47 protein-coding genes and 1 pseudogene are annotated in these 46094 nt (G+C 67.3%); 26 read left to right on the top strand and 22 right to left on the bottom strand.

The window, feature by feature from the left end:
- Positions 1-275 precede the first annotated feature (275 nt).
- The 4 genes from QH276_RS26995 to QH276_RS26980 form a co-directional block, all read right to left on the bottom strand.
- Positions 276-1424, bottom strand: a complete 1149-nt coding sequence (locus tag QH276_RS26995) for an acetyl-CoA C-acetyltransferase (protein WP_280399336.1) — start codon at positions 1422-1424, stop codon at positions 276-278.
- A 43-nt stretch (positions 1425-1467) separates the two neighbouring features.
- Entirely contained in the window at positions 1468-2079 is a 612-nt protein-coding gene (locus tag QH276_RS26990; RefSeq protein ID WP_280399324.1) for a TetR/AcrR family transcriptional regulator, read from the bottom strand.
- Between the two features lie 488 nt (positions 2080-2567).
- Positions 2568-3365 (bottom strand): SDR family oxidoreductase, encoded by a 798-nt coding sequence (locus QH276_RS26985; protein WP_280399323.1) that lies wholly within the window; start codon positions 3363-3365, stop codon positions 2568-2570.
- Positions 3362-4642: an acyl-CoA dehydrogenase family protein gene (locus tag QH276_RS26980; protein ID WP_432278642.1), complete on the bottom strand. Its 1281-nt coding sequence runs from the start codon at positions 4640-4642 to the stop codon at positions 3362-3364. The genes QH276_RS26985 and QH276_RS26980 overlap by 4 nt, the downstream gene beginning before the upstream one ends.
- 88 nt (positions 4643-4730) lie before the next feature.
- Between QH276_RS26980 and QH276_RS26975 the strand changes: the two genes are divergently transcribed.
- From QH276_RS26975 to QH276_RS26955, 5 genes are all read left to right on the top strand, one after another.
- The gene (locus tag QH276_RS26975) at positions 4731-6299 is read left to right on the top strand and encodes a FadD3 family acyl-CoA ligase (protein ID WP_280399322.1); all 1569 of its coding nucleotides are present in this window, start codon (positions 4731-4733) and stop codon (positions 6297-6299) included.
- Positions 6299-7210 carry an enoyl-CoA hydratase gene (locus QH276_RS26970; RefSeq protein ID WP_280399321.1) on the top strand — a complete coding sequence of 304 codons (912 nt, stop codon included), beginning with the start codon at positions 6299-6301 and terminating at the stop codon, positions 7208-7210. The genes QH276_RS26975 and QH276_RS26970 overlap by 1 nt, the downstream gene beginning before the upstream one ends.
- Positions 7211-8350, top strand: coding sequence for an acyl-CoA dehydrogenase family protein (locus QH276_RS26965; protein WP_280399320.1), 1140 nt, complete (start codon positions 7211-7213; stop codon positions 8348-8350).
- Positions 8347-9381: an acyl-CoA dehydrogenase family protein gene (locus QH276_RS26960; RefSeq protein ID WP_280399319.1), complete on the top strand. Its 1035-nt coding sequence runs from the start codon at positions 8347-8349 to the stop codon at positions 9379-9381. Before QH276_RS26965 ends, QH276_RS26960 begins: the two co-directional genes overlap by 4 nt.
- A gap of 145 nt (positions 9382-9526) precedes the next feature.
- Complete coding sequence (locus tag QH276_RS26955) at positions 9527-10600, top strand: acyl-CoA dehydrogenase family protein (protein ID WP_280399318.1); 1074 nt, start codon at positions 9527-9529, stop codon at positions 10598-10600.
- Between the two features lie 25 nt (positions 10601-10625).
- Here the strand turns inward: QH276_RS26955 and QH276_RS26950 are convergent, their stop codons facing one another.
- A complete protein-coding gene (locus QH276_RS26950) occupies positions 10626-11000 on the bottom strand; it encodes a type II toxin-antitoxin system VapC family toxin (protein WP_280399317.1) in 375 nt (124 codons plus the stop codon).
- Entirely contained in the window at positions 10997-11272 is a 276-nt protein-coding gene (locus QH276_RS26945; RefSeq protein WP_280399316.1) for a type II toxin-antitoxin system Phd/YefM family antitoxin, read from the bottom strand. The genes QH276_RS26950 and QH276_RS26945 overlap by 4 nt, the downstream gene beginning before the upstream one ends.
- Positions 11273-11524: 252 nt before the next feature.
- Between QH276_RS26945 and rsgA the strand changes: the two genes are divergently transcribed.
- Positions 11525-12568: a ribosome small subunit-dependent GTPase A gene (gene rsgA, locus QH276_RS26940; protein ID WP_280399315.1), complete on the top strand. Its 1044-nt coding sequence runs from the start codon at positions 11525-11527 to the stop codon at positions 12566-12568.
- 111 nt (positions 12569-12679) lie between these two features.
- On the opposite strand, the gene QH276_RS26935 is transcribed toward rsgA, so the two are convergent.
- From QH276_RS26935 to QH276_RS26925, 3 genes are read right to left on the bottom strand one after another with little or no spacing between them, the layout of a single operon-like run.
- A complete protein-coding gene (locus QH276_RS26935; protein ID WP_280399314.1) occupies positions 12680-14098 on the bottom strand; it encodes a hypothetical protein in 1419 nt (472 codons plus the stop codon).
- Positions 14099-14150: 52 nt separating this feature from the next.
- On the bottom strand, positions 14151-14480 hold the full coding sequence (locus QH276_RS26930; protein ID WP_280399313.1) for a hypothetical protein: 330 nt from the start codon (positions 14478-14480) through the stop codon (positions 14151-14153).
- A gap of 1 nt (position 14481) precedes the next feature.
- Positions 14482-15702, bottom strand: a complete 1221-nt coding sequence (locus QH276_RS26925; protein ID WP_280399312.1) for a Rieske 2Fe-2S domain-containing protein — start codon at positions 15700-15702, stop codon at positions 14482-14484.
- Positions 15703-15915: 213 nt separating this feature from the next.
- On the opposite strand from QH276_RS26925, the gene hsaA reads away from it, so the two are divergent.
- From hsaA to hsaB, 4 genes are all read left to right on the top strand, one after another.
- Positions 15916-17079: a 3-hydroxy-9,10-secoandrosta-1,3,5(10)-triene-9,17-dione monooxygenase oxygenase subunit gene (gene hsaA, locus QH276_RS26920; RefSeq protein ID WP_280399311.1), complete on the top strand. Its 1164-nt coding sequence runs from the start codon at positions 15916-15918 to the stop codon at positions 17077-17079.
- Positions 17079-17957, top strand: coding sequence for a 4,5:9,10-diseco-3-hydroxy-5,9,17-trioxoandrosta-1(10),2-diene-4-oate hydrolase (hsaD, locus tag QH276_RS26915; protein WP_280399310.1), 879 nt, complete (start codon positions 17079-17081; stop codon positions 17955-17957). The genes hsaA and hsaD overlap by 1 nt, the downstream gene beginning before the upstream one ends.
- Positions 17958-17959: 2 nt before the next feature.
- A complete protein-coding gene (gene hsaC, locus QH276_RS26910; protein ID WP_280399309.1) occupies positions 17960-18859 on the top strand; it encodes an iron-dependent extradiol dioxygenase HsaC in 900 nt (299 codons plus the stop codon).
- Between the two features lie 99 nt (positions 18860-18958).
- Positions 18959-19576 (top strand): 3-hydroxy-9,10-secoandrosta-1,3,5(10)-triene-9,17-dione monooxygenase reductase subunit, encoded by a 618-nt coding sequence (gene hsaB, locus QH276_RS26905; RefSeq protein WP_280396692.1) that lies wholly within the window; start codon positions 18959-18961, stop codon positions 19574-19576.
- 92 nt (positions 19577-19668) lie between these two features.
- Here the strand turns inward: hsaB and QH276_RS26900 are convergent, their stop codons facing one another.
- Positions 19669-20241, bottom strand: a complete 573-nt coding sequence (locus tag QH276_RS26900) for a TetR/AcrR family transcriptional regulator (RefSeq protein WP_280396691.1) — start codon at positions 20239-20241, stop codon at positions 19669-19671.
- 93 nt (positions 20242-20334) lie between these two features.
- Here QH276_RS26900 and QH276_RS26895 point away from each other — a divergent pair, with 93 nt between their 5' ends.
- Genes QH276_RS26895 through QH276_RS26885 form a run of 3 tightly spaced genes read left to right on the top strand, consistent with a single transcriptional unit; the run spans position 20335 to position 21833 of the window.
- Positions 20335-20724, top strand: a complete 390-nt coding sequence (locus QH276_RS26895) for a hypothetical protein (protein WP_280396690.1) — start codon at positions 20335-20337, stop codon at positions 20722-20724.
- Positions 20725-20726: 2 nt separating this feature from the next.
- Positions 20727-21341 carry a pyridoxamine 5'-phosphate oxidase family protein gene (locus QH276_RS26890; RefSeq protein WP_280396689.1) on the top strand — a complete coding sequence of 205 codons (615 nt, stop codon included), beginning with the start codon at positions 20727-20729 and terminating at the stop codon, positions 21339-21341.
- 30 nt (positions 21342-21371) lie between these two features.
- Complete coding sequence (locus QH276_RS26885; RefSeq protein WP_280396688.1) at positions 21372-21833, top strand: nuclear transport factor 2 family protein; 462 nt, start codon at positions 21372-21374, stop codon at positions 21831-21833.
- 97 nt (positions 21834-21930) lie between these two features.
- On the opposite strand, the gene QH276_RS26880 is transcribed toward QH276_RS26885, so the two are convergent.
- A complete protein-coding gene (locus QH276_RS26880) occupies positions 21931-22878 on the bottom strand; it encodes an NAD(P)-dependent oxidoreductase (protein WP_280396687.1) in 948 nt (315 codons plus the stop codon).
- A gap of 83 nt (positions 22879-22961) precedes the next feature.
- Between QH276_RS26880 and QH276_RS26875 the strand changes: the two are divergent.
- Positions 22962-23303: pseudogene (locus QH276_RS26875) on the top strand (winged helix-turn-helix transcriptional regulator); the annotation flags it as partial.
- Between the two features lie 234 nt (positions 23304-23537).
- Here QH276_RS26875 and QH276_RS26870 read toward each other — a convergent pair.
- On the bottom strand, positions 23538-24647 hold the full coding sequence (locus QH276_RS26870) for a 4Fe-4S binding protein (protein WP_280396686.1): 1110 nt from the start codon (positions 24645-24647) through the stop codon (positions 23538-23540).
- Positions 24648-24853: 206 nt separating this feature from the next.
- On the opposite strand from QH276_RS26870, the gene QH276_RS26865 reads away from it, so the two are divergent.
- Positions 24854-25201, top strand: coding sequence for a hypothetical protein (locus QH276_RS26865; protein WP_280396685.1), 348 nt, complete (start codon positions 24854-24856; stop codon positions 25199-25201).
- Positions 25202-25231: 30 nt separating this feature from the next.
- On the opposite strand, the gene QH276_RS26860 is transcribed toward QH276_RS26865, so the two are convergent.
- Complete coding sequence (locus QH276_RS26860; RefSeq protein ID WP_280396684.1) at positions 25232-25609, bottom strand: MerR family transcriptional regulator; 378 nt, start codon at positions 25607-25609, stop codon at positions 25232-25234.
- Between the two features lie 65 nt (positions 25610-25674).
- Here QH276_RS26860 and QH276_RS26855 point away from each other — a divergent pair, with 65 nt between their 5' ends.
- The gene (locus QH276_RS26855; RefSeq protein WP_280396683.1) at positions 25675-26778 is read left to right on the top strand and encodes an alkene reductase; all 1104 of its coding nucleotides are present in this window, start codon (positions 25675-25677) and stop codon (positions 26776-26778) included.
- A 6-nt stretch (positions 26779-26784) separates the two neighbouring features.
- Here QH276_RS26855 and QH276_RS26850 read toward each other — a convergent pair whose 3' ends face one another.
- Positions 26785-27414 carry a GyrI-like domain-containing protein gene (locus QH276_RS26850; protein ID WP_280396682.1) on the bottom strand — a complete coding sequence of 210 codons (630 nt, stop codon included), beginning with the start codon at positions 27412-27414 and terminating at the stop codon, positions 26785-26787.
- 128 nt (positions 27415-27542) lie between these two features.
- Positions 27543-28535: a GlxA family transcriptional regulator gene (locus QH276_RS26845; protein WP_280396681.1), complete on the bottom strand. Its 993-nt coding sequence runs from the start codon at positions 28533-28535 to the stop codon at positions 27543-27545.
- A 127-nt stretch (positions 28536-28662) separates the two neighbouring features.
- Between QH276_RS26845 and QH276_RS26840 the strand changes: the two genes are divergently transcribed.
- On the top strand, positions 28663-29097 hold the full coding sequence (locus QH276_RS26840; protein WP_280396680.1) for a VOC family protein: 435 nt from the start codon (positions 28663-28665) through the stop codon (positions 29095-29097).
- A 665-nt stretch (positions 29098-29762) separates the two neighbouring features.
- On the opposite strand, the gene QH276_RS26835 is transcribed toward QH276_RS26840, so the two are convergent.
- Complete coding sequence (locus QH276_RS26835) at positions 29763-31412, bottom strand: FAD-binding protein (protein ID WP_280396679.1); 1650 nt, start codon at positions 31410-31412, stop codon at positions 29763-29765.
- A gap of 103 nt (positions 31413-31515) precedes the next feature.
- On the opposite strand from QH276_RS26835, the gene kstD reads away from it, so the two are divergent.
- On the top strand, positions 31516-33225 hold the full coding sequence (gene kstD, locus QH276_RS26830) for a 3-oxosteroid 1-dehydrogenase (RefSeq protein WP_280396678.1): 1710 nt from the start codon (positions 31516-31518) through the stop codon (positions 33223-33225).
- Between the two features lie 14 nt (positions 33226-33239).
- On the top strand, positions 33240-34103 hold the full coding sequence (locus QH276_RS26825; RefSeq protein WP_280396677.1) for a MaoC/PaaZ C-terminal domain-containing protein: 864 nt from the start codon (positions 33240-33242) through the stop codon (positions 34101-34103).
- A gap of 95 nt (positions 34104-34198) precedes the next feature.
- Here QH276_RS26825 and QH276_RS26820 read toward each other — a convergent pair whose 3' ends face one another.
- A complete protein-coding gene (locus tag QH276_RS26820; protein WP_280396676.1) occupies positions 34199-34618 on the bottom strand; it encodes a PIN domain nuclease in 420 nt (139 codons plus the stop codon).
- Positions 34615-34824 (bottom strand): type II toxin-antitoxin system VapB family antitoxin, encoded by a 210-nt coding sequence (locus QH276_RS26815; protein WP_280396675.1) that lies wholly within the window; start codon positions 34822-34824, stop codon positions 34615-34617. Before QH276_RS26815 ends, QH276_RS26820 begins: the two co-directional genes overlap by 4 nt.
- Positions 34825-34962: 138 nt before the next feature.
- Here QH276_RS26815 and QH276_RS26810 point away from each other — a divergent pair, with 138 nt between their 5' ends.
- From QH276_RS26810 to QH276_RS26795, 4 genes are all read left to right on the top strand, one after another.
- Complete coding sequence (locus QH276_RS26810; RefSeq protein ID WP_432278543.1) at positions 34963-35619, top strand: class I SAM-dependent methyltransferase; 657 nt, start codon at positions 34963-34965, stop codon at positions 35617-35619.
- Between the two features lie 193 nt (positions 35620-35812).
- Positions 35813-37054 carry a PP2C family protein-serine/threonine phosphatase gene (locus QH276_RS26805; RefSeq protein ID WP_432278542.1) on the top strand — a complete coding sequence of 414 codons (1242 nt, stop codon included), beginning with the start codon at positions 35813-35815 and terminating at the stop codon, positions 37052-37054.
- Between the two features lie 68 nt (positions 37055-37122).
- The gene (locus QH276_RS26800) at positions 37123-38715 is read left to right on the top strand and encodes a sensor histidine kinase (protein WP_280396693.1); all 1593 of its coding nucleotides are present in this window, start codon (positions 37123-37125) and stop codon (positions 38713-38715) included.
- The gene (locus QH276_RS26795; RefSeq protein WP_280396674.1) at positions 38712-39155 is read left to right on the top strand and encodes a response regulator; all 444 of its coding nucleotides are present in this window, start codon (positions 38712-38714) and stop codon (positions 39153-39155) included. The genes QH276_RS26800 and QH276_RS26795 overlap by 4 nt, the downstream gene beginning before the upstream one ends.
- A 12-nt stretch (positions 39156-39167) precedes the next feature.
- Here QH276_RS26795 and QH276_RS26790 read toward each other — a convergent pair whose 3' ends face one another.
- Positions 39168-39527: an STAS domain-containing protein gene (locus QH276_RS26790; protein ID WP_280396673.1), complete on the bottom strand. Its 360-nt coding sequence runs from the start codon at positions 39525-39527 to the stop codon at positions 39168-39170.
- A gap of 317 nt (positions 39528-39844) precedes the next feature.
- Here QH276_RS26790 and QH276_RS26785 point away from each other — a divergent pair, with 317 nt between their 5' ends.
- On the top strand, positions 39845-40270 hold the full coding sequence (locus QH276_RS26785; RefSeq protein WP_280396672.1) for an ATP-binding protein: 426 nt from the start codon (positions 39845-39847) through the stop codon (positions 40268-40270).
- A 13-nt stretch (positions 40271-40283) separates the two neighbouring features.
- On the opposite strand, the gene QH276_RS26780 is transcribed toward QH276_RS26785, so the two are convergent.
- Positions 40284-41183 (bottom strand): ADP-ribosylglycohydrolase family protein, encoded by a 900-nt coding sequence (locus QH276_RS26780; protein ID WP_280396671.1) that lies wholly within the window; start codon positions 41181-41183, stop codon positions 40284-40286.
- 278 nt (positions 41184-41461) lie between these two features.
- Between QH276_RS26780 and QH276_RS26775 the strand changes: the two genes are divergently transcribed.
- Complete coding sequence (locus QH276_RS26775; protein ID WP_280396670.1) at positions 41462-42682, top strand: cytochrome P450 family protein; 1221 nt, start codon at positions 41462-41464, stop codon at positions 42680-42682.
- A gap of 49 nt (positions 42683-42731) precedes the next feature.
- Entirely contained in the window at positions 42732-43763 is a 1032-nt protein-coding gene (locus QH276_RS26770; RefSeq protein WP_280396669.1) for an AraC family transcriptional regulator, read from the top strand.
- Positions 43764-43819: 56 nt separating this feature from the next.
- Here the strand turns inward: QH276_RS26770 and QH276_RS26765 are convergent, their stop codons facing one another.
- Together QH276_RS26765 and QH276_RS26760 are read right to left on the bottom strand one after the other, a co-directional pair.
- Positions 43820-44566: an esterase/lipase family protein gene (locus QH276_RS26765; RefSeq protein WP_280396668.1), complete on the bottom strand. Its 747-nt coding sequence runs from the start codon at positions 44564-44566 to the stop codon at positions 43820-43822.
- A gap of 221 nt (positions 44567-44787) precedes the next feature.
- Positions 44788-45453, bottom strand: coding sequence for a hypothetical protein (locus tag QH276_RS26760; RefSeq protein WP_280396667.1), 666 nt, complete (start codon positions 45451-45453; stop codon positions 44788-44790).
- Positions 45454-46094 lie beyond the last annotated feature (641 nt).

Genomic DNA, 46094 nt, shown 5'->3' with positions numbered 1-46094 from the left:
AAACTCCCCCACCCCGTCGGGGGCGGCGGGGTCTCCGGCCCCCTCGCCCGCCTCCCCCCACACCCCGGGCGTACGTGGTGAGGTGCAAATCCGAGGCGATATCGTGCTGGGCCGAGGCGATTCCGGGTCGAGCCGAGGCGGCGTCGGGCTGGGCCGGGCTGGCCCCCCCGCCCCCCCAGCCCCCCCCCCCCCCTTTGCGCCAAAAACCCCGGCCCCCCCCGCGGCGCCCCAAAAACTACAGAACCAAAACCCGCGGCGCCGCAGGCGCCGCAAAATCAACACAGCTCGATGATGGTTGCGTTGGCGGTGCCGCCGCCTTCGCAGATGGTGAGCAGGCCGTAGCGGCCGTTGATCCGTTCCAGTTCGTTGAGCAGGGTGGCGAACAGTTTCGCCCCGGTCGCGCCGAGCGGGTGGCCCAGCGCGATCGCGCCACCGTTCACGTTCACCTTCTCCGGATCGGCGCCGGTCTCCTTCAACCAGGCCAGGACCACGGGTGCGAACGCCTCGTTGATCTCGATCACGTCGATATCGTCGATGGTCAGGCCGGTTTTCTCCAGTGCCCACTTGGTGGCCGGGATGGGCGCCGTAAGCATGTAGAGCGGGTCCGCGCCGCGGGCACTGACGTGGATGATGCGGGCGCGCGGGGTGAGACCGTATTCCTCGACCGCCCACTCCGAGGCGAGCAGCGTGGCGCTGGCCCCGTCGGAGATCTGCGAGGCGACAGCGGCGGTCAGCGGGCTCCCCTCGGCGAGGGCGGGTAGCGTTGCCATCTTCTCCAGGCTGGTTTCCCGGGGACCCTGGTCGATCCAGAAATCGCCGACCGGCACGATCTCTTTGTCGAACCGGCCGGCCTTGATCGCGGCGCGCGCCCGGTCGTGGCTGCGCAGCGCCCACTGCTCCATATCCGCGCGGCTGATCCCCCACTTCTCGGCGATCAACTGCGCACCACGGAACTGGGACACCTCAGCGGTGCCGTAGCGGTGATCCCAGCCCTTCGCGCCGACGAAGGGGGAATCGAAACCGTATTCCTTACCGGCGATCATGGCCGCGGAGATCGGGATGGCGCTCATGTTCTGCACGCCGCCGGCCACGATCACCTCGGCGGTCCCGCTCATGATGGCCTGCGCACCGAAGTTGATCGCCTGCTGGCTGGACCCGCACTGCCGGTCCACGGTGACGCCGGGGACCTCCTCCGGATAGCCGGCGGCCAGCCACATGGTCCGGCCGATATTGCCGGCCTGCGGCCCGACATTGTCGACGCAACCGACGATCACATCGTCGACCTGTGCCGGGTCGACCGGGTTGCGGGCCAGCAGACCCTGCAGCGCGGCCGCGCCGAGGTCGGCGGGGTGGACCTCGGCCAGCGCGCCACCGCGCTTGCCGACCGGGGTGCGCACCGCGTCGATCACGTAAGCCTCACGCAGCGGCGCGTAGGGGCGGCGGGCAGCTGTAGCCATGGGTTTTCTCCTAATCGATATGGCCCGGCACGGTGAGCCCGTCGAGCACGATGGTGAGGTACTGCTTGGCGAGGGTCTCGACCGTGACCGCTCCGCCGCCCGGCCGGTACCAGCGAACCGCCACCCAGACCGTGTCGCGCAGGAAGCGGTAGGCCAGGTCGATATCGAGTTCGGGACGGAAGCTGCCGTCGGCGACTCCGCTGGTGAGCACCCGCCGCCACAGCTCCCGGAACTCGCGGTTGTATTCGTCGATATAGGCGAACCGTTCGGAGCCCTGCAGCCGTTTGGCCTCGGACTGATAGATGGCGACCGCGGCATGCGACCGGTCGAACGCCTCGTAGGAGGCCAGCACCAGCGCTTCCAGGGTGGCGCGGGAACTCAGGCCCGCCGCGGCGATCTCGCGGTAGCGGCCGAAGAGTTCGTCGAGGAATCCGCGCAAGATCTCGTCTACCATCCCCTCTTTCGAGGAAAAGTGGTGGTAGAGGCTGCCGGAGAGGATCCCGGCGGCGTCGGCGATATCTCGCACCGTGGTCGCGCGCACGCCCCGTTCGGCGAACAGGTCGGCCGCCAGATCGAGGAGTTCGCTACGCCGGGCCGATTTCGTGGGGTCGGGTGCGGTCACCCGGCCATAATACAACCAAGCATTTGCTTGGGTCCATGGTAGGCGGAAAGGAACCGGGCCCGGCGTTTCCGGCTCCCCCCTCATGATTCGGAGCCGGACCCGCCGGGCCCGTAGCGCCGGACCGCGATCCCGCACTACTTTCCGATCTGATTGGACGCACGATTCCACGAACCGGTTCCCTGGGTTCGGCCCCGAAGATTTCCGCGCAGTACGCGTCGTTTCGCACACCCGCGGGCGCCGCCGGCCCGGCCCCGCGGCACCGCCACCACACCGGATGCGGACGCCGCGGCAGTTATGGCGCCGCCGGGCGACGAAGCACGGCACTCGTTGAAGCACGGCACTCGTTCCGGCGGGACGCTCGGCAGACCCCGGCCGAACGTATACGCGAACGTCGCGGTACCGGAAATCCCGGCACCTGCCAGGTCCACGCCGGGCAAGCGCATCGGACCCGCGCGAGGCAGGAATCCGGCTGCCAGGGCCACGTGGGGTTACGCGCGCTGGCTGCTGACCGAGACGACCTCACCGGTGAGGTAGGTGGTGTAATCGCTGGCCAGCATGGCGATGGTCGCGGCGACCTCCCAGGGCTCGGCCGCACGGCCGAAGGCTTCTCGTTCGGAGAGACGATCCAGCAGTTCGCTCGAGCTGACCTTGTCGAGGAACGCATGCCGGGCGATACTCGGCGACACCGCGTTGATCCGGACCCCGAGTTCGGCGGCTTCCACCGCGCTGCACCTGGTCAGCGCCATGACTCCGGCCTTTGCGGCCGCATAGTGGGCCTGACCGTACTGGGCGCGCCAGCCCAGCACGCTGGCGTTGTTGACGATCACGCCGCCGTGCTTCGCGTCGCGGAAATAGTTCAACGCGGCGCGGGTGCAGCGGAACGTGCCGTTCAAGGTGATATCGAGGACCTTGTCCCATTGTTCGTCGGTCATATCGACCACCGGCGTCTCACCACCGAGCCCGGCATTGTTGACGAAGATATCGACCCCGCCCAGCGCCGCCGCCGATCCGCGCACCAGTTCGTCGACCTGCGCGGTGCTGGTCACGTCGCAGACGAGCGCGTGCACTTTACGATCGGCGAACGCTTCGGCGAGTTCGGCGCGAGTCGCCTCCAAACGCCGTTCGTGCCAATCGGAGACGACCACATCGGCGCCCTCGGTCAGCAGCCGGCGGGCCGTGGCGGAACCGATTCCGGTGCCGGCGGCCGCGGTGACCACGGCCCGGCGGCCGGTGAGCAGCCCGTGGCCGGGCGTCTGCGGCGGCGGGACGGACAGCGGCCCGCTCACTGCCGGGCCTCACGGGGCAGGCCGAGCACCCGCTCGGAGATGATGTTGCGCTGCACTTCGTTCGAACCTCCGTAGATCGTATCGGCGCGGGTGAACAGGTACAGCCGCTGCCATTCGTCGAGATCGCCGTCCGCGGCCACCAATCCGGCGGCGCCGCGCACCGCCATGGCGAGTTCACCGAGACCGCGGTGCCAATTCGCCCAGAGCAGTTTGCCCACCGATGCCTGCCCACCGTCCTCGGCCGTTTCGGCCATGGTGCGCATGGCATGGGCGCGCAGTACCCGCAGGCCGACCCAGGCCCGGTCGACCTTGTCGGCCAGCAGCGGGTCGTCGAGCGCGCCCGACTCCCGTGCCATGTCCTCGATGGCCGCCAGCTCCCGCGCGAAGCGAATCTGCTGGCCCAGGGTGGAGATACCGCGTTCGACATTGAGGGTGCCCATGGCGACCCGCCAGCCGTCACCGGGTTCGCCGACCACGAGATCGGCCTCGGTGCGCGCGTTGTCGAGGAAGACCTCGTTGAATTCCGAGGTTCCGGTGAGCTGGATAATCGGCCGGACCTCGATACCGGGCTGATCCATCGGGACCAGCAGGTACGACAGCCCTTTGTGCCGTTTCGAGCCGGGTTCGGTACGGCACACCGCGAAACACCAGTCGGCCACATGAGCCAGGGAGGTCCAGATCTTCTGGCCGTTGATAGACCAGTGATCGCCGTCGAGGCGGGCGGAGGTGGCGACCGCGGCCAGATCGGAGCCGGCGCCGGGTTCGGAATAGCCCTGGCACCACAGTTCGGCGACCGTGCGGATACCCGGCAGGAAGCGGTCGCGCTGGGCGTCGGTGCCGAAGGCCAGGAGGGTCGGGCCGAGCAGTTCCTCGCCGACGTGCGAGACGCGCGCCGGCGCGTTCGCCTTGGCGTACTCCTCGTGGAAGATGATCTGCTGGCGCACGCTCGCCGCGCGGCCGCCGTATTCGACGGGCCAGCCGAGACAGGTCCAGCCGGCGGCGGCCAGGGCGCGGTCCCATTCCAGGCGTTCGTCGAAGGCCTCGTGCTCGCGGCCGGGCCCGCCGAGCCCGCGCAACTCCCGGAACTCGCCGTTCAGCTGCTCTTCCAGCCAGCCGCGTACCCGATCGGCGAATTCGCCATCGCTCAGCGCCGCCACGCTGGTCCGCTCGACAGCGGTACGCGGCGTGGCCGCGACACGCGGCCCCGCCGCGGGTTCGCCTGATTGCCGCCCGCCGTCGCGACCGGTACCGGATTCTGAGGTCTGGATAGCACCCACGCCGGTAGGATAACCTACCAAGCACTTGCTTTGTAGACTCCGTTCGAGACCGCGCACCGCACCCGGCCGCACGACCATGAGGACACCCGTGAACACCCCTGCGCACACACCGCCGGTGGCCCAGACCATCCCCGCGGCCTTGCACGCCGCCGCCGACACCTTCGGTTCGGCGCCCGCACTGGCCGACGGGCCCGTCCGGCTCGACTGGACAGAACTGCTCACCCGGGTCCAGGACGTAGCGCGCGCCCTGCTGGCCCGTGGAATACAGGTCGGTGATCGGGTGGCGATCTGGTCGCCCAATACCTGGCACTGGGTTGTCGCCGCCTTGGGCGCGCACTACGCGGGCGCGACGCTGGTCCCGCTCAACACCCGTTATGTCGCCGACGAAGTGGTCGACGTGCTGAACCGGGTGGATGCCAAAGCCCTGTTCATCGCCGGCACCTTCCTGAAACGTGATCGCCTCGCCGAACTGCGCGCGACCGCACCGGAACTGCGCATCGATACGGTCGTCGTGCTCCCGGTCGAGGGTGAGCAGGAGCGGGCCGAAGGCACGCTGAACTGGTCGGATCTGGCGGAAACGGGGGCGGCGGTCGACCGGCAGCAGGCCCGGGAACGCGCGGAATCGATCAGCGGTGACGATCTGTCCGACATCCTGTTCACCTCCGGTACCACCGGCCGCAGCAAGGGTGTGCTGATCGCCCATCGGCAGACGTTGTCGGCGGTGCGCGGCTGGACCGAATGCGCGACGCTGCACAGCGCCGACAACTACCTGATCGTGAATCCGTTCTTCCACAGCTTCGGCTACAAGGCCGGGATCGTCGCCTGTGTGTTGACCGGGGCCACCATGGTGCCGCAGATCGTTTTCGACGTGCCGACCACCATGCGCCTGATCGACCAGGAGAAGATCACCGTCCTGCCCGGTCCGCCCACCATCTACCAGACCATCCTGGACTACCCGGACCGCGGCGGATTCGAGCTGAGCAGTCTCCGGGTGGCGGTCACCGGGGCGGCGCCCGTCCCGGTGGTACTCGTCGAGCGGATGCGCGCGGAACTCGATTTCGAGGTGGTACTCACCGCCTACGGACTGTCCGAATCCACCGGTTTCGGCACCATGTGCCGGGTCGACGACGATGCCGAGACCATCTCCGCGACCAGCGGCCGGCCGATGGCCGGGTTCGAACTGAAGCTGAGCGACGCCGGGGAAATCCTGCTGCGCGGTCCCAATGTGATGCTGGGATATCTCGACGATCCGGAGAGCACCGCGAAAGCCATCGACGCCGACGGGTGGCTGCATACCGGTGATATCGGTGAGATCGACGAGCGCGGGTATCTCAAGATCACCGACCGGCTCAAGGATATGTACGTCAGCGGCGGATTCAACGTCTATCCCGCCGAGATCGAGCAGGCCCTCTCCCGGCTGGACGGCGTCGCCACCTGCGCGGTGATCGGGGTACCCGATACCCGGATGGGTGAGGTGGGCAAAGTGTTCGTCGTCCGGAAACCGGGCGCGAAACTCACCGAAGACCAGGTGTTCTCTTACGCCACCAAAGTGCTGGCCAATTTCAAAGTGCCGCGTTTCGTCGAATTCCGCGACGAACTGCCCTTCAACGCCAGCGGCAAGGTGCTCAAACGCCGGTTACGTGAGGAGAATTCGTAATGCCGGAACACAATCCACCGGCCGTGAACGGGAGCGTTCCCCACGAACCCGATGTGGTCACCTACGAACGCCGTGGGGCCATCGCCGTGGTCACCCTGAATCGGCCGGATTACCGTAACGCGCAGAACTCCGTGATGACCTACGCGCTCGACGCCGCGTTCGAACGGGCGGTGGAGGACCCCGAGGTGAAGGTCATCGTGCTGGCCGGCAACGGCGAACATTTCAGCGCCGGCCACGATCTGGGCACCCCGGGCCGCGACCATCACGTGAAATACCAGAACAAGGCCGCACTCTGGTGGGATCATGTGGACCGCCCGGGCGGCGATCAGCGCTTCGCCCGGGAGACCGAGGTCTACCTCGGGATGTGCCGCCGCTGGCGGGAGATCCCCAAACCGACCATCGCCATGGTGCAGGGCGCGTGTATCGCGGGCGGGCTCATGCTGGCCTGGGTCTGCGATCTGATCGTCGCCGCCGATGACGCCTTCTTCTCCGACCCGGTGGTGCGCATGGGGATTCCGGGGGTCGAATACTTCGCCCACCCGTGGGTGATGGGACCGCGCGCGGCGAAGGAGTTCCTGTTCACCGGCGACCGTTTCGACGCCGCGCAGGCCAAGGAATGGGGCATGGTCAACCGGGTGGTGCCGCGGGCCGATCTCGAAGCCGAAACCATGGCGCTGGCCGAGAAGATCTCGGCCATGCCGCAATTCGGGCTGGCGCTGACGAAGAAGGCGGTGAACCAGTCCGAGGACCTCATGGGTATGCGCAGCGGTATGGATTCGGTGTTCGGCCTGCATCATTTCGCGCACGCTCACAATGCCGAAGTCGGCACCGACTCGCTCGGCGGGTTGAACGCCAAATCTATGAAGGCGCGGGCGACCACCGCCGCGGCCACGAACGACGGGAAAGCCTGAATGGATCTCGATCTCGACGACAGCACCCGGGAATTCCAGCGGGAGGTCTGCGAATTCCTGGCCGCTCATGTCCCCGCCGAACCGCTGCCCTCGATGGATACCGCGGCGGGTTTCGAAGCGCACCGCGAATGGGAACGCACCCTGGCCGAGGCCCGGCTGTCGGTGGTCTCCTGGCCGCGCGAATTCGGCGGCCGTGATGCCTCGCTGCTGGAATGGGTGCTGTTCGAACAGGAGTACTACGCGGCCGGCGCGCCGGGCCGGGTGAGTCAGAACGGTATCTTCCTGCTGGCCCCGACCCTGTTCGAACACGGCTCCCCCGAACAACTCGAACGGATCATGCCGCGGATGGCGCGCGGTGACGATATCTGGGCGCAGGCCTGGTCGGAGCCGGAAGCCGGGAGCGATCTGGCCGGTATCCGCTCCACCGCGCGCCGCGCCGACGGCGGCTGGGTGCTGAGCGGGCAGAAGACCTGGAGTTCGCGGGCGGCGTTCGCGGATTGGGCGTTCGGCCTGTTCCGCAGCGATCCCGAGGCCGAACGGCACCGCGGGCTCACCTACCTGATGTTCCCGCTCACCGCCGACGGGGTGACGGTCCGGCCGATCCCGCAGCTGGACGGTGAACCCGGCTTCGCGGAGATCTTTCTCGACGACGTATTCGTCCCGGACAGCGATGTGATCGGTGCGCCGAACGAGGGCTGGCGGGTCGCGATGAGCACCTCCAGCAACGAACGCGGTCTCTCGCTGCGCAGCCCCGGCCGGTTCAGTGCGACCGCGCGGCGGCTGGTCGACCTGTGGACCGAAACCGGCGATACCGGCACCGCGGCGCGAGATGCCGTCGTGGATGCCTGGATCGGCTCCGAGGCGTACCGCCTGCACACCTTCGGCACCGTCACCCGGCTGAACGAGGGCGGCAAACTCGGCGCGGAATCCTCGATCACCAAGGTGTTCTGGTCCGAACTCGATATCGCCATGCACGAAACCGCGCTCGACCTCCTCGGCGCCCGCGCCGAACAGGCGAGCCGCTGGACCGACGGTTACCTCTTCGCGCTGTCCGGCCCGATCTACGCCGGCACCAACGAAATCCAACGCAACATCATCGCCGAGCGGCTTCTCGGCCTACCCAGGGGAGGCGGCCGATGAAATTCGCGCTCAGCCCGGAACACCGGGACTTCGGTGCCAGTATCCGCAAGGTTTTCGAATCCGGTTCCACACCCGCCGCGGTGCGGGCGTGGAGCGGCACAGACCCCGCGCCCGGCCGCGCGCTGATCGAACAACTCGCCGCCGCCGGCGCCCTCGGCCTGACCGTCGCCGAGGAATTCGGTGGCCTGGGCGCCGAACCGCTCGACCAGCTGGTCGCGTTCATCGAGGTGGGTCGCGCGGCGGCGCCGGGGCCGCTGGCGGAATCGGCGGCCGCCGTGCCGGCATCGCTGCAGGCGCTGGCGGCCACCGACCCCGGCCCCGCGCAGCAGTGGCTGCCCGGTATCTCCGAAGGCACCGTGTCGGCGACCATCGCCTTCGGCGGGCCGGAGGGCGCCGCGGTCGCGGTGGACGCCGATCGCGCCGATCTCGTACTGGTCGCCCATGAGGATCGCCTGTCTACCGGTCGCGTCGGCGAAGTCGTGCGCTCGGTGGATCCGGCACGCCGGTTGTTCACGGTGGATGCCGGGGAAACGATCGCCGAAGGACCGCAGGTACGCGATGCCATCGCGGCAGGTTTCGACGCCGGTGCGCTGGCCAACGCCGCCCAGCTACTCGGTGCCGGTAAAGCGCTGCTCGACGCCTCGACCGATTACGTCAAACAGCGCAAACAGTTCGGCCGGCCGATCGGTGAGTTCCAGGCGGTCAAACAGAAACTGGCCGATGTGTTCATCGGGCTCGATATCGCCGAACCCCTGCTGTACCGGGCGGCGCTCACCACCACGACCCCGAACCGCGCCCGTGACACCTCGGCGGCCGCGGTGGCCTGCGCCGACGCCGCGTACCGGGCGGCGCGCACCGCGCTGCAGGTGCACGGCGCGATCGGCTATACCGCCGAATACGACCTGTCGCTGTGGCTGACCCGGGTCACCGCCCTGCGCACGGCCTGGGGCACGCCCGGCCTGCATCGCGGCCGGGTCGCCGACGCCTTGCGCACCGGTCCCGCGGTGGACCCGTCGGGCGCACTCACCTGAGAACCGAATCCGAGTGGCCGGCCGGGCCGGACGAGTGCGCTGCCGGACGAGTGCGGCCTCGCCGCAACGAGAACCGGCAGGAAGCGGCAACAACCGGACGTAGGCGCTATCTCGGCATCCGTCCGTCAGACCTACGGGAGAAGAGATGATCAGCGAGGAACAGCAGGAGCTGGTGGCGGCGGTCCGGGGGCTGCTGGCCAAACGTGATGCCCGCGCGGGTATCCGCCGGGCCATGGACACCGACCTGGGCTACGACCCCCAACTGTGGGCACAGCTGTGCGAACAGGTCGGAGTGGCCGCGCTGGCGATCCCCGAGGAATACGGCGGCTTCGGTGCGGGCCTGGTCGAATCCCTGCTGGTGGTCACCGAACTCGGCCGCACCCTCGCCGATGTCCCGATGCTCGGTTCCGCGGTCCTCGGCGCGCAGGCGGTCCTGCTGTCCGGCGACAGCGAAGCGTGTGCCCGGCTACTCCCGGGTGTCGCCGAGGGCACCAGCACCCTCGCGGTCTGCTGGGCGTCGGCGCGGGGCTGGGACGAGTTCGGCGTCCGGGCCGAGGACGCCCCCGCGGGTAGCACAGGAACTGCGCTGAACGGCACAGCGCACTATGTACTCGACGGAAATATCGCCGACGTCTTGATCGTGGTGACCGCCGCCGGACTCTTCGAAGTGGACGCCGCAGCCGCCGGAGTTCAGCGCCGGAAAGTCGCGGCCATGGACCCCTCCCGCGCCCTGTCCGAAATCACCTTCGCCGCCACTCCGGCGCGCCGGCTCGGCGCGGCCGACCCCGGCCCGGTGGTCGAACAACTCCGCCGGATCGCATGGGCCGCGGTGGCGGCCGAACAGGTGGGTGCCGCCGAGTACTGCCTCGAGGCGACGGTCGAATACACCAAATCACGGGTGCAGTTCGGCCGGGTCATCGGTAGCTTCCAGGCCCTCAAACACCGGATGGCCGATATGTATGTCCTCGCCGAATCCGCGAAATCGACCGCCCTCACCGCCGCCCTCGCGCTGGCCGAGGACAATCCGTCGGCCGCCGAAGACGTCTGGGTCGCCCGGCACCAGTGCACCGAGGCCTTCACCACGATCGCCGCCGAAACCATCCAGCTCCACGGCGGTATCGCCATCACCTGGGAACACGACGCCCACCTCTACTTCAAACGCGCCCACGGCGACGCCCAGCTCTTCGGCACCCCGAAACGCCCCGTGGTCCACAGCTGACCTGGCTACCGGGACGGTACGGCCGTCATACAGCGAGGATCGGCACCTCGTACTTGTGGCACCACGGATCACGGGTGGCCAGCGTCAACCCTTCCGCGTTCGCCTGAGCCACCAGCATCCGGTCGAACGGATCGCGGTGGATCAGCGGAAGGCGGCCGGCTGCGACGGCATGGTCCGAGCCGACTTCGAGCGTCACCAGACCACTGTCACGAATACGCTCCGGCAAATCGAGCGGGCCGCCGAGTTTTCCGGCGGCCTGCTTGATCGAGACCTCCCATATCGAGACCACACTGACGAATACATCCGGATCGTGGGCGAGCTGATCCTTCAGTTCATCCGATAGGTTCGCGTCATCGGTGAGCCACCACAGAACCACGTGGGTGTCGAGCAGCAAGCTCATCGAGGTATACCGAAATCATCCGCAATCGCCGCGTTCGTCTCGTCGGAATCCCAGTCGGCCCCGAGGTCGACACCGCGCAACGAGCCACCGGCAGTGCGGTTCACCCGCCGCACCAGGGGAACCACCTTGGCCACCGGGTGCCCTGCCCGGCTGATGACGATCTCTTCACCGCGTTCGACCCGCTCGACGATGCGGGACAGATTCGTTTTCGCCTCGTGAATATTGAACTGTTCCGCCGCGCTGCCCACGATCTCCACCTCCTTAGCTAACATGTTAGCCCACCTGGCGAGCCCGGGTTTCGGTGCCGCGTGAAACCTAGCGGGAACATTCGGTTGCGCGGTCGACGGCGCGGGTGGCAGAGTCGGGCGCAACAGCGAGTCGTGAGGGAGGTGGAGAGCGTGACGGTCGATCGGATTGTCGGGCCGCGGCCGGCCGCGCCGGTCGGCGCCGCAGCGTTCTCCACCCCGAACCTCCCTCGCTGAACCCGGTCGGGTTCGGCGACCCGACGAAGGAATTTCCTCACAATGGTCGACTACGACCTGCTCATCCCCTACGGCTGGAACGAAGCACTGGCCGAGGATTATCTACCGCATATCGAACCCGGGTTCGTCCCCGCCCGGATCGTGCGGATGGATCGCGGCGAATGCGATGTCGTGACTCCGGCGGGCCCGGCCCGCGCCATCTGTCCGCGCTCGGACTCCGAGATCAGCGGCCTGTGCACCGGCGACTGGGTGGCCCTCGACGCCCGCTCCCATGTCCGTGCGCTATTGCCGCGACGTTCGGTGATCGCCCGCTCGTCGGCGTCCGGCCGGTCCGAAAGCCAGGTCCTCGCCGCCAACGTCGATACCGTGCTGATCTGCACGGCCGCCGACGGCGATGTGGATCTGGGGCGGATCGAACGGATGCTGACCCTGGTCTGGGAAGGCGGCGCCCAGCCGGTTGTCGTGCTCACCAAGGCCGACGCGGCGGACGACCTGCCGCTCGGTGAGGTCCGCGCGGTGGCCCCGGGTGCGACAGTGCTGGCCGTCAGCGCGGAAACCGGTGACGGTCTCGATGTGCTCACCGCCGTGCTCGACGGCACCGTCGCCTTGCTCGGACCGTCCGGCGCCGGGAAATCCACGCTGGCCAACGCGCTACTGGGCGCGGCGGTGTTCGCCACGAACCAGGTGCGTGCCGCCGACAAAAAGGGCCGGCACACCACCGTGCACCGGGAACTGCGTCCGCTCCCCGGCGGCGGAACGCTTATCGACACTCCCGGTCTCCGCGGTATAGGTGTGTGGGACGCCACCGAAGGCATCGGGCGCACCTTCAGCGATATCGAGGATCTCGCCCGAAATTGCCGATTCGACGACTGCGCGCACGACAGCGAGCCGGGTTGCGCGGTCCGGGAGGCGGTCGACTCCGGCGCCCTCACCCCGCGCCGCTTGCACAGCTACCGCAAACTGGCCCGGGAGAACGCTTGGCTGCAAGCCCGCACCGATAAACGGCTGCAGGCCGAACGCGACCAGGTCTGGCGCGGTATCGCCAAACAGCAACGCCGCATGTACCGCGAACGCGGCACCCGCTGACACCCGAGGGCTTCGGGGGGGGGGGGCGCCGCGCGCCGCCCCCGGGGGCGCGGGCGCCCCCCCCCGCGCCCGGTATCACACCGACCGGATATCAGAACCGGCCGGTGGGGTTCAGCGGATGCGCATGATGCCGGTGATGGTCCCCTGCCAGAGTTCGCCGTTCGTGGTCGTCAGTCCGGCCATTTGCAAGGTATCGGCGACGATGGTGGCCGACATCGGATGTTTCGCGGTGACGTCGCCGGTGGCGGGATCGATGACGCCGTAGGCGTAGCCGTCGAGCGGGGTGGTGAGGCCGAGGCCGAGCCGGAGGACGGTGTAGATATTGCCGTCGGCGGTAGACAGTTTGGGCACGGCCGCACTACGGACACTGTTCTCCCACACTGTGCGGCAGCCCTGGTCGTCGATATCGACGCGGGTCATCCCGCCGGAGAACGGCGCGATCGCGGGCTCCGCGGGGCCGGCGTCGTCGGGCACCGTCGGGTAGGGGTAGCCGTAGGTGCTCGCCACGAACACCGAGCGGCCGATACCGATCGGCGAATTCTCGCTGCCGGCGCCACCTTCGGTGAGTACCGGCTGGTTGCAGACGAGTTCGCCGGTACCGGCTCGGTACACCAGCAGATGCACCTGGCCGGCGGCGTTGTCGACGATGGTGAGGTACTCGGTGCCGTCGCCGGGCCCGAAATACGTGGGCGTCGAGCCGGTGCCCCAGCTGAGCTGCCCCGGTTTCCGTGCCGGGCCGCGGTCGTAGGCGGCGCGCCACTTCACCTTCGGCGCACCGGATCCGCGGGCGGCGAACTCGTACAGCGCGTGGGTCGTCGCGACCGCCACTCCGTCCGGCGACGACGAAATACTGTTCGCCACGCGTTCCCCCGCCGGGAGTTGGTGGGTGGTCACCCCGTCCCGCCCGGCCTTGCCGACCAGTCCCCCACCCGTGGCGAACCAGACATTGCCCGACCAGTCGGGAACCAGCCCGGTGACCGCGTCGCCCTCGGGGATCACGCCGGTCAGATCGGTGTTCTCGGCGATCGCCAGACCCCACTTACCGTCGGCACCGCGGCTGTGCGCGATCCGCAACAGTCGCCGCTCACCGTCCACGACGACCAGACGGTTCTCGTTGTCCAGGTAGGCGTAGACGCCGCCGAGCAGGCTGCCCGCGGTCAGGCTCAGCCTCGCGGCCGGCGGCCCGATGGGCCCCTGCGCGGGATCGAAGAGATAGACAGTGGGCGCACGATCGACGATGGCCGTGCACAGCGCGACGACCATCCCGTCGGACCCCTGCAGAATCGTGGGGCAGGCGGCCGCCAGCGGATCACCGGACGGGATCACCCAACCGGTACCCGGCCCGGCGAGCGGGGTGACATCGGAGGATCCGGCGTCGCCGTGCATGGTCGCGGTGCCGAGCGGCCCGAGGTGTGGATTCGCCGGACCCAATGGCCCCCAGCCGGGTTGGCCACTCGCCGGGATCGAGGTCAGCGCGAGCGCGGCGGCGAGCACCGGCAGGAGCCGGTAGGCGGAACGGGCGATTCGCATGGCGGCATATTATTGGAACTTGTTCCAGTTCGGGCCGAAACTCGGCGCCGCACTACTCCGGCACGTCGAGCACACCCTCGTCGACTGCCCATTTGATGGTCTTCTGCAACCGGTCGCACGTATCCGGCCGCCCCGGCCCGTGCCCCTTGGCGCTGAGTTCGGCGAAGACCGGGCACTGGGCGGCCGGGTCGCCGGTCCACTGCACCGACGTCTGCCGGGAGCTGCTCTTGCGGACCAGTACCTCGGTGTGGCAGGCCTGACACCGCAGCGGCGTCAGGCCTTGCTCCAGGTACCGTTCCCGGTCCACGACCGTCTGGGCCCGCACCGCGTCCCGCCGGGCAGGCTGGTCGGCAAAGTCGGGTGCTTTCGCCCAGCTGGGCATGTCAGACTCCTGCCTCCGCTTGGTCGGCGGACGCCGCCGCCTCTTCCTCGCGCTTGCGCCGGAGGTTCTCTTCGACCTCGGCTTCCCAGGCCTCGTTCGCCTTGGTCGTATCGACCTCGAACTCGAAACGCTGGGTCATCTTCTCCGTGACGTCCGCGACATCGACATAGAACTGCTCGTACCAGCGGCGCAGCTGGTAGACCGGCCCGTCTTCCTCACAGAGCAGCGGGTTCTCGACCTTGGACTTGTGCTTCCAGATCTCGACGTCCTGCAGGAAGCCGTCACCGAAGAAATCGGCCATGGTCTTGGCCAGATTCTGCGAGGTCTCGTCGTCGAGGCCCTTCGGCTTCTCGACGGTCAGGCCCCACTGCAGCATGAACGAATCCTGCGTCACCGGGTAGTGGCAGTTGATCAGGTTGACTGTGATCTCGTAGCCGCCGTAGCTGTTGATCAGGGGGTTGATCATGTAGGAGGGCCCGAAGTAGGAAGCCTCCGACTTGAGCAGCTGATCACCGGCATACTTGGCGCCCATCCCGATATCGGGACGGCCCTTGGTCTCCAGGAACTGAGTGGCGACATGCCCCTCGAACACGTTCTTGAAGTAGGTGGGGAACGCGTAGTGGATATAGAAGAAGTGGGCCATATCCACCACGTTGTCGATGATCTCGCGGCAGTTCGCGCCCTCGATCAGCAACGAGTTCCAGGTCCATTCGGTCCAGCCGCTGTCGAGTTCCTCTTTCGGATTGCCGTCGGCATCGGTATAGGGGCCCTTGATGTACGGGATGGTCACCTCGGGCGGCGGTTCGTTGCCTTCGTGGTCGTGCCAGACGAAGAGCTGACCGTTGCGTTCCAGGGTGGTCCAGCGCCGGGTCCGGGCCAGCGGCGGCACCCGCCGGGCGTACGGGATGGACGTGCACTTACCGTTCGCACCCCAGCGCCAGTCGTGGAACGGGCAGGCGATGTCGTCGCCCTTGATCTCGCCCATGCTGAGGTCGCCGCCCATATGGCGGCAGTACGCGTCGAGTACGTGCAGTTCGTCGTTGCTGTCGGCCCAGATCACGAGTTTGGTTCCGAATGCCTGTACCGAATGCGGTTTGCCGTCGCGGAAGTTCTGGGCCAGTCCCAGGCAATGCCATCCGCGCGCGTACCGGGTGGGAGTCGAACCGACGTCGAGTTCCCGTACCTTCGCCTTCGCCCCACCGCTCGCCGGGGTTACTGCCATCGCGATTCCTCCTCCTGCTGTACTAGAACACGTTACAAAACTGGCGCCCCGAACGCCAGCGATTCACGCCACATCCAGCACATGTCGCATATTCCCGGCACACGAACACCGGTTCTCGACATGAACAAGAACCTGTTCTAGTCTCAGAAGTAAATTCTGCGCCGAGCAGATGACTACCGGTTAGCAAACGACCAGGCAGGAGCAGGGCCGGAGATGACGCGAGAAGTGACCGAACGGGTCGAAGCGCTATTGCCCACGCTGCGCGCCCGCGCACAGGAAGCCGAAGACCTTCGGCAGATTCCCGACGAAACGATCAAGGACCTGCAGGAGGCCGGCTTCTTCCGGCTGCTGCAGCCCAAGCAGTGGGGTGGTCTCGCGGCGGATCCGGTCGTCTTCTACGACACCGTGCGCAAGATCGCCAGCGCCTGCGGTTCCACCGGCTGGGTCGCGGGCATCATCGGCGTGCACAACTGGCATCTGGCCCTGTTCGGTCAGGAGGCGCAGGAAGAGGTGTGGGGTGAGGACACCGATGTGCGGATCTCCTCCTCCTACGCGCCGATGGGCGCCGGTACCGTGGTCGACGGTGGCTATCAGGTGAGCGGGTCGTGGGCCTGGTCGTCGGGTTCGGGCCACGCCGACTGGACCTTCGTCGGCGGCCCGGTGATCAAGAACGGTAAGCCGGTCGATTTCGGCAGCTTCCTGATCCCGCGCTCGGAATACGAGATCGACGACGTCTGGAACGTGGTCGGGCTGCGCGGCACCGGGTCGAACACCCTGGTGGTGAAGGATGTTTTCGTGCCCAGGCACCGGTTCCTGAGCTACAAGACCATGAACGACCTGAAATCGCCGGGCCTGGAACGCAATACCGATCCGGTCTACAAGATGCCGTGGGGCACCATCCACCCCACCACCATCTCGGCGCCGATCGTCGGTATGGCCTACGGCGCCTACGAGGCGCATGTCGAGCATCAGGGCAAGCGCGTGCGCGCCGCCTACGCCGGCGAGAAGGCCAAGGAGGACCCGTTCACCAAGGTGCGGATCGCCGAGGCGTCCAGCGATATCGACGCCGCGTGGCGGCAGCTCTCGGGCAATGTCGCCGAGGAATACGCGCTGCTGCTGGAAGGTAAGGAAATCCCCTTCGACCTGCGCGTACGCGCCCGCCGCGACCAGGTCCGCGCGACCGGGCGGGCCATCGCCTCGATCGACAAATTGTTCGAGAGCTCCGGTGCCACGGCGCTGGTGAACGGCACGCCGCTGCAGCGGTTCTGGCGCGACGCGCATGCCGGCCGGGTGCACGCCTCCAACGATCCGGAACGCGCCTACGTCATGTACGGCACCCACGAGTTCGGCCTGCCGGTCTCGGACGGGATGGTGTGATGACCTCGACCGCCGAACTCACCTACGAGTCCACCTCGAAGTTCGCGCAGGTCCGGCCGGATCTGAAACTGCACTATCACGAGGCGGGGATCGGGAACGGTCCCACCATCGTCCTGCTGCACGGCGGCGGGCCGGGTGCGTCGTCGTGGTCGAACTTCTCCCGCAATATCCCGGTGCTGGCCCGCGATTTCCACGTGCTCGCGGTGGACCAGCCCGGCTACGGGCAGTCCGACAAGCCGACCGAACACCCGCAGTACTTCGTACACAGTTCGTCCGCGCTGAAGGATCTGCTGGACACCCTGGAGATCACCGAACGCGTTCATCTGCTGGGCAATTCGCTCGGCGGCGGCGCGGCGGTACGGTTCGCGCTCGACTACCCCGATCGCGCCGGGAAGCTGATCCTGATGGGTCCCGGCGGACTCAGCACGAACCTGTTCGCACCCGACCCCACCGAGGGCGTCAAACTGCTCGGCAAATTCAATATGGAGCCGACCCGGGAGAATCTCGAGGCGTTCCTGCGAATCATGGTGTTCGACCAGTCCCTGGTGACGCCGGAGCTGATCGAGGAGCGCTTCGCCTCGGCGAGCACACCCGAAGCGCTGGCCGCCACGCGGGCCATGGGCAAGTCCTTCGCTAGTGCCGATTTCGAGAAGGGCATGCTCTGGCGGGACGCCTACAAACTGCGTCAGCCGGTGCTGCTGATCTGGGGCCGGGAAGACCGGGTGAACCCGCTCGACGGCGCGCTGGTCGCGCTGAAGAACATCCCGCGCGCGCAACTGCACGTGTTCGGTGGGTGCGGGCACTGGGCCCAGCTCGAGAAGTTCGCCGAGTTCAACCGGCTGGCCACCGATTTCCTGCTCGGCGTCAAGGAGAAATGACGATGAGTATCAAGGCGCTCGGCTATATGCGTATCGAAGCCACCGATATGGCGGCGTGGCGCGAGTTCGGGTTGAAGGTGCTCGGCATGATGGAGGGCAGCGGGGCGAACCCCGACGCGCTCTACCTGCGGATGGACGATTTCGCCGCGCGGCTGGTGATCGTGCCGGGCGAGCAGGACCGGCTGCTGGTGTCCGGCTGGGAGGTCACCGACGGCCCGGCGCTGCAGCGGTTGCGGGAGACCCTCGACAAGGAGGGCATCCCCTACACCGAGGGCACCAAGGAGGAACTGGCCGAACGCCGGGTCGAGGGCATGATCCGGTTCCAGGATCCGTCCGAGAACACCCTGGAGGCGTTCTACGGTGCGCAGTACCTCGGCCGCCGGTTCGTAAGCCCCTACGGGCACAAGTTCGTCACCGCGGAACAGGGTCTCGGGCATGTGGTGCTCACCTGCACCGACGATGCCGCGGCACAGGCCTTCTACCAGGACGTGCTGGGCTTCCGGCTGCGCGATTCCATGCGGCTGCCACCGCAGCTGGTCGGTCGCCCGGAAGACGGTGATCCGGCCTGGCTGCGGTTCTACGGTTGCAATCCCCGCCATCACGCGCTGGCATTCATGCCGCTCCCCAACCCGACCGGCATCGTGCATCTCATGGTCGAGGTGGAGAACTCCGACGATGTCGGCCTCTGCCTGGATCGCGCCCAGCGCAAGAAGGTGAAGATGTCGGCCACCCTCGGCCGGCATATCAACGACAAGATGCTGTCGTTCTATATGAAGACCCCCGGCGGATTCGATATCGAATTCGGTTGCGAGGGGCTGGAAGTCGACGACCACAGCTGGATCGCCCGGGAATCCACCGCGGTGAGCCTGTGGGGACACGACTTCTCCGTGGGATTCAAATGATCCGCGGCCGTGCCCGGTGCGATACTCGCACCGGGCACGGCTGATATCCGGCGGTCCGTACGCCGGCAGCTCCAGGTACGAGGCGAGGACGGTATGAACGTGACGGCACCAGCGGACCCGGCGGACGGCGCCCCCGAAACGGCGGCCGACCAGCCCACCATCGACCCCCGGCAGTTCCGCAATATCCTCGGCCAGTTCTGCACGGGAATCACGGTGATCACCACGTTCACCGGTGAGGACACGCCGATCGGTTTCGCCTGCCAGTCCTTCGCCGCGCTCTCCCTCGACCCGCCGCTCGTCCTCTTCTGCCCGACCAAGGGCTCGCGTTCCTGGGCCGCCATCGAGGAGAACGGCCGCTTCTGCGTGAATGTCCTCGCCGAGGAACAGCAGCCGGTCTGCGCGAAATTCGGCTCCCGCGAGCCGGACAAGTTCGCCGGAACCGATTGGCACACTTCGGAGCTGGGCCTTCCCCGGCTCGGCAACTCGCTGGCCACCATCGAATGCGCGGTGGACCGGGTGGTGGACGGCGGCGATCACTACATCGTCATCGGCCGGGTGCATGCCATGACCGAAACCGCCGCCACCACCAACGGCCGCCCGCTGCTGTTCTACCGCGGCCAGTACACCGCCATCGAACCGGAGAAGACCACCCCGGCCCCTTGGCGCGCCGATCTGGACGATTTCCTCACCACCACGACGCTCGACACCTGGCTCTAGTAGGCGGCGCCGCCGGGAGCGAGGTCCGGGGCGGCGCGACCGAAAGTAGTCCCCGAACGGGCCCGTGCTCGCCGGGGTTTACCGTCTCCGCCCTAGCGGCGGGCGCTCTCGGCGGCGGACAGCAAGGTCGCCGCCGCGGTACGCGCCTGCTGCGCCGCACGCGGGCCCTCGTCCTGGACAACGGCCGTGACCATGGCACCGTTGGCGAGAATCATGAGCTGGTCGGCGAGACCCGGGGGAAATGAGCCTGCGGCGACGAGTTCGGCCAGATAGTCGCGCATCGCCGTTTTGTGCCGGCGCGCGATCCGGCCCACGTCGTCCGAGGTCCCGCCCAGTTCCCCGACGGTGTTGATGAACAGGCACCCCCGGAAGGCGGGCTCGGCGAACCATTCGAGCAGGAAATCGAATACGGCCAGGATCCGGTCCCGCGGTGTATCGGCCCGCGCCTCGACATAGTCGGCGATCGCCGTGCGCACATCCCGGTCGCGCTGCTCCAAGACCGCGCACACCAGCGCGGATTTCGAAGGGAAGAGGCGGTAGAGCCGCTTCAACGGCACGTTCGCGGCGTCGCGGATGCTGTCCATCCCGACCGCCTGCACGCCGCGGTCGTTGAACAGGCGATCGGCCGCGGCGAGCACCTGCGCTGCTTCGGTCGGATCCGGCACAGCGACCTCCTTGCGTTGAGAACCTTCGTTCTCCTACACTAGCAACGGCCGCGAGAACGCTCGTTCTCACCCTTGGCTCCGAAGGAGAGATCAATGAACCCGAATACCGCCACCAAGACCGCCGTCCTCGTGCTGAGCGACCCCAACGGTGGCGACGAAGCACTGGGCCGCATGTTCAACGCCCTTGCCGCCGCCTACGATTTCGACCAGGCGGGCGACGAGGTCCGGGTGCAATTCCAGGGCGCGGGCACCCGCTGGCCGGAACTGCTGGAATCCCCCGAACATCCCGCCTACGAGGTCTATCAGGCGGTACGGCACACAATCGCCGGTATCTCGTGTGGCTGCAGCGATCTCTTCGGCGGCCGGGACGGCGCCACCGCGGCCGGCCTCGACCTGATCAAGGACAACCCCCTGCCGGGCACCTCCGGCGTGGCCAGCGTGCGGGCGCTCGTCGACAACGGATACGCCATCCTGGCGTTCTGACCATGGAGCATTTCTTCGCGCTCACCTTCGGAGCGGAGGAGCAGGCGCACCAGCGCCGGAAAGGCTCATTCGACCGCTACGAACACGCGCTTTCCGCCGCGCCCGTGCCCACCGGCCTGGGCGCGGCGGAAGCCGAATTCCTGCAGCGCCGCGACAGTTTCTACATCGCCTCCACCGGCGCCAACGGCTGGCCGTATGTGCAACACCGCGGCGGCCCGCCCGGCTTCGTGAACGTCACCGGCCCGACGCAATTGGTGTGGGCGGAGAGCACCGGCAACCGCCAGTTCATCACCGCCGGGCATCTCGACCACGACGACCGCGTCGCGATCATCGCCGTGGACTATCCGAACAGGAAGCGGCTCAAGATACTCGGCCACGCCCGGTTCGATCCGGATCCCGCACCGGAAGTGCTCGAACGACTCCACCCTGCGGGCCGTCTCGAAGGCATCATGACCGTCGAAGTGGTGGCCTTCGACTGGAACTGCCCCAAATACATCACCCCGCGCTTCACCGTGGACGAGATGCGGGCCGCCACCGCACCGCTGCGAGAACGTATCGACCGGCTCGAGGCGGAGCTCGCCGCTCACCGGGCCGCAGCCGGTCGATCGCCGTCCTGACCGGCCCCTGTCCACACCAGAGAGGTTCTGATGACCGATAGCCGACCCCCGTGTCCTCCGTTCACCGCGGCGACCGCCCTCCAGAAGGTCCGCGCCGCCGAGGCCGCGTGGAATACCCGCGACCCGCAACGGGTGGCCCTCGCCTACACGCCCGACTCGGTGTGGCGCAATCGCGAACAGTTCGTCACCGGACGAGCCGAGATCGTCGAGTTCCTCACCGCCAAATGGGAGCGGGAGCTCGACTACGCACTCCGCAAGAGCCTGTGGAGCTTCGGCGAGAACCGTATCGCTGTCCGCTTCCAGTACGAATGGCACGACACCGCGGGCAGCTGGTGGCGCAGCTACGGCAACGAACTGTGGGAGTTCGACGAGCACGGCCTGATGCGGCGCCGGGAAGCGAGCATCAACGATGTCGCGATAGCCGAAACCGACCGAAGGATCCGCGGTCCACGCGCCGAAAACGAAAACGACGTGGATATTCCGCTCGAGTAGGCCGGGGCCCGCCGGCGGGGCCGGACCGGGAAGCAACCGCGCGGTTCGCACGGCCCGACCGGTCCGGCCCGCGCCGGTAGCGGGCATCGACCGCGCACTACGGATGCGCGCCGGCCAGCTCCTCCACGATCCGCTCCAGACCCATTCCGGCCCGGCCGTCGGCGATCATGCGGTCGATGAGGTTCTTGATCGGTCCGACGATATCCAGGGCGACGCCGGCGTCGCGGCTGGCGCGGACTATCGCGTCGAAGGCCGGTTTGTGGAATTTCGCGGGCTGTACGTCGTCGGTGTAGTCGCCGCTGTCGATGACCTCCGCGTAGGCCGGTATCAGCTCGGCCATAGCGGTGACATAGGCGGCGGCCCGGGGAGCGAACGATGAAGCACTGACACCGGCCGAACGCACCATGGCGGCGCCGTGGAAGAAGCCGGTGAACATGGCGTACATACCGGCAAGCAGCGCGAAATCGTACAACGCCGCGGTTCCGGGGTCGTCGCCGAAGTATTCCGCGGTGGCGAGTTTTTCGAAATCCGCACGGTATCGCTCGTAGCCGGCCGCGGAGCCGCTGTAGAGGATGGAGGCGCCCGGGCCGCCGATCATCGGCGGAACCGCCATGATGCCGCCGTCGAGGTAGTCGATACCGTGGCCGGCCGCCCAGCGACCGAGTTCGCGGGAATCCTCCGGCGCGGTGCTGGTGAGGTTGACCAGGGTCTTACCCGGCAGCCGGCCGGCGACCGGATCGAAGACCGCGTGCACCGAGGCGTGGTCGCTGAGTACGGCGATCACCAGATCGGCCGGGGCGATGGCAGCCGCCGGTTCCGGCGCGCTCTCCGCACCCAGCGCGACGAGATCGGTGTCCTTTCCGGGCGTACGGTTCCATACGAGTGTGCGATTGCCAGACTTGACGAGGGTCGCGGCGATGGCCCGGCCCATCGGTCCGAGGCCGAGCACGGCCACGGTTGTCTGCTCGTTTGCGGTCATATCCGCCGACTCCTTACTGAAGCGTTGATTTCGGTGAACTCGAGCTGGGCGCGCCGGGACCAACATTCGCCGACGCCGGGTGTCGGTACAAGTACCTACTATTCGGTGGGGTACTAACCGCAACGTATGTGAGCAGGCCGGAGGCCTATATGGGTGCGAAGAGATTCGGGCCGTACTTCTGTGGGATCGACGCCGCCATGGATGTCATCAGCGGCAAATGGAAAGGCCTGATCCTGTGGGAACTCGAGAACTACGGGGTGCGCCGGTTCGGCGAACTACGCCGCGGGCTTCCCGGCGTCTCGGAGAAAATGCTGATCCAGCAGTTACGGGAACTGGAAGAAGACGGCCTCATCGAGCGCCGGGTGTATCCGGAAGTGCCACCGCGGGTCGAATACCGCCTCACCGGTCTCGGCCGGTCGCTCAACACCGCCCTGGAACCGCTCGGGGCGTGGGGGCGCGAGCATATCGAACGGATCGGCGCGACACGTGTGCATCCACCGGCCGAAACGAGGCAACCGGACACGGCACCGGCCGCGGCCGCGAGCCATGACCTCGCGCACGCGGTGACCGGACCGGTCCGACGGAACCCGGCACCGTAGGAGAACCGGGTCCTGCCGATCGTCTCCCGCTACCCGGATGCGGCCGGTAGCCGCCGGGCGCACCGGCGGCATGCTGGACGGGCCGGCCGTCCACGCTGCTCCGGATAGCTTCCGGCCGGCCCGGTTCTACTCGTCCGAATCGTTCCGGGGACGCGGGCGGGGGCCGATCTGATCGAGCAGGGTGTTGACCTCGTCCGGAAAACCGTTCGTCACCGGTTTCGGGGTTTTGCTCGGAAACCGCCGCGTGACATGCTCTTCCGCGGCCGATCCGGGCAGGACATAGACCGTTTCGGCTTTGTTCTGCAATGGGCGCACCACCTCGTTGAGATGGCCTTTCCGATCATCGATGAAGGCGCCGATGACATCCTCCCCCGCCGGACACACGGCCATACAGTATCCGGCCTTGTAGTTGGGTTTGAACGACAGGCTCTGCCACATCGAGAACGATTCGCCGGTGGTCACGCGCTTGCGGTATTCGTCGCGGCTGCCGCTGTCGGCCACGGTTTCGGCCCAGTCGGTGAAGCCGCCCATGAATTCCCGGTAGTTGTGCGTGTAGCACGCCTGGAAGTCGAATCCGTCGTTCTCGGTGATGGCTCCCACCGGGCAGGCGGAGATGCACAGTTTGCATTCGAGGCACGGATTGAAGTCCAGCGCGGCGCTGTGTTCGTCGACCACGGCATCGGTGACCACGGTGCCCAGCAGAATGAAATTCCCGAACTTCGGGTGAATCACATTGCGGTGTATTCCCATAACACCCAGGCCCGCCGCTTCGGCGATCACCTTGTGCGCGATCACCCAGACCCGCCCGGGGAACTGCTCGACCTCCATCGGGTATCCCGGCGACGGGTAGACCGCGCGGTAGCCGGCGTCCTGCAGCGCCCGGGTGATGCGGCGCGCGACTTCGTTGGTGTCGTCGTCGGCGTGGTTGAACTCGGTATTGGCAAGGCTGCGCATGGGGCTGCGCAGGTTGTCGCGATTCATCCGCACGCAGAAGGAGACGAACGTGCGTGCCGTGGGCAGGATTCCCCGGGCATGCTCCAATTCTTCGGTCACCCGCTGATCGTCGACCGCCACGAATCCCACATCGTCGGCGCCCGCATCCAGGCATATCCGCTGCAACTCAGCGGCCGTCAGCACGGGTTCCGGGGCTGTGCGTGATTGTCCGGTGACTTTCTTGACAGTGGGGTGGTCGGCCAGCCGCGGCCGTGTCGAGGGTTCTGGGTCCATGGTCGACATAGGTCCTCCTGATCCGTCCGAGACCAGCACGGGCCTCATAGGGTATGGACACCGTGAGACGGCGAAACTCATCGCGCGGCCGAGCGCCCTTCCGGCCGGTCCCGTCCTGAGCCGGATATGGTTCCGGATCCGAAGGCTGCGTTGCGGGCACGGCGGAGTTCGGTAATTCTGGAACCATCCCTGTTTCGGCTTGCCGAGGAGCGCACATGCCGGTCGTATTCGCCCGCGTCGCCGCCGTACCGGTCAGTCTCTGGCTGATCGTCCTGCTCATCGCCGACCCCGCCTACCGGGCGGACAATATCTACGCGGTTCCGGACTTCACGTTCTCACTGTTACTGCTCACCGCCGCCTTCTTGCCGACGCGTATCGCGGTGCCCGCCATGATCACCGGATTCCTGTTCGGCGCGGGCGTTATCACGATCGCCGCTCTGGACCGGTTCGATCAGGGCCAGACCCCGCAGGGCATCCTGAATCTGGCGATCGTCGCCCTCTACCTCGCAACGGCCGCACTCCTGATCCGCCGGATATCTGCGCCGCGGCCGCTGGCCGCATAGCCGGGCCGGCCGGTGTTCCCGGCCTGCCGGTCATACCGGTGCGGCGACGAGGTCCGCGCCGGCCCGCTCGATCACCTCGTCGAGCACCTCACGGGAGCGCACGAGATCGGCGATCATCCGGTTGATCCGGTCGCGTTCGACCTCCAGCTCGGCGACGAGCGCGGGTGTGGCGGATTCGTTGGCGCCGCCGTCGGTATCACGCATGCAGGGCAGAATCTGCACGATTTTCTTACTGCACAGGCCGGCCGCGAACAGCTCCTGGATATGGATGACACGGTCGACCGCCTGCTCCGGATAGTCGCGATGGCCGCCCGGGGTGCGCTGCGCGGTCAACAACCCCTGTTCCTCGTAGTAACGCAGGGATCGTTCGCTGACGCCGGTACGCTGAGCAAGCTCTCCGATTCGCATTCCTACCTCGCAGTTTCCTCCTCGGACTTGAACCTCACATCAATGTCAGGTCTTACCGTCCGGATATGACAACCACAGCACCCCGCCTTCTATTCACCCCGGCTCGGCTCGGCGGCCTCGACCTCCCGCATCGACTGGTGATGGCGCCGCTCACCCGCAACCGCGCCGAAGCCGACGGCACCCCGTCCGATCTGATGGTGAACTATTACGCCCAGCGCGCGTCCGCCGGGCTGATCATCGCCGAAGCCGCCACCCCGAACCAGGTGGGTCAGACCTACGCCAATATTCCCGGTATCCACCGTGACGCACACATCACCGGCTGGCGGCGAGTCACCGAGGCGGTGGCGGCGGCCGGTGGTGCCATGTTCCTGCAATTGCAGCACGGCGGGCGGGTCGGTCATCCCGCCAACAGCGGTCTGGTGCCGGTCGCGCCGTCGCCGATCGCGCTTCCCGAGCCGATTCACACACCGGCCGGCCGCCAGGATGCGGTGCGGCCACACGAGTTGTCGATGGGGGAAATCGGTTCGACTACAGCGGACTTCGTCACCGCAGCCCGCAACGCGATCGCCGCCGGTTTCGCCGGTGTCGAGGTGCACAGCGCGAACGGCTATCTGCTGCACCAGTTCCTGGCCGGAAACACCAATCGCCGCACGGACGCCTACGGTGGCCCGATCGGGAACCGGATCCGTTTCACGGTCGAGGTCGTCGAAGCAGTCGCGGCGGCGATCGGCGCCGAACGGGTGGGCGTGCGTATCTCGCCGGCCAACCCCGTGAACGGGATAGTGGAAACGGATACGGCCGCGCTCTACCCGGCTCTCGTCGCCGCGCTGGCCGGCCACGGACTCGCCTACCTGCATATCGTCCGTACCGATTCGGCGGACCCGCTGCTGCACCGGCTCCGGGATATCTGGCCCGGAGTCCTTCTCGCCAACCCGGCGCAGCCGGGCGCCACCCGTGATCCCGCCGCGATCACAGCCGAAGCGGAGCGCCACCTCGCCGCCGGCGCCGACCTCATCGCCCTCGGCCGCGCCTTCCTCGCCAACCCCGATCTGGTACGGCGTTTGCGAATCGGCGCCTCGCTCAACGAACTACGTGAAGGACACCTGATGTATGTAGGTGGCCCAGAGGGCTACACCGACTATCCGATCCTCCCGGCTGCGGCGGCATGAAGCCGGTCAACCGTCCGTTCGGTCCCCGACCGGCTGCCGCAGGATCGTCCGCTGTTTCTCCGGTGCGACCCGGCGGAAGTCGCTGAGGTAGATCTCGTGATGGCGGCCGGTCATGCGCAGCCCGTGGCCGGGGATGAATTCGTGATGCATACGGGCGAGCACCTCGGCTTCGTCGTCGAACGAGCCGAGGTGCAGGGTCTGCACACAGCGGCCCTCGGACAGCGACTCCAGCCGGACCTCGGCCAGCCGTGCCGGGCGGTTCTTCGCACCGGCCTGTTCGACGGCGGCGGTGAACATCTCCCGGTCGATCCATTCCGGGGTCATGATCAGCAGCGTCCAGTCCCACCGTGATTTGTCCCGGGCCGCGGTGAAGGAGTCCATCTCCTCGGCCCACCACAGCCCTTCCAGCGGCATCACGACGTAGTCGCGGCCGAGGTCGCGTTTACTGGCGAACTTCAGCTTGTAGGCCACCGGGTACAGCGCCTCGACCGCCTCGGCGAAGACCGGTGACGTATTGGGGTCGCCGTGGCCGTCGATCATGAGGTACTGCAACTGCGGAACCTCGACAATCCGGAAGTGGCCGCGTTTCGCCTGATAGGAGTCGAGGGTTTTCTTGAAGTCGGTCTTGTCTGCCATCAGGCGCCCGCCGCTGCGGTACGGACACCCGTGCGCTTCCGGGTTTCACTCACGAAGGCCAACGTACTGGTGGATCAGGCCGGTTTCCGTCCGCAACTACGCAACACCCCGAATTCGCGGAACGCCGGTCACCATGCGCTGGAAATAGCGCGGAGTTCGGTGATGCTCATGCTCCGCCTGCGGCGGACCAGGTTACGCAACGTACCCGCGTTGAGGTATCCCACCCGGGTGGCCACAGCCTCCAGCGGAAGCGACGTCGTCCGCAGCAGCTGCGCCGCGTGTTCGATGCGGATATCGTGCACGAAATCACGGGGCGACATGCCCAGTTCGGCATGGGTAGCCCGTTGCAGCGTTCGTTCGGTGACGCCGAGTTGCTGTGCAGCGGCCGAGATGCGGAACTGTTCGCCGATATTGCGCCGAACCCAGCGTTCGAAGTCCGCGATCAGCGAATTACCCCGGGCCATCACCTCGGGAACGATATGGCCTGCCTGGGCACGTGCACTTCCCAGCACCAGCCGCCGCGCAGCCTGCTCGGCCACGGCGGGACTCACCGCGCGGATCAACGCCAATGCCAGGTCGACGTGGGCGAGATAGGCACCGGCCGTGACCGCGGTGGCGGTTCGGCACACGACCAGGCTCTCGTCCAGGTCGACCGCCGGGTACCGTTTGCGGAAGGCAGGACCGAGCCACCAGCTCGTCGTCGCCTGCAATCCATCGAGCACACCGGCTTCGGCGAGATAGAACGTACCGGCGCAGGCGCCCGCGACCTGCATTCCGGAATGGTGGGCCCGCTCGATCCCTTCCAGTATCGGCCGGCTCCCGGCGCCCGATACGTGGGCGATGAGTTCCTGCGGTTCACCGACGCCCAAGGCAGGCACTATCAGCACCCCGCCGCCGGCCGATCCGTCCGCGCTGTCCGGACGGTCCGCCAGGGCCACTGTCGGCACGGTGTAGCCGCCGGCGGATCGGACACTGCTGCCTGTCGACACGGTGGAGACCCGCCACGGAGGAGGCGGCGTCGCGAGCGTGTCCCGGAGCCGGTTGGCGAGGGCGAATGTCTCCAGAACCGCCGCGAGCCCGAAATCGGCGACACCGTCCATGGCGAAAACTGCGATGTCCATGTCGGAAACAGTACCGAAGATGTCGTATCCGACACTTCAAACGCGCATATTGCCGCCCTACTGTCAGTTCATCCACTCGGCCGGGGGCACACCCCGGACGAAATCGCCGCGACCCGGAGCCTCACATATGCCACCGCTTGTCCCGACCGCCGGAACCCATCACATTCGCTTGACCGTTACCGATATCGAGCGTTCCCGCCGCTTCTACGCCGAAGTGCTCGGATTCCCAGTGGCCGCCGAATCCTCCGGTGACTCCGCGGATCCGGCTGTCCGCACCGACCCGTTCGCCCTCTACGGCGGCGTCGTTTTCCAGGCGAACGGCATGCTGCTGGGTCTGCGCCCGGTCGCCGCGGCAACCGACCGGTTCGACCCCGACCGGGTGGGTCTCGACCACCTCAGTTTCACGGTCGGCACCCGCGAAGACCTCGTCGATGCGGCTGCCCGGCTGGACGCGGCCGCGGTGCCCCACGGACAGATCATCGAAATGGAACAGTTCGGGATAGCGATTCTTTCCTTCGACGATCCCGACGGCATCCAGCTAGAACTCACCGCACCGATCTGATCCTTGACCGCCGGCCCGGCCGCGACGGTGAACGAACGCGAACAACCCGGATGGTGCACTATGGACGGCCACACCTCTCGGCAAACCCACACGCTGGCCCCGTTCCCACAGCTGTGGGCGAGGTGGACGGTGGCGGCGGCCGCTTTCGCCGCGGCACGGGATCCACGCGGGCCCCGCATCCTGCCGCTGCTCGCCTGGTTCCGGAACGGCCCGCGCAGCGGGTCGGTGCTGCATGCGCTGCCGGGAGGTCGGGCAGCGCTGTGGGGCGAGGTGCCGATCGGTTCACCGGCGCACGGCACGGTGCGGACGTTCGGCTACCGGTGGGAGGCCGGTCATTGGTATGTGGCCGAACCGCCCCTGCCGTTCGCCGAGTACCGGCCGGCGCTTCCCGGTATCTGGAGCACCGACGAAACCGCCGACCTCGTCGTCGCCCTCGTCGACGACGAGCAACGACGCGCAGCGGCGGTCGAGATCGTGTGCGCTACCGAACTCGGCACCGTCACACGGTCACTGATCGCCGAGACCTTCGGCGATCACGAGCGGTTCGATATCGCCGCCGCCACCCGTCAACTCGCGATGGCCGGAGCGCTGGCACCCACCGGGATCGGGAGACCGTGCGATTTTCCGGGCACACCGGCACCGCCGGCCCACTACTCGGTGGCGGATCAGATTCCCCTTATGAACTCGGCCTCGTTCGCCCGGCTTCCCGTCGCGCCGCCCGCGCTCAGCTGCTCACCGGCCGCGCTCCGGCCCGCGCGCCGGCCGGAGAATATGCAGTCCGCCAGCGAGAGACCGCTGACATAGGAGTTCACACATATTCCGGCCGCTGTCCGGCCGGCCGCGTACAGGCCCGGGATATCGGCGCCGTCGGCACCTTTGACCGCGCCCGTATCCTCGTCGACCAGTAAACCGCCGACAGTGAACATCGGGCAGGGGTTGGTCAGGCTGGGTTTGATCGAGACGTCCAGTAGCCAATACGGGCCGGCACCGACCGGGCGGACGTATTCGGCGGGTTTACCCACCGGATCCGGCGCGCCGGTGGCGTAGGCAGTGTTGTGTGCGGCGACGGTTTCCCGCAGGCCCATGGCATCGATACCGGCGGCGGCGGCCACCGCGTCGAGAGTCTTGCCGCGTTCGGCCTTGCGGCGCATCACCTCGAACTGCATCCGCTGGAACCACGCGGCCTGCGGCCCGATCTGCGAGATCGCCTTCCGCATGAGTTCTTCGTCGGCGAGCAGGAAGCCGATTCCATCGTGCCGGTTGATGAGGGCGTCGCCGACCGCGGCACCGTAGCGGGTTTCGTCGATCACCCGCTGCCCTTTCCCGTCGACCAGAAGCGCGCCGGCGAACGAACTCGGCGGCAGCAGGAATCGCCAGGCCGAGACGTTGCCCATCCGGTCGGTGGCGGCGCCGGCACTACGGCCCAGTTCGATACCGCTGCCGTCGTCACCGGAACTGCCCAGCGCGAGCCCGTTCTTGTAGGCGGGGGCGTAGGCATGCAGCATCTCCCGGTTGGCGATGAAACCGCCCGCGGTGAGAACCACACCGCGCCGGGCCAGGACCCGGAGGGTGGTGCCGTAGCGGCGGTCCAGGCGGGCGAGCTGTTTTTCCAGCGCACGGCGCAGCGGCGGATAATAGATACCGGGTTTGGCGGCGGCCGCGGCCAGCCGGATGTAGCGGGCACGAACCCGGGCGGGCGCCTCGCGCAGGGTGCGGCACTGCACCCCGACCACGGCGCCGGTGTCGTCGGTGAGCAGCGCGGTGGCCGTGGTGAGGGTTTCGACGCGCACCCCCATACGCTCGGCGGACCGCGCGAGCGGGGCGAAAAGCTTCTTCCCAGAGGTACCCCAGCCCTTGACCCGATGACCGCGCTGCGCCGGGGTGATGTCGTGGAACGCCCCGGAGATCTCGCTACCGGAGTAGTAGAGGTAGTAGTCGTTGTTCGGGTACGAGGTCTTGTACGGGCACAGCGAGGCCTCGAACGGCACCCCGTGCCCGGTCAGCCAGTCGATCATCGCGGGACTGTCCGCAACGAAACGGCGCAGGGTGGCGGGGCGGACCGCATCGCCGACCTCACGTTCCAGATAGGCGTGCATCAGCTCCGGCGTGTCCTCGACCCCGGCCGCGCGCTGCACCCAGGTACCGCCACCGGCGTAGATGATGCCACCGGAGAGGGCGGTCGCTCCGCCGCCGGTGAATCGGTCCATTACGAGAACCTGGGCGCCGTCCTCGGTGGCCTGTAGCGCCGTCGCCGCGCCCGCCGCCCCGTACCCGACGACCACGACATCCGCGGTCAGATCCCATACCTGCGCCATCCAGCCCACTCCACCGAAATTGAAACGAGTTTCTCTACTGTTAACTCGACAAATCAAGTCTTCTGCCACACAACATAGACCAACAGCGCCATCATTCTATAACGTGTTCTACATGAACGATCGGGAATACGATGTGGTGGTGGTCGGCAGCGGCGCCGCCGGGATGACCGCCGCCCTCACCGCCGCGCACAACGGGCTGAGTGTGGTGATCCTGGAGAAGGCGCCGTACTACGGTGGGTCCACCGCGCGCTCGGGCGGCGGGGTGTGGATCCCCGGTAACAAAGCACTGCGCGAATCCGGCGGTCCCGACGACCGCGAGGAAGCGCGCCGCTACCTGCACAGCATCATCGGTGACGTGGTGCCCGCGGAACGGATCGATACCTACATCGACCGGGGCGCGGAAGCCATGGATTTCGTTCTCGCGCATTCACCGCTGAAGATGACCTGGGTCAAGGGCTACTCCGACTACTACCCCGAAGCCCCCGGCGGCCGGGCCGGTGGACGGTCGTGTGAACCGAAGCCGTTCAACGCCAAGGTCCTCGGCGAGGAGCGGTTCAATATCCACCCGCCCTATTCCAAGGCGCCCCTGAACGTGGCCGTCACGCAGGCCGATTTCGTCCGGTTGAATCTGATCCGCCGCCACCCGAAGGGCATGCTGCGGGCGCTGCGGGTCGGTGCGCGTACCTACTGGGCCAAGTTCACCAACAAGCATCTGATGGTGATGGGTCAGGCCGTGATCGCCGGGATGCGCAAAGGCCTGATGGATGCGAACGTGCCCCTGCTGCTCGATACCCCGATGACCAAGCTCGTCGTCGAGAACGGCAAGGTCACCGGCGTCGAAGCGACCCACAAGGGTGAGACGGTCACCTTCACCGCCCGCCACGGTGTGGTGCTCGGCAGCGGCGGGTTCGAGCACAACGCCGAAATGCGGACCAAATACCAGCGTCAGCCGATTACCACTGAGTGGACCACCGGCGCCGCCACCAACACCGGCGATGGCATCCTCGCCGGTATGGACGCGGGTGCCGCCATCGGCTTCATGGAGGACGCCTGGTGGGGTCCGACCATTTTCAAGGGCGGCAAGCCCTGGTTCGCGCTGTCCGAGCGCAACCTGCCGGGGTCGATCATGATCAACCCGAAGGGCGAGCGGTTCGGCAACGAATCGGCGCCCTACGTGGAAGCCGTGCACACCATGTACGGCGGCGAATACGGGCAGGGTGAGGGTCCGGGCGAGAACATCCCCACCTGGCTGGTATTCGATCAGCGCTACCGGAACCGGTACATGTTCGCCAGCCTGCAGCCGGGGCTGAAGTTCCCGTCGCGCTGGATGGAGAACGATCTGATCGTCAAGGCCGACACCCTGCAGGAGCTGGCCGAGAAGATCGGGGTCCCGGCCGACAACCTCGCCGCCACCGTCGAACGGTTCAACACGTTCGCCGAGACCGGTAAGGACGAGGACTACGGCCGCGGCGACAGCCAGTACGACCGCTACTACGGCGACCCGACCGTCAAACCCAACCCGTGCCTCGCCGCGCTGGTCCAAGGCCCGTACTACGCGGCCAAGATGGTGCCCGGCGATCTCGGCACCAAGGGCGGCCTGGTCGCCGATACCGCCGCGCGCGTGCTCCGCGAGGACGGCACCCCGATCGAGGGCCTCTACGCCTCCGGCAATGTGTCCACACCGGTGATGGGTCATACCTACGCCGGCCCCGGCGCCACCATCGGTCCGGCCATCGCCTTCGGCTATCTCGCCGTCCACGACATCATCGACCGCAAGAAGGCCGGGTCCGCCGCGTCGCCGGCCGAGGCCTGAGCCGAGGAGAAGTTATGCCCATTGATCCACAGGTCGCACTCGGCGCCGAACTGCCGAGCAAGGAATTCTCCTGGACCGCCTCCGACGTCGCGCTCTACCACCTCGGCATCGGCGCCGGCCACCGCTGGACCGATCCCGCCGAATTGCGCTACCTCGACGACCGGGACCCGCAGGTCCTGCCGACCTTCGCCACCGTCGCGCACACCCTGCGCGATACCGATCCGCCGAAGGTGAAATTCCCCGGCGTCGATATCGACCTGGCCAAAGTGGTGCACGGATCGCAGGAGATCCAGGTGCACCGGCCGTTGCCGGCCGCGGGGAAAGCGACCCGCACCGGCCGGATCAGCGAAGTCTGGGACAAGGGCTCGAACGCGGTGATCGTGCAGGAATTCACCGTCACCGGCTCCGACGGCGAAGCCCTCTGGACCGAGCGGTCGTCCATCTTCGCGCGCGGCGAAGGCGGCTTCGGCGGCGACCGCGGCCCCAGCAGCAAAGCCGAACTCCCCGCTCGGGACCCGGATTTCGACGTCACCACCGCGACCCTCCCGCAGCAGGCCCTGCTCTACCGCCTCTGCGGCGACCGCAACCCGCTGCACTCCGATCCCGAATTCGCGAAAGGCGCCGGCTTCCCGGCGCCGATCCTGCACGGGCTGTGCACGTACGGGATCATCTGCAAAACCGCCACGGACACGGTGCTGGAGTCCGTGGCGACCCGCGTCACCGGGTTCAAGGCACGGTTCGCCGGAGTGCTGTTCCCCGGCGAGACCCTGCGGTCACGTATCTGGCAGGAACCCGGCCGGCTGGTCATCAGCGCCACGGCCGCCGACCGCGACAACGCCCCCGTTCTGGGCGACGTAGTCCTGACTTACACCGTGTAGTCACCCGCTCGCAGTGTGCCGACGACCCCGAGGGCCGTCGGCACACTGCTTTTCGCTGTTCGGCCGGCTTCTCGCTCAGGTGAACAGGCGGGGTATCAACTGATCGTTCCGGGAGGCGCAATCCACTGCGTCGGCTGGCCGGTCACCTCGGACACTGCTTCGAAATCGTGGTCGTAATGCAGAACCACCAGGCGGTTCGCTTCTGCTGTTGCGGCGATTGCCAAATCCGCGACTCCCGCGCAGCGGTGCCGACCGCGCTCGGTCAACAGTTGCTGAATCTGATGCGTGCGCACCCAGAGACGGTCCGGGGTGGTCGCCCGGCCGAACAACTCGCCGATGAGTTCCTTTTTTCGTAACCGATCTGCCAGCGATTGCGCACCGAACAGCAGTTCCAGCTCCACCACGTCGCAGAGCGCGACCACTCCCGCAGTCAACGACTCGTGCCAGGTCTTGCGGAGGGCTGGATCGCGGAGGACCCTGATCGCAGCAGAGGTATCGATGAGGTAGCTGATCACCGGCGATACTCGGACTTGTCCAGCAAGATATCGAAGTCACCCCGCTCGGCCATCTCACCGAGTTCGTTCAGCGCATTCACCCGCTTGAGCCGCTTCGCGACCTCGATCAGGGCGGCGTTGACCGTATCCTTCTTGGTACCGGTACCCAGCAAGCGCTGAGCTTCGGCAAGCGCCTCGTCATCGACTTCGATCAGCAGTTTGGACATCCGAACCCCTTCATATTGGAAATATACAGTTTTAATATACCGTATATATACGCACGAGCGGTCGCGTATTCACGGCTGCTATCGCGTCACCCGATCTACTGGACGCGCGGTAGCGGAGCTGCGGGAGGAGGTGAGTAGATGCCATCGGAACCAGCTGACGTCCCGTTCGGCGGCCGGACGCCGACCAGCCACGAACGGATGGCGGGACAGCCGTGGGATGCGTCGTATCGGGACGGCCCCGCGCCCTGGGATCTGGGCGGGCCGCAACCCGCTGTGCGGCGGCTCGCCGCGGCCGGTGGATTCACCGGGTCGGTCTTGGACGCGGGCTGCGGGACCGGGGAGAACACGCTGTTGATCGCCTCGCTCGGCCTGCCGGTGCTCGGAGTCGACGTTGCCGGGACTGCCCTGGCGATCGCGCGTGAGCTGGCCGCCGAGCGCGGCATCGACGCCGAGTTCGCCGCCGCCGATGCCCTGCACCTGGAGCGCCTGGGACGCCGGTTCGATACGGTGCTCGACAGTGGTCTGTTCCATACCTTCGATACCGCCGAGCGAGCCGAGTACGCCCGGAGCCTGGCGGCCGTGACCGGACCCGGCGCAACACTGTATGTGCTGTGTTTCAGCGATACCGGGCCCGATCCCGGCCCCCATCCGGTCCGCCGCGACGAACTGGCGGCCGCGTTCACGCCCACGGCCGGTTGGCGGATCGGGTCGATCGACACCGAGCGGGTCGGGACGCGGTTCCACGAGAACGGTGCGCCCGGTTGGCTCGCCACGATGACACGGGTCCGGAATTGATCCGTTAAGATCACTGCTGCCTCTCGGTCCAGAAACCGGCCGCTGAGTGAGACGTGCGCCTCGGTGCCGTCGTTGTCGTGTGTGATCGGAGGCCGCGTGCCGGTGCCCCCTGGCATATTCGATTTCGTTCCCCTTCCCGCCGCTCGATGGTTTCGCGTGGCAGTCGTTCCGGTGACGCACCGATGCGTCGGCGGTGAACGTGCTCGCTGATCCGCGGGGCGCGGAGACAGACTGGGCGGCCGGCGCGGGCCGGTTCGGGCGGGAACCCTTCGTTCTGCTGGTGGAGGACGACCCCGGCGACGCGCTCCTGGTCGAGGAACTGGTCGCCGATGCCGAAATGGGTATGCGCCTCGGCTGGGTGCGCACCCTCGCCGAGGCAGGTGATCGGCTGCGGGTGGAAGCCCCGGACTGTGTGCTGCTCGACCTGAACTTGCCCGACGCACAAGGCCTGGAGGCGCTCGCCGCGATCCGCGCGCACAACGATCAGGTCGCGGTGGTGGTGATGACCGGGCTCGACGAGGAACACACCGGCCTGTCCGCCCTCGCCTCGGGTGCGCAGGACTACCTGGTCAAGGGCCGGGTGGAACCGGAGCTGTTCGCTCGCGCCGTCCGCTACGCCATCCAGCGCAAACAAGCCGAGCGCACCAGTGCGGCGCTGCAGGCGAGTCAGATGCGGGCGCAGGAGAACGCCCGGCTCGAACGCGGATTGCTCCCGACCCCGCTGCTCGGCGCCGACCGCGTGGTGGAGGTCGTGGCCCGATACCGGCCGGGGCGGGCGCACGCGCTGCTCGGCGGCGATTTCTACGATGTCGTACAGGACTCCGCCGGGGTGGTGCACGTCATCGTCGGGGACGTCTCCGGCCACGGCCCGGACGCTGCCGCCACCGGCGTGGCACTTCGGCTGGCCTGGCGCACATTGGTTCTCAGTGGGGTGACGGGCGAGCGGCAGCTACGCCTGCTCGAGCAGGTGCTGGTGGCCGAACGCGCCGATCGGCAGACCTTCGCCACCGCCACGAGCCTCATGCTGGACCGGCGGTCGGGACAGGTTGTGGTGCGCCGCGCCGGACATCCGGGTATGTTGCGGCACCGACGCGGCGAACTGAGCTGGGTGGAGGTAGACGGCGGGCCGGCGCTCGGATTCATGCCCGGTCGCGCGAATTGGCCGGCCGTGGAACTCGGCCTACCGGACGACGCGGGTTTGATGCTGTTCACCGACGGACTGTTCGAGGGTCGCGTGGGCCGGGCCGGGGCGCGGCTGGGCGAGGCCGGACTGCTGGAGGTCGCACGGGCGGTATTCGCGGAACGGCCCGCCGCATTCGTCGACGAATTGATCGCCCGTGTCGAGGGCCTGGCCGTCGAGACGGGCGGTCTGGACGACGATGTGGCCATCATCTATGTGCGCTGGAACGACCCACCCGGGGGTGAGATGTGCTGAGTAAATCCGGTTTCCGGGCGGCCGGGAGGTTCACCGCGCAGGCGTGGTTCCAACTGGTTTTCGGACTGATGATCCTGGTGGTGCTGCTCGGTGCCGTGGCGGGTGCACAGGTGATCGGCGAGACCAGCGAGGCGACCGACCGGCTGGTCCGGCAGACACTGCCCGCTGCCGCGGAGGCTTACCGCTTGCAGAGCGCGCTGGTCAACCAGGAGACCGGCCTGCGCGGCTACGCCCTCACCGCCGACCCCCGGTTCCTCGAACCCTATGCGGAGGGAAGGCGGGAGCAGGAGCGTGCGACCGGGCAGCTGCGGGCGCTGCTGGCGGACCGCCCGGAGCTGACCGCCGACCTCGATACCGTCGAACGCTGGGCGCGGCAGTGGCGCACGGATTACGCCGACCCCTTGGCCGCGGCCGCCGATGCGGATGCGGCTGCCGAGCTGGCCGCCACCACGGCGGTGCGGGCGAAAACCGTATTCGACGAACTGCGCACCTCGTTCACCGTCCAGAACGACCACCTGGCCGCCGCGGTCGCGGCGGACGAGCAGGCGATATCGCATGCGCGCACCGTCCGCGACATCGTCCTGTCCGGCCTGGTGATCACCTTCCTGCTGACCGGCGCGGTCTTGACCATCCTGCTGCGCCGGCTGGTGGTGCGCCCCCTGGCCGACCTCACCGATTCGTCGCTGCGGGTGGCCGAGGGCGAGTTCGACCATCACATCGAAAGCCGCGGTCCCGCGGATCTGCGGCAGGTGGCCGCGGCAGTCGAGCAGATGCGCCGGCGGGTGGTCGAGGAACTCGGGTCGTCGCGGTCACAGGGCGCGCAGTTGCGGGAGCAGAAAGCCGAACTGGATCTGCAGGCCGACGAATTGCGCCGCTCCAACGCGGAGCTGGAACAGTTCGCCTATGTCGCCTCGCACGATCTGCAGGAACCGCTACGCAAGGTGGCATCGTTCTGCCAGCTGCTGGAGAAGCGCTACGGCGCCCAGCTCGACGAGCGGGGTAGGCAGTACATCGATTTCGCCGTCGACGGCGCCAAGCGCATGCAGGTGCTCATCAACGATCTGCTGACCTTCTCCCGCGTCGGCCGGGTGGGCGACAGCACCGAACCGGTGTTCCTCGGCCGGGTGCTGGACAAGGCGCTGACCAACCTGTCGGCCGTCATCGAGGAGACCGAGGCCGTGGTCGAGCGCCCCGACGATCTCCCGGAGATCCTGGGCGAACCCACCCTGCTGACGATGCTGTGGCAGAACCTGCTCAGCAATGCGATCAAATTCCACCGGCCCGAACTGGTTCCGGTCGTCCGGATCGAGGTATCCCCCTCCGGCGAGGAGGCCGACACCCTGCTGTGCACCGTGAGCGACAACGGTATCGGGATCGCCCCGGAATTCGCGGAGAAAGTATTCGTGATCTTCCAGCGGCTGCACGCCCGCGACGAATACAGCGGTACCGGAATCGGTCTGGCCGTCTGCAAGAAGATCGTCGAATACCATGGCGGCCGGATCTGGGTCGATACCGGATACACCGAAGGGACCCGTATCTGCTTCACTCTGCGTGCCGAGCCGGTGGCTGCGGCCGCTCCTGCGGCGCTGCCGGGCGAAGAAGCCGGCGCAGCGCAGTCACCAAATATCCCGACCGAAACGACCGAAGGAATCAACGCATGACCGTGCCGGGACGACCGATCGATATCCTGCTCGTCGAGGACGATCCCGGCGACGAGCTGATGACCCGGGAAGCGTTCGAGGACAACAAAATCGGCAACACGCTACATGTCGCCCACGACGGTGAGGAGGCGCTCGATTTCCTCTACCGCAACGGGGAGTACACCGACGCGCCACGCCCCGACCTCATCCTGCTCGACCTGAACCTGCCGAAGTACGACGGCAGGCAGGTCCTGGAGAAGATCAAAGCCGATCCGGATCTCTCCCATATCCCGGTGGTGGTGCTCACCACTTCCGCGGCCGAGGAAGACATCCTGCGCAGTTACAAACTGCACGCCAACGCCTACGTCACCAAGCCGGTGGATCTGGACCAGTTCGTCGCCGCGATCAAGCAGATCGACGATTTCTTCGTTCAGGTCGTCCGCCTGCCGCGCACCCGGTAGGCCGGGGGCGGGTTACGACGCCGAGGTACCGACGGCGAGGGCGGCGTCCAGCGAGTCGTACACCGCCAGCATCTTGTCGAGACCGGTGAGTTCGATGGGCCGGCGGACGGCCTCGGAGGCCACCACACGCACGCCCTCCGCGCCCGCCGCCTCGGTGATCACCAGCAGTACGCTCAACCCGGCGGAACCGAGGAAACCGACCTCGGACATATCCACCACCAACGGTGTTCCGCCGCGCTGCGCCCCTTCGAGGGCGGTCTGCAACTGCGGTGCCGAAGCCATATCGACCTCGCCGTGCACGGTGACGATGGTGGTTTCGTCCGCCTCGCGCACCTGGACGTCGAGCATGCGGGACGCGCCTTCGCTGCTCACCGTGCACCTCCCGGTTCGCGATTCGCCACTTCTCCACCTCTATTACCTCGAGGCCCCGATCCGGAACGCGACCGGGGCGATAAGTGATCTTCGCGATCAATCTACCCGATTTCCCGCATCGCAATCAGCGCGTTATCGCGCCTGATCTGCGATTCATACGGCTGCGCGCGCGGTGTCCGCATGATCACCGACGCTGAGCCGCATGCCGGGTGAGTGAATGGGTATGGCTATCCGCAAGCACAGTCCGACTGCGCCACCGGTCGAACGCCGGGCGCAGCCGCGCCTGCGCCGTCCGCCGGCGAGAGCTACAGGAGGCGATGACGTTGACGATGGCCCGCCCCACCGGGCTGCCCAGTCCGCCGAGCCGGTTCCAGCTGGACTTCCCGGCGAAACCCGCCGCGCTGGCCGAGGTCAGGCACGCGATGCAGGACTGGTTACGCGACTCCCCGCTCGACGAGCGCACGGCCTACGATGTGCTCCTCGCCACCGGTGAGGCGTGTGCCAACGCGATCGAACACGGCCATCGCGGCGACGGCGGGACGGTCCGGCTACGAGCCGCCCTCGATTCGGCGGGACTGCGGATCACCGTCCGCGACCGGGGTCGCTGGAGGCCTCCGGCACCCGGCCCCGACCCGATCCGCGGCCGCGGTCTCGCCATGATCCGGACATTGCTCAGCGAGGTGAAGATCACCACCTCCGAGCACGGCACGACCGTCGAGATGTGGACCCCGATCCCCCCGTGACGGCGGCCGCGGGTCACGTCGCCGTCGCCCAGTCCGGCAGCGGTTCGCGCGCCGACAGCCACCGCTCGGGGACACCGCACGTCCCGCCGACACCGGTATGCGCGGCCACCATGCCGCCGACGATCGCCGCGGTGGTGTCCACATCTCCGCCCGCCTCGATACACGCGGTGACCGCGGCGGGGTAGTCGTCGAGGAAAGTGGCCGCCGCCCACAGCGTGAACGGAACCGTATCCGGCGCACTGACCTGCGCCCCGTTACCGAGCTCATACGCCGCTTCGGCGGCGGACCGGCCGAGCAATTTCCGTGCCCTGCGGATACCGTCACCGGTCCGCCCCGCGATCAGATACGGCTCGACGGCACTCAGCAGTTCATCCGGCCCGCAATGCTTCCCCCGAGTCCCGGCACAGTGACTCGCCGCGACTGCCACGGCCATCGCGCCCACGATCGCTTCCGGATGCCGGTGGGTGACCTCCGCGGACAGCGCCGCCTGAGCCGCCGCGCGGTCGGGGTCACCGGCGAAGTACGCACCGAGCGGAGCCACTCGCATCGCCGCGCCGTTCCCCCACGACCCGCGCCCGCCGAAGGCCGCACCCGCCGCCTCGGCCCACGGCCGGCCGTCGCGGATCTCGTGCAGCACAACGACGGTGCCGCCACCATAGCCGCGGTACGGCTCGCAGCGTTGCGCGAAGGCGGCCGCGAGCCTGTCCCGGTCGATGGTTCCGTGGTCACGTAGCTCGGAATACACCGAGCACGCCATCTCGGTGTCATCGGTCCACGGCCATGGGCTCGCGGGGAACCGTCCGGCCCGCAGATCCGCTACCGAGATGCCGGGTACGAAGAATTGCGCCCCGAGCGCATCGCCGACGGACAGACCGTCGAGGCTGTCCCGTACTGGATCGGAAAGCTGTCGCATACCGGCGCAATACTGCCAACCGGCATCCGCCCCCGCAACAGGCCGGGATATCGGCGGGCCGGCTCGCCACAATCGCACGGGTCCCCGCCCACCGCGCACAGCCGTTAGACGGCGGCGAACTATGAGACGACTTCGGCTCTGCGCCCGCAGAATTCGGGTTTGCGCCCACTTTCTTCGGGTTCGGGGCACGGTCGGAGCGCAGAGGCCGGAGCAAACGCCGCGGAGTGATCTCATGGGCGAACCTCCGGTGGCTGCCGGACCAGTCGAAAGGAATGTTCGTGTCGACCGCACTGCCCGCCTTCCCAGCCGTGAACGAGAAACCACTCGACACCTGCATCCGGCTGCGAGAGATCGCACCCGTCGTCCAGGTGGAATTTCCCGGCGGCGTCCCCGGTTATCTCGCGCTGACCCACCAGGCCGTTCGCGAGATCCTCGCCGGCGACAACAGCACCTTCGCCCGCGACCCCCGGCATTGGCCCGACCTGCACAACGGCGTCATTCCGCAGGACTGGCCGTTACGCGCGGTGGTGCAGGGCGAACACCTGTCGACCAAGGACGGTAGCGACCACCGGCGCCTTCGTGGCTTGATCAGCAAGGCGTTCACACCGGGCCGGGTGGCGATGCTCGAACCGCGTATCCAGGAAATCATCGACGGACTACTCGACGAAGTGGTGGCTGCCGGCGACGGGGTGGACCTGGTGCCCACGTTCACCGAAGCCGTGCCGATGGCGGTGATCTGCGAGCTGTTCGGGGTGCCGGAACAAGACCGGAGCCGATTGCGCGATTGGACCGCGACCTTGCTGGCGCAGAACAGTTCTCCGGAGCAGGCTTTCGCGGCGCAGGAAGGTCTGCAGAAATATCTGTACGAACTGGTGGGCCGGAAGGCGGCCGAGCCGGGGGATGATCTCACCACGGGCCTCGTGCGGGCGCGGGAACACAACGACAAACTCACCGACGAGGAACTGGTGGCAGTCCTGTGGATCATGCTCGTCGCCGGTCACGAAACCACCGTGCACATGCTGGGAAACGCGATAATCGCGCTGTCACAACATCCCGATCAACTCCGGGCGGCAAAGGCGGACGGCCTGTGGGCCGATGTCGTCGAAGAGACCGTGCGCTATCGCCATTCGGTGATGATGACCAGCTGGAGGTTCACCCTCGCAGACGTCGACATCGCGGGTGTGGCCATTCCGAAAGGAAACGCGGTCGGGGTGGTCTACCAGGCGTGCGGTGTAGACCCGGCCGAATACGGTGAAACAGCCGATCAGTTCGATATCACCCGCGAACAACGGTCCGGGCATCTCGGCTTCGGGCACGGACCTCGCTACTGTATCGGTGCCGGACTCGCTCGGCTCGAAGGCCGGCTGGCGCTGGCATCGCTGTATCGGCGGCTGCCGGATCTGCAGCTCGCCATCGACCCGGAGCAGATTCCCTACACTCCCTCGTTTTTCACTATCGGGCCGCTGTCCATTCCGATCTCGCTCGGCGGGGCCCGATAACAGCCGTCATCGGTCGCTACCGCCGATGTCATCCGGTAGGACGGACACTGTGCAGTTCTATAGCGTCACCGCGCGTAGTTCGGCTTCGTGGACCACGATCGCCGACAGTCTGATGCCGATGGATCACGACTACCATGGGCCAAGCCGGTGGAGCGCGACCATGTCGGTGCAGGAGAGCGCCGGTTACCGCTTGCTGCTCTGGGATCAGCAGGGAGCGCGGACGTCGAGCCGGACACGGAAACATATCCGCCGGATCGCGGGCGATGATTTCTACTGGATCGTGGTCCCGGAAAGTGGGACCTATACCGTCCGATACCAGAGCGGCGCTGTCACCAACGCCGGACCCGGCCGGGGTGCTGTCACTGTGCTCGATACGGTGTGCCATCTTCAGATTCCGCGTTCATGTGCCTACGCGTTCCAGGTGCCGCGCGCGGAAATAGACGGCTTCGCCGGTCTTTCCGGAACGCGCACAGCGGAGCTGGATATGTCGTCCGGACTGGGCCGGATCACCCGGACACTCATCCGTAGCACGCACGCCGAGCAGGGGGCGCTGACAGAGCGTGAGTTCGACGCGGTGTGCCGGCGCATCGGGGAACTGTTGTGCATGCTCGCGATCGGTGAGGTGAGCCCGCAACAGAGCCAGTACATCGAGGTCACCGAGCAGGTCCGCCGATACATTCGTACCCATATCGGCCACCGGGACGTCCGATTGCCCGCGGTCGCCGCTGCACTGGGCTGGTCGCCCCGGCAGGTGCGTACCATTCTGTACCGCAGTGGAATCAGCTTCCGGGATCTGCGGCAGGCCGAGGCAATGCGCGCCGCATGTGCCTTCCTCGAGAATCCCGCCTACTCGGCTGTACCGATCGGCGAACTGGCCGCTCGATGTGGGTTCAACCCCTCGTGGTTCTCCACCGCATTCAGGGAAGCCATGGGCGAGACCCCGCGGGAGTTCCGGCAGCGCAGACGCAGGGAGCTCGCCACGGCAGCAGCCGACGAGAGGGGCGAGCGCGGTGGGTCGTGGAGCTCCGAATCACCGAGTTCGGTCACGGGCCGGGCCGCCACCTCGTCGAACGGCTCGTAGCCCGGGCAGGCGTTCACTGCCGCACTCAGGCTCGCTGCTCGGCCGATCGGTGTCTACTACGGGCAGGTGGTGGCGAGCGGCCCACCACGCAGGGCGGAAGCGATCAACTCCTGGAAGGCACCGTCGCGTGGTTCGTTACGGTGAATCACGTGCCGGCCCGGGCAGAAGTCCTGGACACTCGCGTTGACGGCGCCCGGCAGCGGCTCACGCTCCGGGCCTTCGTTCTCGGAGAACAGGTGGTAGGCAACCAGGCCCGGCGGGACCGCGGGTGGCTCGTTGAGCGCGCGCAGGAACGGGGATCCCGGCGCGATATCCCGGCATCCGGGCCAGAACAAGGAGCAGAGAAAACCTAGCGACTGACCCGAATTCGGAGTGCCGAAATCGACATAGGTGCCCACCGATTCGCCGCCGCGCAAGAACTTGACGTAGTGCCGGGCGGCGAGCCCGCCCATCGAATGCCCGGCCAGGTCGACCCGTGCCGCACCGGTCTCCCGCCGGATCTCTTCCACCGCCTGCCCGACCGCTGCCGCCGATTCGGCGATGGGCGCCGAACCCGTCGGCGCCCCCGAGAGAGACGGCACGGCCGGAAGAACCATCGAATAGGCGGGATAGCCCCATTCGTCCAGTGCTTCGCGCAGTTCCTCCAAGATTCCCTGGTCGGCGTCGAATCCGCCGATGACCAGTACGGGATTCGGTGCCGCGGGGCGTGGTTGGGCGAACGCGGCCGGAGCGGCCGCGGAACCGAGGCCCAGGCAGACGATCAACAGGCCGATTCGAACGAGCAGCGCGAGAATGGTTTTCATCGACCTGCTTTCTTGAGCTGTGCGCCGACGATCTGCAGAAACCGAGACTACGAAGCCAACGACGGTGAATGCTAATGCGTCGCCGAAGAAGTCGTGGGAGGCGCGGCGATCGTACGATGCGCGCCATCGATATCCGGTTTGCGAACCGACTCCAGGCGCATCGTCGCACGCGCCGTGGGCTTGCGGTGGCTACGTCCGCGAGTCCAGCGAATATGCTGCGTTCACCACGGGCCCCGGCCGAAGCTGATCTGGAAAGGGTTCGATCGCGGATAGTACGGCTCACCCGCCGGTGTACGGAGACCGTACATCGCCTCTGACAGCTCGTTCACGGTTGTCACCTGCACCGCATCCGTCACGATCGAGTACGACTCGGTCGTTTCGTCCCACGTCAACGGATATTTCGGGGCGTACCAGAAGGAATACACTTCGGGGGACCCGTCCGCACCGGTGCGTCCGGACGCCATGGTGACGTGCTCGGCGTTATCGTTCCACATCACGATGTCGCCCCGCTGCGGGCGCGGACCGCCCGGTTCGCCGGTGTACACGCGACGGCCCTCGGGGATCAGCCAGTCCCCCATGCGGTGCAGCCACGAGTCGAGATAGTCCTCACGCCAGGTGCCATCCGCATTGCGCGGCAGTTCGAACAGCTCACGCAATTGGTGCTTGTCCAGCACACCGGCCCGGCCCGCCGCATAGCCGACCATTTCCCAACAATTCAGGCCGTAGTGCTCGTTCAGCGGCGCGAGTGGCCCCTCGGCCCGGAGCCATGTTTCGAACGCCCGATGGTCTTGCTGCAACAGCTTGGGGTCGTAGTTGGCCCAGCGTGCCCGGTCTCCGGCGCGGTATATCCGTTCCAGCTCATCGGCGACCATGACGGGGCCGTCCATCCTGCCGCCGGCAGATCTCCGCAAGTGGGACCGAATAGTTACCTGCCTGTAGCCGGTCTCGGATTCCTCGGCGACACGACGTACATATCTGCCCGATTCCGCGCTCGACCGGCGATACTCGCATGTCGACCTTGATCTATTGAGTCGAAGCGCCACGTTTCTGCTCGGAGCCTCGTTGTTGCGCTCGCGTCCACGGCGCCTTTCGGTTCGATAGCTGCCGGGATGAGCCGTAAGCAGGAGGATCGCTATGAAGCGCGGAAAGCTCGCATGGGTCGTTGCCCTTTCGGGAACCCTCGTGGTCGCCGGCACCGCGGCGGTCGCACCAGCCGCATGGACACAACCGGCGCTAACGCAGTCCAGTTCCGGGGGCGAGATTCTCCGTACCGAAGTATCGCAACCGGTGTTTCCGATTCCCGGACTGCCCGGGACGTCGCCGGCGCGGTCGACGCGCCTCACCTACGCCAGCAGCGATACCCATGATGCGCCGACCACGGTCGTGGGGACGTATCTGGAGCCGAGCCCGCCGGCGGGCGGCCCGCGCGCACCCCCCGAGGTAGCGTAAGCGGGCGGGACCCCCGGGCAAGGCCCCGAATAAGCCCCAAAAGCGCAGGTGTCGCAACAGGTGCCATAAAAACCCCCCC

Source organism: Nocardia carnea (assembly GCF_029869215.1).
Classification (GTDB): Bacteria; Actinomycetota; Actinomycetes; order Mycobacteriales; family Mycobacteriaceae; genus Nocardia; species Nocardia carnea_B.
The sequence above is the reverse complement of the archived record's forward strand: the minus strand, read 5'-3'. Positions and strand labels throughout refer to the sequence as shown.

What these genes read in the sequence shown, in the direction of transcription:
- QH276_RS26960 (WP_280399319.1), top strand. Translation starts at nt 8,347, where the DNA reads ATGAAATTCGCGCTCAGCCCGGAACACCGGGACTTCGGTGCCAGTATC.
- QH276_RS26825 (WP_280396677.1), top strand. Translation starts at nt 33,240, where the DNA reads ATGCCCATTGATCCACAGGTCGCACTCGGCGCCGAACTGCCGAGCAAG.
- QH276_RS26850 (WP_280396682.1), bottom strand. Translation starts at nt 27,414, where the DNA reads ATGGCAGACAAGACCGACTTCAAGAAAACCCTCGACTCCTATCAGGCG.
- QH276_RS26890 (WP_280396689.1), top strand. Translation starts at nt 20,727, where the DNA reads ATGGAGCATTTCTTCGCGCTCACCTTCGGAGCGGAGGAGCAGGCGCAC.
- QH276_RS26895 (WP_280396690.1), top strand. Translation starts at nt 20,335, where the DNA reads ATGAACCCGAATACCGCCACCAAGACCGCCGTCCTCGTGCTGAGCGAC.
- QH276_RS26970 (WP_280399321.1), top strand. Translation starts at nt 6,299, where the DNA reads ATGCCGGAACACAATCCACCGGCCGTGAACGGGAGCGTTCCCCACGAA.
- QH276_RS26930 (WP_280399313.1), bottom strand. Translation starts at nt 14,480, where the DNA reads ATGCCCAGCTGGGCGAAAGCACCCGACTTTGCCGACCAGCCTGCCCGG.
- QH276_RS26950 (WP_280399317.1), bottom strand. Translation starts at nt 11,000, where the DNA reads ATGAGCTTGCTGCTCGACACCCACGTGGTTCTGTGGTGGCTCACCGAT.
- hsaD (WP_280399310.1), top strand. Translation starts at nt 17,079, where the DNA reads ATGACCTCGACCGCCGAACTCACCTACGAGTCCACCTCGAAGTTCGCG.
- QH276_RS26795 (WP_280396674.1), top strand. Translation starts at nt 38,712, where the DNA reads ATGACCGTGCCGGGACGACCGATCGATATCCTGCTCGTCGAGGACGAT.
- QH276_RS26835 (WP_280396679.1), bottom strand. Translation starts at nt 31,412, where the DNA reads ATGGCGCAGGTATGGGATCTGACCGCGGATGTCGTGGTCGTCGGGTAC.
- QH276_RS26945 (WP_280399316.1), bottom strand. Translation starts at nt 11,272, where the DNA reads ATGTTAGCTAAGGAGGTGGAGATCGTGGGCAGCGCGGCGGAACAGTTC.
- hsaA (WP_280399311.1), top strand. Translation starts at nt 15,916, where the DNA reads ATGACGCGAGAAGTGACCGAACGGGTCGAAGCGCTATTGCCCACGCTG.
- QH276_RS26935 (WP_280399314.1), bottom strand. Translation starts at nt 14,098, where the DNA reads ATGCGAATCGCCCGTTCCGCCTACCGGCTCCTGCCGGTGCTCGCCGCC.
- QH276_RS26965 (WP_280399320.1), top strand. Translation starts at nt 7,211, where the DNA reads ATGGATCTCGATCTCGACGACAGCACCCGGGAATTCCAGCGGGAGGTC.
- QH276_RS26860 (WP_280396684.1), bottom strand. Translation starts at nt 25,609, where the DNA reads ATGCGAATCGGAGAGCTTGCTCAGCGTACCGGCGTCAGCGAACGATCC.
- QH276_RS26810 (WP_432278543.1), top strand. Translation starts at nt 34,963, where the DNA reads ATGCCATCGGAACCAGCTGACGTCCCGTTCGGCGGCCGGACGCCGACC.
- QH276_RS26925 (WP_280399312.1), bottom strand. Translation starts at nt 15,702, where the DNA reads ATGGCAGTAACCCCGGCGAGCGGTGGGGCGAAGGCGAAGGTACGGGAA.
- QH276_RS26885 (WP_280396688.1), top strand. Translation starts at nt 21,372, where the DNA reads ATGACCGATAGCCGACCCCCGTGTCCTCCGTTCACCGCGGCGACCGCC.
- QH276_RS26760 (WP_280396667.1), bottom strand. Translation starts at nt 45,453, where the DNA reads ATGGACGGCCCCGTCATGGTCGCCGATGAGCTGGAACGGATATACCGC.
- QH276_RS26765 (WP_280396668.1), bottom strand. Translation starts at nt 44,566, where the DNA reads ATGAAAACCATTCTCGCGCTGCTCGTTCGAATCGGCCTGTTGATCGTC.
- QH276_RS26955 (WP_280399318.1), top strand. Translation starts at nt 9,527, where the DNA reads ATGATCAGCGAGGAACAGCAGGAGCTGGTGGCGGCGGTCCGGGGGCTG.
- QH276_RS26840 (WP_280396680.1), top strand. Translation starts at nt 28,663, where the DNA reads ATGCCACCGCTTGTCCCGACCGCCGGAACCCATCACATTCGCTTGACC.
- QH276_RS26800 (WP_280396693.1), top strand. Translation starts at nt 37,123, where the DNA reads ATGATCCTGGTGGTGCTGCTCGGTGCCGTGGCGGGTGCACAGGTGATC.
- QH276_RS26845 (WP_280396681.1), bottom strand. Translation starts at nt 28,535, where the DNA reads ATGGACATCGCAGTTTTCGCCATGGACGGTGTCGCCGATTTCGGGCTC.
- QH276_RS26865 (WP_280396685.1), top strand. Translation starts at nt 24,854, where the DNA reads ATGCCGGTCGTATTCGCCCGCGTCGCCGCCGTACCGGTCAGTCTCTGG.
- QH276_RS26785 (WP_280396672.1), top strand. Translation starts at nt 39,845, where the DNA reads ATGACGTTGACGATGGCCCGCCCCACCGGGCTGCCCAGTCCGCCGAGC.
- QH276_RS26815 (WP_280396675.1), bottom strand. Translation starts at nt 34,824, where the DNA reads ATGTCCAAACTGCTGATCGAAGTCGATGACGAGGCGCTTGCCGAAGCT.
- rsgA (WP_280399315.1), top strand. Translation starts at nt 11,525, where the DNA reads ATGGTCGACTACGACCTGCTCATCCCCTACGGCTGGAACGAAGCACTG.
- QH276_RS26780 (WP_280396671.1), bottom strand. Translation starts at nt 41,183, where the DNA reads ATGCGACAGCTTTCCGATCCAGTACGGGACAGCCTCGACGGTCTGTCC.
- QH276_RS26870 (WP_280396686.1), bottom strand. Translation starts at nt 24,647, where the DNA reads ATGTCGACCATGGACCCAGAACCCTCGACACGGCCGCGGCTGGCCGAC.
- hsaC (WP_280399309.1), top strand. Translation starts at nt 17,960, where the DNA reads ATGAGTATCAAGGCGCTCGGCTATATGCGTATCGAAGCCACCGATATG.
- QH276_RS26880 (WP_280396687.1), bottom strand. Translation starts at nt 22,878, where the DNA reads ATGTTGGTCCCGGCGCGCCCAGCTCGAGTTCACCGAAATCAACGCTTC.
- QH276_RS26855 (WP_280396683.1), top strand. Translation starts at nt 25,675, where the DNA reads ATGACAACCACAGCACCCCGCCTTCTATTCACCCCGGCTCGGCTCGGC.